The sequence below is a fragment of the Aquimarina sp. RZ0 genome (assembly GCF_008370685.1).
GTDB lineage: Bacteria > Bacteroidota > Bacteroidia > Flavobacteriales > Flavobacteriaceae > Aquimarina.
Map to the genome: position 1 here is coordinate 1 of NZ_VTZU01000022.1, position 57671 is coordinate 57671.

Consider the following 57671-nt stretch of genomic DNA (forward strand, 5'->3'; position numbering starts at 1 on the left):
GAGATATCTGGATGAATATTGTTATAAATTCAATAGAAGATACTTTGAATCCATATTCGACAGGGCTATCATAGCAGTGGTAGCTAGCAAAAAAATGGGAAATGTGTAAACTATCAGATAGTTATATTTATATATGTATAACACAGCATATCACTACTAAAATATACACATAGAGATTACTGATCTGGTATGAAAGACCAATTCCTCTGGAGTTACCCAAAGGAATTGATTAGCTATCCTCCTATCTTGTAGCTTCTACCGATTATTTTATATCTTCATCCTCTTCTTCGTTTGAAACAGAAGGCTCCCCATCTGGAGAGTACACCTCAAAATCTGTTACTAAGTCCTTTTCATAACTTGATAAAAATACTCCTGAGATAATCATCAGTAAGAGTCCAAATACATATTTCGTATACTGTTTATTTTTAAAATTTGTCTGCTCTGATACCTTTTCGACTTCAGGTTTGTTTTTTATTAATGTCATCAGACAGTATATTGTCACCATTATTTTTTTGATTTTTTTACTACTTTCTCCCCATTGCACTGATAAACTAAGCCTATTCTTTTCCTTTCTTTACTCAAAATCCACAAAACTGAGGATACGATACACCTACTTCTGATGATTGTATCACATCCTGATATCCCTGAGATTTGTATTAATCATAATTTAAAAATAACATACAATGAAAAACCAAAAAGAAAACACCGAGAAACAAGAGATTTTTAAGCCATTTATTGAGGACAACTCTTTTCACGATCCTAAAGACATAGACACTCCTAAACCTGATGGAGAGGCCTCTACCTCAAATGAAGAAGGGGAAGATAATGAAAAACCTGGGGAAAATATCTTTAAATAAAATTCAATACACAAAAAGCTTTCTATATCTTTAAAAGTGTATAGAAAGCTTTTTATCTTTTTTTTAGTAACTATTAATATAGTATGCTGTTATATGACAAAAACAATCAATTTTTTATGCTATCTTTTTATGCTATTTAGTTTTTTGGTGAGAAGTCAACCTGCTAAAACCATTGATAGCCTTACACAACTAGTATCGGCACAAGAAGGAATCGAACTTGCCAAAACCTTTAATGAATTATCCTGGGAGTATATGTATACTAATGATTCTTTGGCAATCGCATATGCAAAAAAAGCTGAGGAGCTAAGTAATGTATTAGATTATGCACCGGAACTGGCGACCAGTTATATTCGACAAGGAACTATTTACCTGATTAATAATCGTCTTGAAGTCGCAAAAGAGAATTTAAATAAAGCGCTAGCATTAGAAGAAAAAGAGCAAAATTTATCAGGGATTGGAAGAGCAAAAATACAATTAGCAATACTTTATAGAAAACAACAAGATTACAATAAAGCAATAGTATTGTATAACGAATGCTTGCTTATCCAAAAACGACTAAATAGTCAAAAGAAAATCGCTCGAATTTATAGAAATATTGCAGTTTTATATAAAACTAAAAATGAACCTATAAAAGCATTAGAATACTATCATAAAAGTATTGATCTTAGTGATTCCATACAGGATACAAAAGGATTGATCAAAGCTTATAAAAACCTGGGGGCATTTTATAATGATCAAAAGCAATATCAAAAAGCAATAATCATACTAGAAAAAGGTAGAAAACTCTGTATAGCACTACAAGATTCTATACAATTATCCAGTATACTTCTAAATTTAGGAGGATCATACAATGATATGAAAAAATTGGATACTGCATTCACTTATTTTAAGCAAAGTTTAGTGATAAAAGAAAAACTTGGTATCAAAAAACTGGCTCCCATTTATAATAATATTGGATCAGTTGAAGAAATGAGAGATCATTTTGACAAAGCCATAGCGTATTATCAAAAAAGTATTGCTATTGCACAACAGAATAAGAATGAACTACAATTAATAGACACCTATCATAATATAGGAAGGGCATACAAGAAAAAAAAGCAATACAGCGAAGCGCTAGACTACTATTTTAAAGCCTTAGCACTCGCCAAAAAACATAAAAGAGAGTATCGGGTACTGGATATTTTATCTGGAATTGGTAAAGTCTATGAACTATCAGAAGATTATCAAAATGCAAGCCGCTACAATGAAGAACATATTGTTATTAGGAATCAATTAGAAAAACAAGCCAGACAACATGAAGCCGCGATGCAGTTATTAAGTGAAGAACGAAATAAAAACAAAATTCTAAAGGCTGAAAAAGCAACCGCAACCGCAGAAATTAAAAGAAAAACAACCCAATTGATCGCTTTGATTACAGGATGTATCCTGCTTACCCTATTATTTTTTACATTATTTAGAAGCTATCGCCTCAAAAAACAAAATCAATTAGTCCTACAGAAAGAAAAAACAAAGCAAGCAGAAATAGAAGAATTATTAAAATCTCAGGAGCTCAAATCGATTCATGCCATGATTGATGGGCAGGAAAAAGAACGAAAACGCATCGCTCAGGATTTACACGATCGATTAGGGAGCATGCTATCTGTTGTCAAAATTCATTATAAATCTGTAGAGGAAAACCTCGAAAAAATGAAATCAGATGCCAAAGGTCAATATGATCAGGCAAATAAATTATTAGATGAAGCCTGCGTAGCAGTAAGAGAAATATCGCATAATATGGTATCGGGAGTATTGACTAAATTTGGCTTAATCCCTGCATTGCAAGAATTAAAAAACAATGTAGAAAATGCTGCTAAAATAGAGGTAGAACTCATAGATTATGGATTTGATGATCGAGTAGACAATGAATTAGAAATAAGCATCTATCGCATTGTACAAGAATTAATCGGCAATATCTTAAAACACGCCAATGCCACAGAAATCAGCATTCAATTATTAAAAAAAGAAGCCATCATCAATATTACAGTCATTGATAATGGTGATGGTTTTGATACCACGCATATCCATACCTTTTCTGGAATGGGAATTAAAGGGATACAATCCAGAGTAGAAAATCTGAACGGAGAAGTACTCTTTGATTCTGGTAGAGGAAACGGCACAACAGTAACAATCGATATACCCAAGAACCTATAAAAAAACAGATACTATGACACTCACAAAACCTATCCATGTTCTCATTGTAGATGATCACCAGATTGTCATCGATGGCATCCGTTCTTTACTAAAAAGCAGCGATGCTATTCATATTGCTGGTGAAGCACTCAACGGAAAAGAAGCCTTGACCTTATTAGCGCAAAAAACGATAGATATTATCATTCTGGACATAGAAATGCCCATTATGAACGGCATCGAACTCACTAAAATTATCAAGGAACAATACACAGATATAAAAGTACTAATTCTCACGATGTATGACACTCCAGAATTTGTACAACAAGCTATAGAAATAGAAGCAGATGGATATATTCTTAAAAACAGAGGTTCCGAAGAATTAGAATTAGCACTACAGACGCTGGCTGGCGGTGAAGAATATTATGGCAAAGAAGCTAATAAAACCTTACGATCCGGTGTGCGAAAAAAAAAGAACAGTACATCAACTGAAGTCCAACTGACCAAAAGAGAAATAGATGTACTACAATTAATTGCCGAAGGAAAAACAACGCCACAGATTGCAGATCAACTCTGCATAGCACATAGCACTGTAGAAACACATCGACGCAATCTAATAGAGAAAACACAGGTAGAAAATGCAACGAAAGGACTTATCAAATTTGCTATCAAGAATAAATATACGTTGTAGAGAATACACATCAAACCTGGTCAGTCAAGCGCAAAACACTCTTTTCGAATCGTATTAGAGTGTTTTTTGTGTCTAAAAAATCATGTCATTTTGATTCTCTTCGCGATAAAAAAATGACTCCTGCCAATTCTTAGATAAAATCACCGTAAACTACTTCAGGCTAGGCCCAGGAGGCATTTATTAGAAAAAAAAATCGATTTCGAGGCAAGACTCGGAGCATTTAGAGTATGTTTAAAAAGAATACAAGTTGAAAATCAATAGTTTGAGGTTCTGAGTACACTTCAAATTATGAGTATATCGAGATATTTACATTAATTTGAAGTAACCTCACGGTTCTTAAAATATTTGTTTTCAAGAAGTAAGGCTTTTAAACAAGCTCTTATACGATTTGTGATTAAAAAATTCGTATAAATTCATTGAATTATTTTTTCTTTATGCAAGGCAAAAAAATCAAGCATAGCTATAGCTACGGTTTATTTTTTAAACGAAGTAGAAAGGAAAAAGAAACGATGAATATGCGAAATTTTTAGTTATAAATCGTATTAAATCTCGATTATCGAGTAAACTGAATCAAATTGTTTTTTAGTACGACATGTGGAACAAAAAGAAATCATGTTAGTAGATAATTTCATTCGAGAATTGTATTACCTCTAATTAGAGTCCACAAGCTTATGATCAGTTACCAACAATAAAACACTAAAATATCCCCAATTCTGAGGATACAATTTCCATACTACTATGGTTTTACAGGAGTTTTTATAATCCCAATTTTGTAAGTATAAATAACCAATACACTTACAATGAAAAGTTTACAAATACAATATTCTAAGGAGGTTGCCAGAGAATTAGGAAAGATTGCCATCTATCTTCCCGGAGAAGAAGTCGAGGTAGGTGATATTCTCAGCTTTCCTTTCGGGAAAAGAGGACTGTTCCAAAAAGCAGCGCCGCTGGGAAGTTTTCAGAAAATTACCAGTCTTAAAAATTTAGGAATCTATTCGATGCCAATCCAAAAATCCAAAACTCCGGATTCCTATCGTTTTACCAGCAAGCAGGCAGTAAATTTCCAGTTGAATACTGGAGTCCAAGCAGATTTTGGCAATGAGGCTTTTCCTCAGGGGAAAGGAGAATTGCATATCAGCCTATCTGCAGAAGGTGCTATTTGTTTCTTTGCACTTCATTGCTATAAAACCTCATTAGAAGACATTACCGCTCTGGAAAATGAAATCAATACCAGAGGAAAAAAGATGGTATGGGAAGATACCTTTCTTGTTACTTCTGTTACGATTGCCAAAAAAGCATTAATCATACAATCCAATAGTGAACAATCAGAAATCACTCTTGGTGGTGATGTGCAAGGATTACAATCCGGCAGCTTAGGTACTTTAAAAGCAAGTGCCAAAATTCATATTAGTAAGCAAAAAGGTGATCTCTTAATCAAAGACTGGTCGGATGAGGTAACCGTTTTTATGGATCTCATGAAATTCGAAAAAGAAACTTTTGATGTCGCATATAAAAAAGAGGCTTTTATCCATGAGGATGTAAAAACCACCCCTCTAAAGTTAGTTCCTATCTCTGTTTCAGAAATATTAGAAGAACATACACATTAAAAACCAATCAAAAATAAGAAATATGAGAAGAGCACTGATCATAGGCATTAATCACTATAAAAATGCACCCCTAAAAGGATGTATCAAGGATGCCGAGAAAATAAATAGCGCATTGGCAACTCACGAAGATGGTTCTCCAAATTTTGATTGCAAACTACTCACTAGTTCAGAAGATGCCAAATACCCGATCACCGTTGCCAAACTAAAAAAAAATATTCATAACCTGTTTCATCAGGAAGCAGAGATTGCAGTACTTTATTTTTCTGGTCACGGAGCAACCAATGATATTGGCAGTTATATAGTAACGCAAGATGCCCATAAATATAATGAAGGCGTTTCATTACAGGAGATCATCACTATGGCAAATACTTCTAAGGTAAAAGAAGCCATTATTATACTGGATGCCTGTCATAGCGGACAGCTCGGGAATTCCTTAGAATTTGGTAATCGAAAAGCGGTGTTGAGAGAAGGGGTTTCTGTGCTTTCTTCCAGTAGAGACACACAGTATTCTGTAGAGCGAAATGGATCAGGGTTGTTTACCACTATTATTTATGAAGCGATGAATGGAGGTGCATCAGATATTCTGGGAAACATAACCGTAGCCGGTATTTATTACTTTGCTGATCAATTATTGAATTCCTGGGAGCAGCGCCCTGTGTTTAAATCCCATATCTCTAAAATGGCTTCGTTGCGATATTGCCCGCCAAAAATACCACTGGAAATTCTGAGAGAACTACCTGTTTATTTTGAAGAAAAAGAGCAAAAACTTCAACTCAATCCATTATACGAGGCTAGCATATCACCCAGAAACGAAGTATTTGAAGAAATTATGAAACACCTCAGAATGTTTCATACTAATGGACTTTTACTACCTGTAGACACCTTATTTATGTATGATGCAGCAAAAGATAGTAAAGCTTGTGAATTAACCTCTTTGGGAAAATTTTATTGGGACTTAGTCAGTAAAAAACAATTGTAATACCCTGTCTCAGGAGAATTCTGGTAATCCGATATCAACTAATCACGAATATATCAATGAAAAATACATTCTATACCCATAAATGGATCAGCTTTTTGATTGCGATAGGAATTCCACAGCTACTATTTTATATCCTTAAAGAGAATACAGACTATAAAGGAGCTTCTGCAATTACACATACACTTAAGGTATTAGGATTCAATAAGCATATGGAATTAGGTATAAAATCATTGTTATTCATCGGAGTACTTTCTTTTATACTGGCAGAATGGCTCTTTATACAATATTACAGATCCAAAATTGAAAAAGACATTACTACAAAAAAATTAAACACCGTATTAAAAGTATTCTGTTTAATAGAAAGCTATAGCATCCCAACACCCTTAAAAAGAAAACTAAAATCCTATTATTTATAGAAATTATGAACATCGTAGAAAAAAATGCTCTTGCACAGGAAATTTCCTTATATCTGTTTGCAAAATACACAACCAGCGAAATGGTAAAAAAAATGAACGATTATCAGGTAGATATATCCAAGAATACCATAGCAAAAAGATCGAGTCTAACAAGGATATTAAAAGAACAAGAAGAACAAGTATTACTTCGTATACAAAACAATGAACACATAAGAGGTATATTCGTAACACCTACAGGTACACCCAAAAAACCCAATGTCCCTCTGCCAACTAAACCAAAGAAAATATTCATTAGTCATTCTAAAAAAGATTTGATTTACGTTCAGGAAATCATCAACATTCTAGAAACGATTGGTATCTATAGTAACTTGATTTTTTGCAGTTCTTATGAAGGATATGGAAACCCTCTAGGTTCTAATTATCTAGAAGTGTTAAAAAACGAATTACAAGGCAATACCCTTGTACTATTTGTATTGTCTCAGAATTTCTTCAGCAGCAGAACTTGTCTTTGTGAAATGGGAGCTGCGTGGATATTAACTCAGCAGCATATCCCTATGTATATCCCTCCTTTTCAGGGAGAAGATGTACAAGGAGTTTTCCCGACAACCCAAGGAATGTCTATCAATAAAAAATCACAACTGATCTTATTAAAAGAACGCCTGGAAAAAGATTTCGATATCCAGAACAAAAGATCATATGTAAAATGGAATCAGCAAATAGATAGATCTCTTCATATCATTAATAGCAACATACAATGAAACAGGTTTCAAAAAAAATATCGTCTGTAACTACATATTCCTCAATGGCATGTGCTATAGTATTGGTTCTTGGTATTTTCTATTTCCCGATAGTCTATTATACATTTCTAAGAGCCTTTATTACGCTAGGTGCAATTCACGTAATCATCAGAAGTAGTATCGCAAAAGAATATCTATGGGCAGCAATTTTTCTGATCATTGCCATACTCTTCAATCCTTATGTTCCAATTTATCTCTATCAAAAATTCAAATGGATATGGATAGATCTATTGGTTGCGCTATTATTTCTAATGGATTTTTACCAACCTAAACCGAAAAAAGAAGAAAAAACTAAGCATAAACAGACGATCCGACGATATCATAGAGATAAAATCTATTAATCTAGATATACATTAAAAAATAATCATATAACAAAACAGGTACGACCCTATTAATCTTATAACGAATAACATATACAGCATCATAGCTATTAAATATCAATCTATTATAAAAAACAACGACCATGGAAATACTACAACAATTCACTAAAAAGAAAGAAGAAAAATCGGATTCAGCACCTAAAAACGGAATCTCTATAGAGACCAGAAACCAATCTGGTGTAGCCTATGAAGATGCCAAAGCTTGCGGCGGGAGAACACCGAATCTAAAAGCATCTCTGGAAACACTCTATGAGCAATTCTTTACAAAAACCAAAAAAGATACTTTTGAACAGGAAAAACTAAAGCAGCCTTATCTTATTGAGCAGGAAAGTCTGCGGATAAAAACATCCCATACAGAAGAAGAAATAAAAACAATAAAAAAAACGCAGGAAGAAGCTCAATCCGAAATCAATACACTTCATCAGGAAGGAGTGATGACGATCAACAATCAGGAAACGCTGGAAAAGATGAAACCGCAATCCAATATAAAATTATGGTTAGGTGTATTTCTCATAATCCCGTTGAGTTTATATATCGGTATCTTTTATATCTCTACGGCATATTCTGCTTTTTTTAAGGAATTCGACCCCAATGTCAGCCTTTTTCAAACCATTTTTGAAGCACAAGCATTAACAAGAGCCTATGAGGCAGGATGGATGGAAGCAGGATTTATATTGCTAATCCCTTTTGTATTCTTTTCACTTGGATACCTGATTCATATGCTCTGGAGTCAGAAAAAATGGAGTGGCTATATCAAAGTTGCACTCCTCTTTATCATTACCTTTTCTTTTGATGCGATTCTGGCATATCTCATTGATCAAAAAGAATACAACTTTAATAAAACACCTGATTCTCCAGAGTTCACCCTATCCGGAGCTTTTCTGGATCCTACCTTTTGGTTGATCATATTTGCCGGTTTTGTTTCTTATATCGTTTGGGGGCTTGTCTTTGATATGATTATGATAGAAAACAGCAAGAGAGATGCACTACTTTATTTTAGAAAAAACCATACAGAAAAACTACAACAAAAAAACAAACAACTTACCAAAATACAGGAAAAACTAGAGCAAGCTGAAGAAGAAAGCGACTCTAACAAAGTACGATTAAAAGAATTAGAATGTATCATTGACGGTTTTATCCTGCCTATCCAGAATTATAAAGTATTTGCTATAGAATATCTAAAAGGCTGGCAAAAATATATTGCCGCAGAACTTCCTATCGGGCAAGAACAAAAAACAAAACTGCTCAACGAATGCAGCATTACCTATCAATCACATATACAAGCATTGGATCTGGTTGCTGATGACTACCAAAACAAGGTATTTACCAAGGCATTATAATATATCACCTACCACCCAACAACGATTTTTATTAAAATAGAACTCATCCTGGCTTTTATTTTTTTAGGAAATAGTCAAGAAGAGCTAACACTAATACAACCAAAAAAATGAATTATTTCTCTAATATCCGTATCGCTTTTTTAAGTATTCTGCTAAGCTGCCATAACCAATATGGGCAGAGTGCAGCACCTTCTGGGCAACTACATAGGCAGATCACTACTGCTCAATTTCCCAAATATATCTGCGACAATACCATCAATAATCTAAATATAAGCGTCCTGTTAGATCTCTCTGACAGGATTGAGGCTCCTGATCAAAAAGAAAACGATATTCGGAACCTGATGAGTATTGCCCAAATATTCAAAGATCACATTATGAAGAAAAGGTTTAATCAATTAAAAGACCGTATCAACGTTTTTTTTGAACCTAATCCGTCACTGAATAAAACCCACGAGGTTATTGAAAAATTAAAATTCGATATCACTAAAAATTCTTCAAAAAAAGTGATGGAATCCATTGAGAAAAACTATGCAGAATATCCACCTCTCTTGTATGAATGGGCTCAGAAAAACCCAGAAACAAAAAAAGGTGCCGCTATCTGGAGGTTCTTTAAGAATAAAGCGGCTGATAATTGTATTAAAGAATGCCATAGAAATATCCTTATCATTTTTACAGATGGATATTTATATCACAAAGGCGATTTTCTAAAAGTTGAAAACAGAACCAGCTATATCAATCAAAAAATAATCAACACCTCAGCACTATATCAATACGATTGGAAAACCTATGCAAAAGAAAAAGATATGGGAATCCTATGGAAGCAAGAAGATACCTTAAAAAATCTGGAAGTTCTTGTATTGGGCATCCATAAAAATAATAATCAAAATCCAAACGCAGAAGAGATTATCACGCACTATTGGAGTCAATGGTTTCAGGAAATGGGGATTGATCATTATACTATTAAAAGTACAGATGCTACAGTATATCTAAAAGAGGCTATTAACGATTTTATACTGTATAGAAAATAGTAGCAAAACCATTTTTTCATATATCAAAACTACCTACTTATGAAAATATTTCTACACTATTGGTTAGAAAACAATGAAAACCCAAAAAAGTATTTGGTGGATCTTTTTCTTGTTGTTATTATTTTTATCTCTATTTCAGATTTTTGTTTTGAAAGCATACTTGGATCATTACCCTATAGCCTGTCACTAATAGATGAAGGCATCATTATTATTTTCATTTTAGAATATCTGGCACGTTTCTATATCTGTAGTAATTTTAGAAAAGACTACAAAGAAAAAGGATGGATATATGCCATAAAACAAAAAATAAAATGGATGCTCCAATGGTCTTCTATCATTGATTTTTTGGCCATCATACCTACAATCAACTATTTCAAAATGTTTAGGATGCTTCGCTATCTTAGATTAATAAGACTCATTCGGCTTCTTAAAGCGTTCAAAATTATTAGAGACATTCATAAACTCATCATTATCCTAAAAGGAATGCGAGAAGAGAATCGTGTCTTTTATCTGTTTTTTAGCGCTACCATTACACTAATCCTCATCACCTCATTAGGATTATACATTACAGAAAGTACAGCCAGTAAAGACTTTAATTCTTATACCGATAGTTTACTATATGCATTAAAAACAATAGAACTACTAGATGATACGCCAACTACCTTTATTGGCAAAATACTCTCTAGTTTCTTACTCATTTCTAACATAGCCATATTTGGCTTCTTTATTTCAATCATTAGCAATAAAATCAAAATACTTATGGATACGATCACCACCGGAAAAATACAAAAACTAAACCTAACCAACCATACAGTGATTTGCGGATATACCAAATCATCACAGAATGTAATCAAAGATCTGTTACGAGAAAGGAGAAATCATAATCAGGTAGTATTAATCACTACAAAAACTATCGAGGACATCTCTGGAGTAATCTATGTACATGCCGATTATACCGAATATAAAAGCCTGGAAAAAGTAAACATTACCAAAGCAAAGAATGCCATTGTATTTGGAGAATCCAAAGAATCAGATACGATCCGAGATATTGATTTAAGAACTGTAATGACGATCTTTCATATAGAAAAAATGGCACCTCATGTACATACCATTGCAGAAATCAATGATTCTCAAAATGCAGAAATCATACAAGATAAAATTAATGGAGATGAAATCATTTACAAAGAACTTATAGATGCCAAAATCATTAGTAATTGCATAAAAACACCTAACATATCAAATTTGTTTTATGATCTTTTTGACCTCAAAAAAGAATCGGGCATTCAGACAACAACACTAGCCGCTCTGGCATTTACCAAAGCTGTTGAGGTAAAAAAAGTGAAACAGCGGTTTATAGAATTGGATAAAACTTTTCTGGGCATCATTGATGCTCAAAACAAATCACATATATCACCTCGTAATGCCACTATGGTAACGGATCAATGTCAACTCATTTATATCTGACAAACACGCTAACATAGCCTGTAAAGCAACTCTAAAAAGAGTTGCTTTTTTTATAAAAAATCTCATCAAACCGCTACTGGATGCGTAGCACAACGCATCTTTTAAATTGTTAAAAGTAAACTTCGAGGCAAACCACAGAACATTTAAACGATGATCATCGAGTAAAAATCCCCAATTCTGAGGATATAATCTACTAAAATCTGACGATTGTTTCCCCTATAGTAATCTACGAAATTTGAACTATAAATTAATCAATAATCAAAATTATTAAAAAATGAGTAATCCAAAATTTCAAATCAAAGAAAGTAGTAATGATCAATTTTTCTTTAACCTTCATGCCTTAAATGGGCAGGTAATCTTAACCAGTGAACTATACACCACAAAGCAAGGATGTAAAGGAGGAATTACCTCGGTACAAAAAAATGCAATCATAGATGATCGATATGAGCGCAAAGAGGCTAAAAACGGACAATTCTTCTTTATACTAAAGGCTGCTAATGGAGAACCTATCGGAAAAAGCGAACTATATACCACCAAAGCTGCAAGAGAAAATGGTATCGCCTCTGTGAAAAAAAATGCTCCAATAGCGAGTATCGAAGATGCAACGGTAACGGTATAGGGACACTGCTGTAATTGTGAATACTAAAGGTTGCTCTCGAAGAAAAACAACTTTTTCCTGAGCAACCTAATCATCAATAGGCAAGATACACATGGCTTTTAAATATCATAAACGCATCAGGCTGGGTAAAGGAATAGGATTGAATATTAGTAAATCCGGAATTTCTACCAGTTTCCGATCCAAAATTGGTTCTATTAGCTCCAGAGGCTATAGCATCAGAACCGGAATTCCCGGACTATCTTATAGAAAATCTTTTAAGAAAGGAAAAGGATGTTTGCTTTTTTGTATGCTGCTTATCAGTATTCCTTTCACCACATTTTCTATACTCTTCTATCTTCTATAAACCTATCATCATACCTCTTGTATACCTATGAAAAATCAAACTCTTATAAAACCTTTACTAATACTATTAGTACTCTTATCTATTTCTAATGGATGCACACCGCCAGATAGCAGTATTCCTGTGAATAACAATACACCATCCGTACTATGTATAGATACCAATTGTTCGGATTACAGCTCTCAGCAAGCAGCACAGGCTGCCTATGATGCCGATCCTGAATGCAGAAATGATCTGGATCACGATAATGATGGTATTGCCTGCGAACATTTAGGCACCGCAACTACTGATTGTCTTACTACAGCAAACTGCGGATGTTCCGGAAAAAGAAAAGCAGCATGCATACAAGACCCCTGTTGCCAATGGAAAGTAGGCGAAGGATGTATGTGTAACTAATGATAAACAACAAGACCTATGATCAATACACTTATCTCCTCTTTATTTTTTGCAATAACCATAACAACAGCAGTTCCGATCAGATCATCAGATACAGATGTGTATATCTGTAAAGGACCGAGAAGTAAAAAATATCATCACCGTAAAAATTGTCGTGGACTCAAAAGATGTTCGACCCGAATCTACAAGGTATGCCTCAAAGAAGCTACAAACAAAGGCAGAACCCTATGCGGGTGGGAGGATTAGGTTCTTAATAATTATGAATCAATTAAATCTAAAGAAATGATAAAAAAAATAAACCTGAAACAGGTAGCTACTTATGATACGGATGGGGCTCAAATTGATAATTTAAAAAAAATAAACTTCATATATGGAGCCAATGGATGTGGGAAAACAACCATATCGAATTATTTACAGAATCCGAAAGATACAAAATATGAAGACTGCACATTAGAGACAGAAAATACTCAGGAAATAAAAACATTAGTCTACAATAAAGAATTTAGAAACCGAAACTTTGGTAAAGGAAAACTTGGAGGGATTTTTACACTTGGAGAAGCTACAAATGAAGAAATAAAAACTATTGAAGAGAAGATAGAAATTTCTAAAACCTTAAAAGCAGATGAAAGAAGAATGAGAGAAACTCTAGAATCTCAGATTCAGAAAAAGGAAACTCTGATGTTAGATTTTAAGGAATTTTCATGGAAAAAAATTTACAAAAAATATGAACCCATTTTTAAAGATGCCTTTGTAGGTTCAATTAGTAAAGAAAAATTTAAAGACAGGTTATTGCAGGAATCTACAAATAATATTTCTCCCATAAGTACATTTGATTCTCTTAAAGCAAAAGCTAAAACAATTTTTGGTGAAGTCCCACAAAGTATTTTTTCAATAAATGAAATTGAATTTAACAAAATACTCGAAATAGAGAATACTCCTATTTGGCAAAAAATAATTGTGGGTAAATCTGATGTAGATATAGCAAAACTTATCCAAAAGCTGAATATCAATGACTGGGTAAATGAAGGTCGCACTTATATTCAGGACGATAAAAACTGCCCATTTTGTCAACAGAAGACAATTACTAAAGATTTCAAGAACCAATTAGACAGTTTTTTTGATGACGTATTTGTAGAAGATATAAAACTGATTAAGGAATTGAAAGAAGGATACAATCTACTTACTTCTAACCTGATTCACGAATTAAATACTATAGAATCAAATCAACGTAGTTTAAGCGACACAAAACTTAATATCGAAAAATTTTCAGCCTGTCTTAAAACAGTAATCAGCCTGAGTACTACTAATAATCAACTGTTAAACAATAAAATTAAAGAACCCAGCAGAAGCATTGAATTAGTAAAATTAAAAGAGCAATTAGAACTGATTTCAGGCTTGATAACAGATGCAAATTTTGAGATAAAAAAACACAATGATATTGTTGTAAATTTTAAAGTTGAAAAAGAAAAACTCATCCAACTCATATGGAAATATATCGCAGATGAATTTAGTACCGAGCTAGGAAAATTTAATACCGAAAATAAAGGATTTCAAAAAGGTATAGATTCATTAAACGGTAAAATAGAAGCAAAATTAAAGGATTTTAATTTACTAAACTCTGAAATAAAAAATCTGAATAAAAATGTTACCAGTATTCAACCCACAATTGATGAAATAAATAGATTACTAAAAACTTATGGTTTTACTAATTTTAAAATCGTGCCCGCCGATGACGAAGGGTTTTATCAGATTAAACGAGAAGATGGTACCATTGCAGAAACAACATTGAGTGAAGGAGAAATTACATTTATTACTTTTTTATATTATCTTCAATTAGCAAAAGGAGGAGAGAGTGAAGATACTGTAACTGATGAAAGAATTCTCGTTATAGACGACCCTATTTGTAGCTTGGATAGTAACATCTTATTTGTTGTCAGTACTCTTATAAAAGAAATTATTAAAGGCATAAAATCAGGAAAAGGAAATATTAAACAAATCATTGTTTTAACGCATAACATTTATTTCCATAAAGAAGTATCTTATGAAGATAGAAAAGATAGAGGCGAAAAAGCTCTTTATTGGATTATCCGAAAAAATCAAAATCGATCTACAATACAAAGTTATGGAGAAAAAAATCCGATCAAATCATCCTATGAATTACTATGGAGAGAAATAAAAGAATGGCAAAAAAGCTCTGGAATAACAATTCAGAATACTATGAGAAGGATTTTGGAAAACTTCTTTAATATTTTAGGAAACAAAAGGAATGATTTTTTGGTTGATAAATTTTCTTCTGCTGAAGAAAAAAGCATTTGCAGATCTCTTTTAAGCTGGACAAATGAAGGATCACATACTTTCCCTGATGATTTGTTTGTTGAAACTCCAGAAGAAACTATTTCGAGATATTTGGTCGTCTTTAAGAACATATTTACTCATACAGAAAATAAAGGGCATTACAATATGATGATGGAAATAAAAAGTGAAGATGATTAAAATGCAATTTTAGAGATGCATTCTTAATTTTATTAAAATCTATCTATTAAAGTTAAGTAAGTAGTATCTAATCTTATTAGTATACATACTAGCATTTTTTTAGAATATATAAGGTATAACCAAGATCAATGGTTTCTACAGTTTCAAAACCAAAACGCTGATACCAAACTATATTTGATGCAACTGAAGTTTCGAGATATATTGGGGTAGTGCCACAAAATGTCACTACCTCCTCTAGTAATTTGCTTCCTTTTCTTTTTTTTTGATGATTAGGGTCAACACCTATAAACCATAAATGAACAAAACAATGATCGGGATGTTTACTTTTCAGCAATCGATCTCTTTTCAAAGCTTTAGGCACTTTTTTTAACCCTATTACTTCAAAAATCAGTTTCAAATCCCAAATAACAGTACTCCAACTGAATTTTTTAAGTTTTGGATATAAAATAATACACGCAGCGTTCTCATCTTCTGAAATAAATATTTTACCGAATTTTAACCCATATAAAAAACAGTATTCTATTAATTTTTTTAATCTTATTTCTCTGTTAGCATCTTGCTTTACTATATAATTAATAGATGTATTCTTATCAAAAGAGTGGCTAATAATATCAACAATTCTGGATTTATCTTCTAGAGTAGCTACCCGCATATGAAATTATAAGTTGTTGCACAGAATTCCGTATTTTTACCATATCATACAAAGATACAAATGCAACCAACATATACCTATCCCTTTACTGCGATAAAAGCTCAGGAAGATTTAAAATTATGCTTATTACTCAATCTGATTGACCCCAGTATTGGTGGGGTACTCGCCACAGGAGATAAGGGAACAGCTAAGACAACCATGGTTCGCGGATTAAGTCAGCTGATGGGAGGCGATTTTCCATTTGTTAATTTACCTATCGGAGCTACAGAAGATCGGGTACTAGGGAGTATTAATCTGGAAGCTTTAATAAATCAAAAAACAACTGTTGTCGATAAAGGATTATTGACGCAGGCGCATCAAGGATTTTTATATATTGATGAGATTAATTTACTTAATGACTACCTGATGGATGTATTGCTGGATGCTTCTGCTACCGGTGGATATCATCTCGAGCGAGAAGGTATTTCTCAATGGATGGACAGTCGCTTTTCTCTGGTAGGCACTATGAATCCAGAAGAAGGTGCCTTGAGACCACAATTACTGGATCGGTTTGGATTAAGTGTTACCATAGCCACTCCAACAGATAAAAAAGTACGTTCTCAGATTGCTATGCAGCGACTTCAGTTTGATAGTGATCCAACAGCATACTATCTGCAATTCGAAAAAGAAGAGCAGGCTATCAAGGAACATATTCTTTTTGCAAAACAACAAATACATACGATCAAAATTCCAGAAAAAGTACAGGAACAATGCGCCGCACTTACGATTACAAATCAAGTAGAAGGAATGCGGGCAGATATTCTGTTACTCAAAACTGCGAGAGCATACGCCGCTTATCATAATCAAACAGAAGTAAGCCCGGAAATGGTAGATACAATAGCCCCTTTTGTATTGCAGCATCGCGCTAAAGAGTATACACCACCATCTGATCAAGATCCTAACGATCAGAATGACCAAAGCAAAAATTCACAAGAACAGGAAGCAACTGAGGAGCAGTCTTCTAATACTACCGAATTTCAGTTACCCAAAGCAGTACAACAGGGATTGCAATTCTCTGCTCCCAAAAAAAGTAAACAGCAAGAAATAAAACTGGATGTTCTTAACAAAGTTTCACCAGTAGCTTATCCTTCTCAAAAACAGACTGATCTTGCTATTCTAAAATCCGTAAAAACATATCTAAAAACAGGTAGTTTTCGACCCATATATAAGCAATTTACTGAGAAATCGATGGTTCGCATCATCTTTTTGATAGATACCAGTGCTTCTATGGCGATGGGCCAACAAATGGGATATATCAAAGGAATTATCGAAAAAACGATTCACGCATATCCATCACAAAAAATACACTATGCTATGGTGGCACTACAAGATACAACCGCTAAAATATTACAAGAATTCACTACAAATACCAAACAGATTACTAATCTGAATTATGAGTTAAGAACTGGTGGAAAAACTAACTTAGGTGCTGCTTTTTTTAAAGTATATGAACTTTTAAGATCTCTAAACCCTCAACTCACCCAATTATTTGTTTTTACAGATGGAAAAGCAAACACAGGTTGTACAGAACCATTTCAATATGCGATCAATACCTATAAAAAACATCTGAGTAAAGTGCTAAAAACGACAATAATTGATACCGAGAGTAGTTTTGTGAAATTAGGTAAAGCAAAACAATTGGCACACCTATTACAACTGGAGTATGCAGCCGTTTCTGATTTTTAACTGATCATATGTCTAAAGCTTTTCTAATAGCAGCTCCCTGGAGTAATTCCGGAAAAACAACACTCACACTTGGGCTAGCTCGCTGGTTAACAAATCAGGGGTTTAAAGTACAAGCTTTTAAGTGTGGCCCTGATTATATTGATACGATCCATCATAGTAGAGCTGCAAAAAAAGCAGCCATCAATCTGGATACTGTGATGATGCCAGAGGAACATGTCATAACGCTTTTTAACACCTATCAACAAGAAGCAGATATTAGTATTATTGAAGGTGTTATGGGCTTATTTGATGGCGCCGTAAAAGATCAGGGGAGTTCTGCTGCATTGGCCAAATTATTAGATATTCCTGTGATTCTTGTTGTCAATGCCAGTAGTATGGCATACACCATGGCTCCTATTTTGCACGGATTAAAAACCTTTGATCCAAATGTAAAAATAGCAGGTGTACTATTTAATTTTATAAAAACAGAATCGCATTACAGCTTTCTCAAGGATGCTTGCGATGCCGTTGGAATACCTTCATTAGGATACATTCCTCCAAACAATGAAATTACTATTCCGTCTCGTCATTTAGGATTGCATATTGAAGATACTTTTGAAACGGTTGTTGAAAAAGCCGCTTCTCATATAGCAACTCATATTTCTATTCCCCAAATAATAGAAGTAGCTAAAGAAATAGAACGTTTTCAGAAAGAAATAGGAGAAAAAAAACTTAATTCTAACAAAATAATAGCAATAGCCAACGATGAAGCTTTCAGTTTTACGTATGTAGAAAACTTAAAATGGCTGGAAGATAAGGGTACTATCGTTTATTTTAGTCCGGTACATGATCATAAACTTCCTGATGCTGATTATATTTATTTGGCAGGAGGTTACCCAGAATTACATCTTAAAAAGCTATCCGAAAATAAAGCAATGTGTACTCAGATAAAAGCAGCGGCAGATCAAGGTGTGATTATCTATGCAGAATGTGGCGGGATGATGTATCTGGGAAAAAGTATTATTGATGAATCAGGAGTTGCCTATCCAATGGCACAGGTTTTTCCGTTTACGACTTCTATGGAAAACAAAAAATTGTCTTTAGGATATCGAAAAGTAGTATGGAATGATTTAGAAATTTGGGGACACGAATTTCATTATTCGAGCGTATCTAATGATGATAGCATTTCTAAAATAGGGCACGTTTTTTCTGCAAGAGAAAAGGAAGTAATCACAAAAATATATACGTATAAAAACGTGTACGCAAGCTATATTCATTTGTATTGGGCAGCGTTAAAACAAGAAAACATATGCATTTAGTAGCAACTATACCAGGTGGGTGGAATCCCAATGATGATGAAATTTTTTATATAGAGCAACAGCCTGGCGACATCGTGTTTTTAAGTGCCGGGGATACCGAGATTCATACGATGAATGAGGCATACAAACAATTGTATGAAACCGATGGTGATACCTTACCAAGTTTGCGTATGACCAATTTGGTATACCTAAAACAAGAATTAACCATTGACACCTATCTCGAAGAAGTGCTTGAAAAAGCAAAGGTAATTGTCTGTAGTATGCTGGGAGGTATCAGTTATTATAAATACCTCGTAGAATCCTTGGAAGCGTTACAAGAACGTATAGGAGTTACAGTATTGTTTCTACCCGCGCATGAACCCGATTATGAACTGATGAAATTATCAGGTGCAGACATACAGGTTGTGCACCAATGCAGGCAATATTTACAAGAAGGAGGAAAAGAAAATTCGGTAGCTTTATTAAATTATTTACGTTATATCTTTTTTGACACCAAAATTACGGTTGCTTCAGCGCAATCAATTGCTGATGTCTTCTTATATACTTCTGATGCTGGAATACTTTCTCAGGAAACCTTAGAAGCTTCCCTGGATATTTCAAGACCCAATGTAGTTTTATTAGCATATCGCACACATTATTTATCGGATAATGTAGCCCCAATAACAGCAATCAGTAAGGCTTTACAAACTCGCGGAATGAATGCTTTTGTTGTGTTTGCAAGCAACCTGAGAGATGCAACCTTATTAGAGCAAGTACAGCAATTAATGACGCACCATGGAAAGCGCGAGGTACATACGATCATCAATACAACAGGGTTTACCATAAAGCCTATGGATGGCTCCGAATTTATTTTTGAAAGCCTGAAAATACCAGTGTTACAGGCTATATTTTCTACCACCAATAAAGAAGTGTGGAAAAAAGGCCTTTTTGGATTACCACCTACAGATATTGCCATGAATGTGGCGTTACCAGAAATTGATGGGCGTATTATTGGTCGGGCAGTTTCTTTTAAAAAAGAAATAGAAAAAGATACACTTACAGATAGTGCTATCCTAAAATATGAAGCTTATATTCCTGCTTGCGAATTTATGGCGGAACTGGCACAACGATGGACAAGTTTACAAACCAAAAAGAATCGTGAAAAGAAAATTGCAGTCATTTTACCTAACTATCCCAATAAAGATAGTCGTTTAGCCAATGGAGTAGGACTTGATACTCCCGAAAGCTGTATCGTTTTATTAGATGCGCTTAAAGCTGAAGGATATCATGTGGGTGAGCAATTACCAAAAAGCGGAACAGAGATCATGCATTGGATTACACAAGTAACCACCAATGATGTTACCACAACGATGACCAGACCTCATGCATTGCTATTTAATTATAAAGAATTCCAGCAATGTTTTTCGACCTTATCAGATGAACTTAAAAATAAAGTAACCGAACAATGGGGCTCCCCAGAAGATGATCCCTATTTTACAGAAAAAGGATTCATAGTTTCAGGATTTTTATTGGGTAATATCTTTGTGAGTATACAACCTTCCAGAGGATATAATCAGGATCCGCAAGCCATTTATCATTCTCCTGACTTGCCTCCTACTTATCAATACTTAGCTTATTATTTTTGGTTACAGAATAACTATCAAGCTGATGCGGTGATCCATTTAGGAAAACATGGAAATCTGGAATGGTTACCAGGAAAAAGTGTATCTCTAGATCCTAAAACTTGTTTTCCTGCTGCAATATTCGGAGCGCTGCCTCACTTCTACCCTTTTATTATTAATGACCCCGGAGAAGGCACACAGGCAAAACGAAGAAATCAAGCTGTGATCATTGATCACCTTATTCCGCCTATGACGAGAGCAGAAAGCTATGGTAGCCTGATGAAATTAGAACATCTGGTAGATGAGTATTATGAAGCTGCTTCATTAGACCCTAAACGATCTCGCGCTTTAGAAAAAGAAATTGCACAACTGGTTAAAGACACCAAACTGAATGTGGATTTAGGGATCTCCTCTGATGATGTAAACGAATTACTGGTAAAACTGGATGGATATTTATGTGAGTTGAAAGAAGCACAAATCAGAGATGGATTACATATTTTTGGGAAAGCACCCGTTGATGAACAATTGATCGATCTATTAATTGCATTGCATCGTGTACCGGGATATGGACAAAAAGGAATTACACAGTTACTAGCCGAAGATCTGGGTATTAAAGAAAATATATTAGAGATTCCATATACGGAGGTTATGGAACTTACAATCGAAGAAGTGTTTTGCAAAACAGCAGGACAGGTAGTGGCTCAATTAGAAAGTATTGTGAAGCGTTTATTGGTTGCTTATATAAAGGAAAATCAACAATCAACAAGATATCCGTTAACACTGCAAATGATAGAACATATAACGTCTGAAACCTTATTAAAAGTAGAAAAAACTACCGATGAACTGGATCTACTACTTCATGGGCTGAATGGACATTACATCCCTTCAGGGCCTTCGGGAGCACCCACACGCGGACGCGTTGATTTATTACCAACAGGGAGAAATTTTTACTCTGTAGATGTACGTACCATTCCTACCGAAACTGCCTATCGACTAGGAGAAAAGAGTGCACAACTAATCATTGATCGGTACTTGCAGGAACATGGGGATTATCCGGAAACTATAGGGATTTCTGTCTGGGGAACATCTACCATGCGTACTGGAGGAGATGATATTGCTCAGGCATTTGCTTTAATGGGGGTACGCCCTATTTGGAAAAATGCCAATCGCAGGGTAACCGATTTTGAGATCATACCTTTGATCAAATTACAAAGACCACGAGTCGATGTCACGCTACGTATTTCTGGCTTTTTCAGGGATGCTTTTCCAGATGTGATCAACCTGTTTAATACTGTAGTTACACGATTGGCAAATCTGGAAGAACCGGCAGAAGAGAATCCAATCCGTAAACGCTTTTTATCAGAACAAAAACAATGGCAAGCACAAGGGTTACCGCAGAATGAAGCTTCACAGCGAGCCTTATACCGTGTTTTTGGATCCAAACCCGGTGCGTATGGAGCAGGTTTACAGGCAGTGATTGATGAGAAAAACTGGCAAACACAAGAAGATTTGGCCAACGTATATATCAATTGGAGTGGATATGCTTACGGAAATTCTAAAAAAGGCGTATCCGCCCACGAATCTTTTCAATATCGATTACAAGCGATGCAGATTGTACTACAAAATCAAGACAATAGAGAACACGACATTTTAGATAGCGATGATTATTATCAATTTCATGGTGGATTGGCAAATGCTGTAAAGACGATAAAAGGTGATGCTGCCGAAATTTACTTTGGTGATAACTCCAGACCAGAAACCCCAAAAGTAAAAACTCTAAAAGAAGAATTATTAAAAGTGTATCGATCGCGGGTGATTAACCCTAAATGGATTAAAGGCGTACAACGTCATGGCTATAAAGGTGCTTTTGAGATGGCAGCGACACTGGATTATCTCTTTGCCTATGATGCAACTACCAATCTTATCGATGATTTTATGTACGAAGGGATTACAGAAAGCTATCTACTCACTCCCGAGAATAAAGAATTTATTAAGCAAAACAATCCCTGGGCATTAAAAGATATGAGCGAACGTCTACTGGAAGCTATACAGCGTGGCATGTGGACAAATCCGTCTGATGAGATCAAACAACAATTAGAAAATCTATATCTGGAAGGTGAAGGGTTGATAGAGTAAACTACCTCGGGGCAAGCACACGAGGTAGTTTACTGCTAAGAGTAACCTGCTCCTACAGTACTATTAATACGATTTGTGATTGAAAAATTCGTATAAATTCATTGAAATGATTTTTTTATTTCAAAAATAATCAGGGAATATATAGCGCACAAACTTTAGCTTAATTCACTTTTAATCCCTTAAAATCAAATATTTACAAGCACACGAGTTACTTTGATTGTCGATGATACTGAATTTCGAGTTTTGGATTTCTTTTTCGGATTCTTTCAAAACTGCGATTATACAGGACGACCAGTAAGTGACAGCCTCCAGTGCTCAATATAGAACCAACAGAGGATAATGAACCCCGAATAATCAAACAATATATTACAGCTCGTGAAGGAAAAAACTTAAATATAAGGTTGTGATTATATTTATGCTGTTGCGATAACTAAAATATAATCGATAAAAAACCAACTATGAATCTTTAAAAAGAATCGACGAAAACTAAAAAACAACGACATAAAGCGTATTTTTTACAAATAAACTACACTTTACCTTCATAAAAAAGTTAATAAATGTAACAATTACACTAATTAAGCAATTTTCGATACAAACTTAAAATGCTAATAATCAGGTATTTAATTTATTTTGTAAAATAAAAATTAAATTGTTAATTATTTTGTTTATTATTATTCTTAAAAAAGTAAACAAAATATAAGTGATTGAAAATCAACAATTAATTTTAAAATTTTGTAAGAAATTTACGAATAAAGTTAAGTTAAAAACACAAAAATAACGATAAACGTACAAATTTTGCGGTAAACACGTAACCACCTTTTTAAAAAGTATAGTATTTTAGCATTGTTAAATCGGAAGAAAGAATTTTCCTCCAAGTTTGTAACCCCAAAATAATACTACATATGAGACTAAGATGCGTTTTATTAACTTCATTTTTATTATTTACTGTTTTATTCACCAATGGTCAAGATTTTGATAAAAATGACAACAAGTGGGTAAGGGGATGGACCAATTTTGAACCTAATGCCACAAACTACCCAGAAGCTGAAGAAACACTCCCTAATATGATAGCGGATGATACGTTTCTAAGAAACGATATTGTTTACCTATTATCAGGTGATGTATATGTTACCAATGGAGCAACACTAACAATCCAGCAAGGCACAACGATACGATGTGATCACGAAAATCCGGCAAACTTAATAATCGCCAAAGGCGCTAAGTTGATTGCAGCTGGATCAGAAGCATATCCAATTGTTTTTACATCCAACAAAGCTCCAAAGTCCAGAGCCAATGGGGATTGGGGAGGAATCATTATCGCTGGTTCCGGAAAAGTAAACTCTGTATCCGGTAATGGAATAATTAAAGGAAATTTTAATCCGCAATATGCTATATACGGTGGATCGGATCATCAAGAACAAACTACTATTCTTAAATATGTGAGAATTGAATTTCCAGGAAGCAAAACTAAAAGACAGGAAAACTCTAATGGGTTATCTCTATTCGGTATCGGAACGGCTTCTATTATAGATCATGTAATGGTTAGCTATTCTGGTCAGGACTCTTTTAACTGGAGTGGCGGAAATAATAATATAAGAAAAGTAGTTTCTTATATGGCTGAAGATGATGATTTTCAAATTTCTGAAGGTTTTAAAGGAGATCTGGACTACTTAATGGCAATACGTCATCCCTATATCACAAGTCCGCAAGGTTCTTATGCGATAGAAATTGATGGATATGACAAAGAATTAGGATATATAAAACCAAATGCTATTACAGATGTAACAATCACAAACTCTACGTTTGTAAATTTATCTGACAAAAGCAATTATATCCATACCACATCAGCGATTTCTGCATCCAATTCTGCTTTAATCTACCTTCATAATTCCAAAATATCAGGATTTTCTGATGTTGTAAAATTTGATCAATCTTACACTTCTCTTTCTGTGATAGAAAAGTCATTCAAAATGGATAACAGTTTTTTCAATATTCACGGAGAAGGTGTAAAAGCAAGCTACAAACCAAGTACAGGTGTTTTAGATATTTTGAAATATAATCGATTTACTCAAAGTTTTGTTGGAGTAGAAACACTATTTGCTGATCCAAAAAGCAAAACTATACCAAAATTTGAACTTAAAGAATCTTTAAACAATTATATGGTGATGCAATAAATCAGAGTATCCATCTATTTGTATTAGAACAATTAAGAATTCTGATACAATTTAAAAATACTATACCCACATACCTATGTTCATTTCTAAATCCAACATTTGTTTTTTCTTCTTTCTGACTATTCATATAACATATAGTCAGAAAAAAGATGATGCCATCTTTTTTATACAACAAGACCAAATAAGTAAATTTCATACTATAAGTGATCTCGAAGATTTAAAAAAAGGAGAACTCATTAAATTGTATCAGGACAGAGTACAGGAAATTATTACTGTGATTCCTTTTTTGTCACTAACAAATGAACCCGGTGTTCGTCTGGAAGATATTGGCATAAAAGAAGATGCCAATCACTTAAAGATGATGAAGAAAAATAATGAAACTACTCGGGAATCTCTACAAGTAACAAAACAATCCATTGAGGAACTAGTAGCCTATGCAGATACCGAAAAAATAATATGGACCATCCTTTACTTTGAAGAAGTCATTAAAAAAATGAGGATTGGTGTAAAAGGAAATTTTTAAACACTGAAGTGATTTAAAGATTTGAAAGAAAAAAGCGACAATTACATTGTTACTTTTAGTGTTTTTTATTAAATTAGATGTAAGCTTACTCACACTACTGCTACTAAATAGATATGATCACACTATATCTCATACTAGGCTTATTAACTGCAATAATTGGTGCTTTACCGCTTGGAGCTGTCAATATAGCGGTTATTAATACTACGATAAAAGAAGATACCAAAAAAGCTTTTAAAATTACAATTGCTGCCGGAGTCGGAGAAGTTTTTTTAGCTTTATTTGCTTTACACTGTAGCTTAGAGCTTTCTGCTTTTTTTGAAAATAATCAGTGGATACAAGCGATTATAATTCTTGTTTTTTTGAGTATTGGAGTCTATTTTCTAATTAAAAAAAACAATTCACAACCAAATAAAAAACAAGTAAAAACCAAAATTGGGAAATCTAAATTTTTGACTGGTTTTTCATTAGCTTTTCTGAATCCTCCAGTTATTATTTATTGGATTGTCGCTATTGCCTTAACAAATAAACACCTGTTTGAGCTTACTTTATCAACCCCTTTGACAGCATTATTTCTTTTCTTTTGTGGCGTTTATTTTGGAAAAATAATCACACTTTACCTATACAGTAAATGGGGAAATAGAATGAGTAAAAAGTCAGATCACTCTAAAGATAAGTTATTCAGAATTATTGGTATCGCATTGATTATAATTTCTTTTGCTCAGGGATTGAAATTATTCATAGCATAATGCGCTCCTATGACATAGCAAATGTCACTTTATATCCTTCATTATTACGAATATTAAACACTGTATCATCTTCAAAGATTAAATATTGACCTTTTATTCCTTTTAGAACTCCAGTGTATTCCGGTGTTTTTTCAAGATTTAAACTTTTTAATTTGCCTGGATATTGAAATACCGGAAAATCAAGTGTAGTTTCTTTATTACTACTGATATAATATTCTTTTACTTCATCCGGAATAAATTCTTGAAGCCTATCCCTATATGTTATTAAATCTGCATCTTCGATTTCATTTTTAAGCATTTTTCGCCAGTTCGTTTTGTCTGCAACATGAGCTTTTAATGCGACCTCTGTAATCCCTGCCAAATATCTATTTGGAGTCTCTACAATCTCTATAGCCTCATGCGCACCCTGATCAATCCAACGCGTAGGAACTTGAGACTTCCTGGTTACTCCCACCTTCACATTGCTAGAATTTGCTAAATATACTATATGCGGTTGTAACTGAGCCCTTTTCTCATAGTCCAGATCTCTGTCTTCAACCCCCAAATGAGCAGTACTCAATTCTGGTCGCATCACCCAATCCCCTACCTGAGGCTGGTTATAAAAGTCATCATAGCAATACCCCTGTCTATAAATTTTCTTATTCTTTCCACACGCCAAACATTGATATCCTATAAATTTAATATGAAGCGTTTTATTCAATAATTGGTTCATATGAATAAAATCAGATTCAAAAACCAAATAGTATTGAATTGGTGTTCCTATCTCTGTCTGCATCTTAGTTAGCACTCCCTGATATTGCATAAAAAATTTAGTTATAAGTTATAATCATAAAAAGAATGTAATTATTTTTACTATTTTAGTTTTTAATGAAAGTCAACCACACAGTCAAATTAATACTAATTACCGCCTAAAGATACATCAAAAAATGCCAATCCCTTTAGTAAATTCTATTGCCAGCTGGTTTTTAAAAAAACGTTTTCATCAGATAGAACTTTTTCTTCGATACCCCAATGAAGTACAACTGGAGTTATTACACACACTGCTGGAAACTGCTAAACATACAGAAATTGGCAAAACCTACGATTTTCTTTCCATACATAGTTATGAAACCTTCAAAGAGCGTGTTCCTATAAGATCTTATGAGGAATATGAACCTATGATCGAGAGAAGCCGTCTGGGAGAACAAAATATTTATTGGCCTACTTCCATTAAATGGTTTGCCAAATCCAGCGGAACTACAAATGCCAAAAGTAAATTTATTCCCGTAAGCCAGGAGTCACTGGAGGATTGCCATTATGCTGCAGGTAAAGATCTATTGTGCATGTATCTAAACAACAATGAAAATTCTAAACTTTTTACTGGAAAAAGCCTGCGTCTAGGAGGTAGCAAAGAATTATACGAAGAAAATGGGACTTCGTTTGGAGATTTATCAGCCATCATTATCGATAATATGCCTTTTTGGGCAGAATTTAGCTCTACTCCTAGTAATGAAATCTCTTTGATGAGTGATTGGGAAACAAAAATGACGGCAATTGTACATGAAACTATTCAGGAAAATGTGACAAGTCTTGCCGGAGTACCTTCATGGATGCTTGTTTTATTAAACCAGGTATTAGAAACCACAGGGCAAGAACATCTTTTTCAGATATGGAATAATCTAGAAGTCTATTTTCATGGAGGGGTAAGTTTTGAACCCTATATTGATCAATATAAAAAAATCCTTCCGGAAAACTCTTTTAAATATTATGAAATCTACAATGCATCTGAAGGTTTTTTTGCAATTCAGGATTATAATGATTCCTCTGAACTACTACTCATGCTGGATTATGGTATTTTTTATGAATTTATTCCCATGGAAACTTATGGAACCAATAAGCAACAGGTTATCCCACTCAGTGAAGTCGAAATCGGGAAAAATTATGCTGTTATCATCACAACAAATGCAGGATTATGGAGATATAAAATTGGTGATACCGTTCGTTTTACCTCTGTGTCTCCCTATAGAATAAAAGTATCTGGCAGAACCAAACACCATATAAATGCTTTTGGAGAAGAACTTATTATTGAAAATGCAGAAGAAGCACTCAGAAAAACAACAAAAGAAACCAATAGTGAAATAGTAGATTATACGGCTGCTCCTATTTTTATGGAAGGAAAAGAAAAAGGCGCACACGAGTGGATGATCGAATTCAAAAAACATCCCGAAAACCTAAAACAGTTTATCAAAATCCTTGATCAAAATCTACAAGAAATCAATAGTGATTATGAAGCCAAGAGGCATAATAACACGACACTAAATATACTACAGATTAATATCGCCAGGCAACATTTGTTTTATGATTGGTTAAAGAAAAACGACAAATTAGGTGGTCAACATAAAATTCCCAGACTATCGAATACTCGAAAATATCTAGAAGAATTACTAGAATTAAACAAAATAAATTCTTTTACCCCTTAAAAAAAACTATCTCAGGACAAGTCGAGGGCATTTATTGAAAAAAATATTTCAATTCTGAGACAAACCCCGGAACATTTAAATCTCGATTATTAAGTTAATAATTGACTTTTTTATGGACAAAACACACTATTTACATGTCAGAATATGTGGTTTTACCGTATAAATATAAGGTCAAAAACACTGTTTTTTTCAAAATTTTGAGTATTTCATCCTCTAAAAAAAACTCTTGATCTAAAAAATAAAAAATATCTTTTGGGTAGGTTATTTTCATATTAACTTTGTTTTCAGTTTGTTACAAACCACCTCAAGTTCCCAAAATATGAAAAAATTACTGTTAAATTGTATTTTCGTCTTATCGTCTGTAGTCATTGTTGCACAAGAAATTAGAAGCACTAGTACAGGAGACACTTTGGTTAATGAAAATGTATATCAACAAACAAAGTTTTCTAAAACACCAACATTAATCACAGAGGAAAATACATCTATTAAAGTTGATAAAATATGTTATGGAGAAATATCTAAGGTAACTTATTATGAAGCATTAATTTCTCAAAATGGTTTTGACATCAACCTAAAAAATAGTTCAGATCTTGTTATTAAAAATACAGAAGCAATACTATCGAATAAAAAAGACATGATCCGCTACTCAGTAAATGACCAATAAATTTAGACTCATAAAAACACTAACTTAATTTATTATTATAAATAATGTGTATAATTTATAAAAGAATATCTTGACTTTTTTTGTCCGTAAATATCATGTTCAACACAGTGGTTTATTATTTTTAAATCACTGTAACCTACCAAGGCAATGCTATGAAAAATCACTTCATTATTACAACAGAAGCCAAAATTTATGACTTGAAGCCAAAAGTCTAAGATGTGTTCAATTAAAAGCTCCGTTGATTCTTCAACGGAGCTTTTTTGTATCAATATAAAGGAGTAATACGATTTATAACTAAAAATTTCGCATATTCATCGTTTCTTTTTCCTTTCTACTTCGTTTAAAAAATAAACCGTAGCTATAGCTATGCTTGATTTTTTTGCCTTGCATAAAGAAAAAATAATTCAATGAATTTATACGAATTTTTTAATCACAAATCGTATTAAATTACTAAGAGACTGCTTTTAATTTATTAATTGTAGACCTATTCAATTTTTTTTCAGCATAGTCTTTAGAGACTCTAAATTCAGTTTCTTCACTTTCTGGAAGCTCATACATTGCATCTGTCAATATTGCTTCGCATAATGATCGCAATCCTCTTGCACCCAACTTATACTCTACTGCCTTTCCTACTATATATTCCAACGCTCCTTCTGTGATAGAAAAATTGATATTATCCATCTCAAAAAGCTTTTTGTACTGCTTAATAATAGCATTTTTTGGTTCTGTAAGAATCGCTCTTAAAGTACTGGTATCCAAAGGATCCATGTGAGACAATACAGGAAGCCTTCCTATAATCTCGGGGATAAGCCCAAAATCTTTTAAATCCTTAGGAATAATATATTGCAACAGGTTATCTTTCTCTATAGTATCTTCATTTTTTGAAGCACTAAAGCCCATAGCCTGCATATTTAAACGTTTCTGAATTGCATTTTCGATTCCATCAAAAGCTCCTCCTGCAATAAACAGAATGTTTTCTGTATTAACTTCTATAAATTTTTGATCAGGATGCTTACGACCTCCTTTTGGTGGAACATTTACCACAGTTCCTTCGAGAAGCTTCAGTAATGCTTGCTGCACTCCTTCTCCAGATACATCTCTTGTTATACTCGGGTTATCACTCTTTCTCGCTATTTTATCTATTTCATCAATAAATACAATACCTCTTTGAGCTTTTTCGAGATTATAATCTGCTGCCTGTAACAAACGAGTGAGAATACTTTCTACATCCTCTCCAACATATCCTGCTTCTGTAAGTACTGTAGCATCAACTATTGCCAAAGGCACATTCAGCATTTTAGCAATTGTTTTAGCAATCAAGGTCTTTCCGGTTCCTGTTTGCCCCACCATAATGATATTACTTTTCTGAATCTCAATATCATCATCTGTATGTGGCTGCAACAGACGTTTGTAGTGATTATAAACAGCTACAGACATTACTTTTTTGGTAAATTCCTGACCAATAACATATTCGTCAAGAAATTTCTTAATAGCCATTGGTTTACGAAGCATTAATTCATTACTAAGTTCACCTGTTTCTTCATCCTTGGCTTCTTCTACTACTATACCGTGTGCTTGTACAATACAACGGTCACAAATATGAGCATCCAAGCCTGCTATTAATAAATTAGTTTCAGGTTTTTTCCTTCCACAAAACGAGCATTCTAAGTCTTCTTTCGGCATAATTATCTAATTCAAATATACTATCTATCTAACTTCAATTAGAAAGACATATTTTATATCTCTTAATACTCTGAGATATAGTTATTCTCTTTTTAAAATTTCATCTATCATTCCATAATCAAGAGCTTTATCAGCTTTCATCCAATAATCTCTATCACTGTCTTCATAAACTTTGTCGTAAGACTGTCCGGAATGTTTCGATATGATTTGATATAATTCTTCTTTTAATATCAAAATCTCACGAGCAGTAATCTCTATATCACTTGCTTGTCCTTGCGCTCCACCAAGTGGTTGATGAATCATCACTCTACTATGTGGCAATCCAGAACGTTTTCCTTTTTCTCCTGCACACAACAATACAGCCCCCATAGATGCTGCCATCCCAGTACAAATAGTAGCTACATCCGGTTTTATGAATTGCATCGTATCATAGATCCCTAAACCGGCATAAACACTTCCTCCGGGTGAATTGATATAAATTTGTATATCCTTGGTAGAATCTACACTCTCCAAAAATAAAAGTTGAGCTTGTATAATATTAGCAACCTGATCATTAATCCCAGTACCTAAAAAAATGATCCGATCCATCATTAAGCGAGAGAACACATCAAAAATAGCAACATTCATTTGACGTTCTTCTATGATATTAGGAGTCATCCCCACAGGATACATACTACTAATGATATTATCATAATAATTACTACTGATTCCGTGATGCTTTGTAGCGTATTTTTCGAATTCTTTACCGTAGTCCATATTTTCTTTTTCTGAAATTTAATTTTTATAAAAAAAGCGTTAACCAAGTCATGGTTTAACGCCCTAAATATAAGTATAAAATCCTAGTAGCTAAAGCAGATTATTTGTAAACTTCTTTTACAAATTCATCAAAACTCAACTCCTTAGTTTCTAAGGTAACGTTATCTTTATAGTAAGCCAATAATTTCTGACTCATTAGCTGTTCAGAAATTCTTTTTACCTCATCCTGATTTGACAATATTCTAGCAGCGATTTCCTCTAGTTCTTTATCTTCTGGCGACATTTGACCATATTGAGCCATCTGTCCTTTAATCAAATCCTTAGCAAAATCTTTTAATTCTTCAAATGTAACCTGAAGGTTATTATCATTAATAATTTTTCCTTCTATTAATTGAAAACGTAATCCTTTTTCACTCTTTTCGTATTCATCCTTTGCTTCATCTTCTGTAAGAGGTTTTTCGCCTGTAGCTTGTATCCACTTCTTCAGAAACTCAGCTGGTAAATCAAATTTGGTGTTCTCTAAAATACTTTCTGTAACACTATTGAGCAACTGCTGATCTGATTGTTGCACGAATTGACTTTCTGCATCTTTTTTAATTCTTTCTTTCAATTCTGTTACACTTGTAATCGTATCTTTCCCGAATAACTTATCAAAAAGATCCTGATCCAAATCTGCTAACTCTTGCGTATTGATTTCTGAGATCGTAAATGCTACCTCAATATCCTCCAACTCTTGAATATCATCCTGACTAATTTTTAAGGCATTCATCAAGTCTTGATCATTTTCAAAAAGTTCTTTTGTCTGCAATGCAAGCACATCCCCTACGCTAGCTCCTATGAAAATCGATAGATTTCCTTTTCCTTTTATTTTTTCAAGTTCGATTGTTGCTTGATTATCAATTCCTTTTTCTTCATTTGCAAAAACACCATTTACAGTATCACCTTTCTCTACAGTATCTTTTGCTACCAGTTTCCCGTATTGCTTCTGCATAGTTTTGATCTGGTTATCAATCATTTCTTCTGTAGCAACGATCTTATAATGCGTAATAGCTTCAGCTCCATTAAGAACAACTTCAAATTTTGGAGCTAACCCTAACTCAAACTCAAAAGAATAATCCTCTGTATCCCAATCAAAACTTTCCTGTTCTTTGGGTAATGGATTTCCCAAGACGTCCAATTTTTCTTCTGTGAGATATTTATTTAAAGCATCTTGTAATAATTTATTTACCTCGTCAACCAATACTGCTTTTCCATATTGTTTTTTCACCAACCCCATAGGAACATGACCTTTTCTAAAACCGGGAATGTTAGCGTTTTTACGATAATCCTTAAGAATGTTTTCTACTTTATCACTATAATCTGCTTTTGTGATATCTACCGTTACCACAGCATTTAAATCGTCTACTTGCTCTTTTGAAATATTCATTATCTCTGCTTTTTTGTACTAAAAATCGGGTTGCAAAAGTAAGACTTTTTTATCTCTTGACAAAGTTTTAATTTACTGAAAAACAGTTAGTTTTTATCTTTCTTCAAAATAGAGTATAATATAGATTGAAACACAGATAATAACACACTAAATATCAACGCCCACAACCAACCACTAACACCAAAACCTGACACAAAATGATCTGCTATAAGTATAATCGCTGCATTAATTACTAATAAGAATAATCCCAACGTTATAATCGTCACAGGAAGCGTTAGTATAATTAATAAAGGTTTGACAATTGCATTGAGCACTGATAATACTACCGCTACTATGAGTGCACTAATATAACTATCAACTCCAACACCCGGAAGAATTTTAGCCAATACCACTACCGCAATAGCGCTCAAAATCATTTTTAATATAAACTGCATAATTCATTGGTTTAGATTAATGATTAAATTACTAAAAAAACAAAAACCCACTAAATAAAATTAGCAGGTTTCAATTATTTTAAAAAATATTTTTTTCTAATTCACTTCATTACTTACAGTAACAGTCCCAAAATCCCCGGGGTTCACTACTGGCAGCGTAGCTCCATATGTAGCTTCAATTGCTTCAATAACAAGATTTGTCACCAAGGCGTGTGCTCTAGGCGTAGGGTGCAAACCGTCTAAAGAAAACCCACCTCCAGACGCAAAAGTAGACGTAATTAAACCTCCATCAAAAGGAATACCTCCATCGGCTGCTTGTGCTAAAACTGATTTTACATCTACAAAAGCTAATCCAATAGCTTCTGCCACCTCGCGAATAGTCGTATTATATGCAGTTTGCGCATTAGAAATTGCTTCTTGCTCAGCAACAGTTAAAACATCTTTATCCCCAAGAGGAACCGACACTCCTGTAACTGCAGAACCATCACCAATAAGATCCACACCGATATTGCCTGATGAAGTCAACGGAATCAAATCTTGTGGGGTTGCCTGCCTTAACTGAGATAAAACACTTGCTGTCTGTGGGTCTAGATTAAAGGGAGGTCCTTGTATTGCCATAGAAATATCTGTTAATGCTTCATCAGTTATTGTTACAAAATTTTGTCCCGCAACAAAATTAATTTGTCTTTCTGTAACTTCTGTCATTGTAATCAAGCCAAATTGAGCTAAACCTGGAAGAATTTGAGTATTATATGCTTCAAATCTTGCATTTAAAAAAGCTGCAGTCGCAGCATCTAATGGTATCGCATTCGCAGGCACCGTAGTAAAAAATGGCAAAGAAGTAACATCTGGTAAATTTAATAATGCTCCTTTGGCCCCTCCTGATGTTAGTGCGCCAACCAATTGTCGGTATACCCCATCAAATGCTTCATTATTCGTAATATCATCAGCCCCGTAATTTGCAGGATTCATCTCCCCCGTTACGTTATGATCTACTCCAACACCGCCGGAAGTAGCATAACTAAGAATATCATTATTGCCAATCCATAATGTAAAAAATGTAGGACTCTGTCCTACTGCATCTCCTATAACGGTAGCATTTGCTCCACTGGCAAATCGTCCAAAATAAGGATTCAGTGCTGCATAGCCTTCAAATCCTAAGTGGTAACTTTTTGCTCCGGGAACTCCCAGATTACCAAAAGAGCTACCCGTATTAATATTATTTGCAGCACTCGTTGTAGGTGTTCCAGAAAGTCTTGCAGGGCCTACCGCAGCTCCATCAGCATCAAAAACTAACACAAACCTGTTAGGCAACGTATCTGCTCCAGGAATCAACATTCCTCCTGTATTATCCGCCATTAATGGTTGTGTAAATTCACCACCACCGACCAGCGCAAATTGCTGAGATAATATATTAGGAAATGAATTTTCTTGTCCCGTTATATATAATCCTCCATCAGCAAAACCTGCTGTAAGAGAATTTCCTACCGATACAAATTTTGAAAAATCGGCTTCTCCACTAGAATACACTCCTTCATCATCAATCGGCGTATCAAATTCCGGCTCACACGCTATTATACCTAATGCCAGAACTGCTAAATATTTTATAGTATTTCTCATCTTTGTATTATAATTTATAAGTTAAACCCAAACCTGGCGAAAAAGCACTTGATTTATATGTTCCTTCAAAAGGAATATTCTGCCCATCTTCCTGATAAAAATCATAAGATTCGTCTATTTCTTCGAATCTTAGATAAAAGAAAGAAGCATCAATCGCCAATCTGGGCGTGATAGCAACACTAAATCCTCCAGTAAATCCATCTGAATCGTTACGAGGGGTTTCTGGTGCAAAGAAACCTGACTGAACAGGAGACTCATCACGATAATATCCTGCACGTAGTGATATTTTGGAAGTAGCATCATATTGCAACCCAAATCGATACACAGAAGAGTCTTTATAATTACGTGGGTTTAAAGAAGAAGCTCCATTACCAAAGGTAATATCCAAAGATTCATAAACACTCCAATACTGCCTGTTATAATCAAAAGCAAATAACCATTTATCCAGGAACTCATATGACAATCCTATTGTTAACTCTGCCGGTAGTGGTAATTCTGCATTAAATGTAGTTGCTCCATTTGCAGGAATCCCAGGTCTTGTAGATATAGGAAAATTACTGAATGTAGCCTCCCCATCTTCTGCTTCTAAAATAATTTCGCTTCGATAACTAAATCCTAATCTAAATTTTTCTGTGGGTGAAAACATACCACCAATACTCCATCCCCAGTTTGTAACCCCAGAATCGTCAACCGCAATATTAGAACGATTACCATCAATATCTGTTGCAGTCCTACTCGCATTACGGTCAAATTTAACAGAGCCTGTAACAAAAATAGGTCCTCCACCAATACTAAAATATTCTGAAAGCTTAAAAGACACCACTGGCTGCACATAGATGGCTGCCAATTCTATGCTATTAACCAAATGAGAACCTGCCCAATCGGTAGGCCAGGTAACCTCGCTACCATAGGGAGTATAGATCCCTAAACCTAAAGACATCCAATCATTAACTTTATAAGATCCATACAGATTAAGCGGAGTACCTACTGAGCTATCCGTCTCTGCAGAAAGCCCAAATTCGCTATTTTGATAAATCACATCGGTAAAAATACCACTTGCTCCAACACTAACATTTAATTTATTTTCTAAGTATACAAGACCTGCAGGGTTAAAAAACACCAACTCAGCACTATTGACCACCGCGACACCTGTATGCCCCATTGCTATAGCTCTCTGCCCTTGCACACTCACTCTGTATCCACCGGCATAAGTGATCAATGTCACCAAGGCAAATAGAACCAATAATAATAGTTTTTTCATAATTAATTAGAATTGTTTTTTAGAATTTAATAAATAATGTTCCAAATTTAATAGAAAATAATAATTTTCCAAGAAATTCATCAAAATATTATGCGTACATAGTATTTTTATTTTACATTTTAACAAACGCTACTAATTCATTCAAAAATGCTGTTGGATTTTCTGCATGTAACCAGTGTCCAGCATCAGAAATTTCTTTTATGATCGAATTAGGAAATTGTTCTGTAATACGAAACACATCTTCTTCAAGTATATAATTTGATTTACTTCCTTTCAAAAAGAGAGTTTCTCCCTTAAATATAAGATTTTTGGCAAGCTCTGCACCTATTTCAGATGACTTTTTTATTAATGCGCTTAGATATATCCGTAATCCAAGTTCTCCTTTTTGTTTCCAGAATAGGTTCTTCATTAGAAATAAACGCACGCCAGCATCTCTCACATAAACGCTTAGCGCTTCATCTACATCTTTTCTTTCTTTAAGAACTTCGAAATCCAATGAAGCTAAACCATCTAATATATCCTGATGATGCAATGGGTAATATTTAGGACCAATATCAGCTATAATCATTTTTCTTAGCAATTCAGGATATTGAGATGCAAAAAACATGGCGGTTTTTCCACCCATAGAATGCCCGAGCAATATTATAGTATCCAGATCATTATCATTGCAATATTCTAATAAATCCTGCGCTAAAAGCGAATAATCAAATTCATCACTATGAGGACTACGCCCATGGTTTCGTTGATCTATCAGGTGTACCTGATACCCTTGTTCTGCTATTTTTTTACCAAGAGTTTTCCAATTATCCCCCATCCCCAAAAATCCATGTAAGATTACGAATGGATCTCCATCACCAATAACATTAGCATATAATTTCATCCCTAAACTGATTATTTTAATCTATGTAAATACATATTCACCACATTTTCCATCCCTAAATATAGTGCTTCGCTTATTAATGCGTGACCAATAGAAACCTCTAGCAATCCTGGTACATTTTCTTTAAAAAACTTAATATTATCAAGAGATAGATCGTGCCCCGCATTCACACCTAAACCTAAATCGTTAGCCAATTGTGCACAATCTGTATACGGTATAACTGAGTCCATATTCCCCATAGCATATGCTGAGGCAAAAGCTTCTGTATATAACTCTATCCTATCTGTTCCTGTATCTTTGGCTTCCTGAATCACTTCCTTCTTAGGGTCGACAAAAATTGAAGTTCTAATCCCGTTACGCTTAAACTCAGAAATCACCTCTTGCAGAAACGCCTTATGCTTTTTTGTATCCCATCCGGCATTACTGGTTATTGCATTTTCTGCATCAGGAACCAAGGTTACCTGAGTAGGTTTGATGGCTAGTACAAGATCAATAAATTTAGGTATTGGATTACCTTCTATATTATATTCTGTATGTACAACAGGTTTCAAATCAAAAGCATCCTGATATCTAATATGTCGTTCATCTGGCCTGGGATGGATTGTTACGCCTTCTCCTCCAAAACCCTGTATATCAACGGCTACTTTAAGTAAATTTGGAACATCTCCTCCTCTGGAATTTCGTAATGTTGCTATTTTATTAACATTAACACTTAACTTTGTCATAGTTTTTGATGTAACTTTAGTAAAAAACAAAAATACGAACTTGAGAATACCACAGTTGCATATTTTTGATTAATTTGCATAAAAAAGCCCCGGGAATTATGAAAACAAGTTTATACATTATAAATGAGATAGCACCGCTTTCTTCAAATTCAATAGTTGCAGACGCACAAGTATTGTTTAATGAGTTAACCTACACTCATTTTCCAGTTCTAAAAAACAATACTTATATGGGATGTATCTCTGAAGCTGATATACGATGTTTTGAAGCAGAAAAAACATTAGATTCGTATCAATATGCCTTAGAAGGTTTCTTTGTAAGGAGTGATGCTAATTGGTTAGATATTTTAGAATCTTTTGCCCAGAACCACTCCAATATAATACCAGTGCTTGATGATGCCAATAATTATCAAGGGTATTTCGAACTAAGAGATATTATGAACCTCTTTAATGAAACTCCTTTTCTCAGCGAGCCCGGTAATATTTTAATAGTAGAAAAAGGTATCTTAGACTATTCATTTAGTGAGGTTGCACAAATTATCGAGTCCAACAATGCTAAATTGTTAGGCTTATTTATTTCTAATATGGAAAATGATGTAGCGCAAATCACTGTGAAAATAAATGATAGCGACATTAATAATATTGTTCAGACTTTCAGACGATATAGCTATAATATAGTATCGAAGCATCATGAAGATTCATTCTTAAGCAATCTTAAAGAAAGATCTCAATATTTAGAGAAATATCTCAACATATAAAAACCGATTAATACAAATCAAACGATAATGAAGATAGGTATTTATGGCCAGTTTTATCACGAAAAATCCGGAGTATATATCCAGCAATTACTAGAAACACTCGACAAAAACAATATAGAGGTCGTTATTGAGAAAAATTTTCTGGAACTCATAAATCTCCACGATGACATTGATAAAAGCTATTCTCACTTCAGTACTTTTGAAGAATTAGATCATTCGTATGATCTTTTTTTTAGCATTGGTGGTGATGGTACAATTCTTAAAACGATAACTTATGTAAGAGATCTGGGAATCCCGATTGCAGGAATCAACACAGGGAGACTAGGCTTTTTGGCAACAATTCAAAAAGAAGAGATTCAGGATAGTATTGATCTTATACTAAATAAAGAATTTTATCTGTCTCCCCGAAGTATTGTTACCATAGAAACAGTACCACAAAGTAAAGAGTTTGGCGTTTTAAACTTTGCTATGAATGAGATTGCGGTTAGCCGAAGAAACACAACCTCTATGATTACAGTACATACAAGCTTAAATGACGAGTTTCTTACTTCTTATTGGGCTGACGGACTTATTGTATGTACTCCTACGGGATCCACAGGGTATTCATTAAGCTGTGGTGGCCCCGTTATGATGCCTGACGCTGAGAGCATGGTACTAACGCCCATTGCACCGCATAACCTTAATGCCCGACCATTAGTCATTCCTGATAATCAAGAAATAAAACTAAAAATTTCGAGTCGAGAAGATAATTATTTGGTATCTCTGGATTCAAGAGTTCATACATTACCTAATGAAACCACTATAATAATAAAGAAAGCTCCTTTTAAAATTAATATGGTCGTATTAGGCGGAGATAGTTTCTTAAAAACATTGAGAAAAAAGATGCTTTGGGGAGAAGATAAACGGAATTAAACAATAAATTCTTTTAAAAAGTGTTTTTTAATTCATACTCTTTTACTCAAATTCTTTTGAACTAAAGTTAATTGTTATATTTGCAAACTTTTGAAAATCTATGAGATACTTAGCATCCTTTGTATTTGTCTTGCTTTTTGCGCAATCTATTACCTCACAAACCTATGAAGTAGGCATAATGTTAGGAGGTTCTAATTATATTGGTGATGTAGGTTCCACCACATACATCGCTCCTAATGACCTTGCTGTGGGCGCAATTGCAAAATGGAACCGAAGTAAAAGACACGCGTTTAGAGCCTCGTTTCTGTATGCAGAGCTTAATGCAGATGACGCACAGGGCGATGCAAGAAGAGAAGCCAGAGGTTTAAGTTTTACTAATTCTGTAAAAGAGATATCTGTAGGATTAGAATTTAATTTCTGGGATTGGTATTTATATGAGTACGAATCTCAATTTACCCCTTATTTGTACACTGGTGTAACAGGTTTCAGCTATGGCGCCAAGGCAATAGATCCTACTGATAATAATCGAATTAACACGTATAGTAATCGATGGAATCTTGCAATTCCGATGGTAGTTGGTATTAAAAAAACCATTGGTCGTCATTGGATACTGGGGGCCGAGATCGGAGCAAGATATACATTCACTGACAATCTGGATGGTAGCAATCCTGATAGTGGGTTTGATGCAAATAAATTTGGTAATCTAGATAATAATGACTGGTATGTATTTACTGGCATCACATTATCGTTTACATGGGGTAGAATACCATGTTATTGTGCTTTTTAAAAAAAATGATCAATAAAGAACAATTAAACTCTAACATCCCAAAACATGTGGCTATCATTATGGATGGCAACGGTAGATGGGCAAAAAAGAAAGGTTTTTTCAGAGCAATAGGCCACGAAAATGGTACCAAAGCAGTTAGGGAAGCAGTAGAGGGAGCTGCACAAATCGGTGTAAAATATCTTACATTATATGCTTTTTCAACAGAAAACTGGAATAGACCTAAGCTAGAAGTAGATACTTTAATGAAACTTTTGGTTAGCTCTTTAAAGAAGGAAATAGAGACACTTCAAAAAAATAATATTCGATTAAATGCTATAGGAAATCTACAAGCACTGCCAGAAAAAGCAAGAAAAGAACTTACTGAAGTTATAGAAAAGACAAAGACTAACGAGCACATGACCCTTTCATTAGCTCTTAGTTATGGTAGTCGAGAGGAGCTGATAAAAACTATACAAGATATAAGTATTAAAGTTAAAAATAATGTACTTTCGCCACATCTTATAAATGAAACAGTCATTAATAAGCATTTGTATACCAAAAACCTTCCAGATGTAGACTTATTAATACGTACCAGTGGAGAACAACGTATTAGTAATTTCTTACTATGGCAAATTGCGTATGCAGAATTATATTTTACAGAGATACTATGGCCAGATTTTAAACAATCAGATTTATTTGAAGCCGTATTAAATTATCAACAAAGAGAGAGAAGATTTGGAAAAACTAGTGAGCAGCTTAGTTAAAAAGATGACAAAAAAATTACCTATCACGTATTTTGCATTCATTGCTTTTTTATTAAATACAATATTACTTTCAGCACAAAACATCCCCAGTACAAATGGCAAAGAATATGTCATTGGAGACATCAAGGTTACAGGATTAACTACCTACAACGAAAATACTGTTATTACCTATACAGGTCTTAAAAATGGGGAGCGAATTCTACTTCCCGGAGATCGTATAAGTCAAATTATTAAAAAACTTTGGGATCTTGAATTATTTAGTGACATTAATTTTTACATCACAAGAGTAGAGGGAGAAACCGCTTATTTAGAACTAAATATACAGGAAGTACCCGAATTAAAAGAAGCACGTATAGAAGGTGTCAAAAAACGTAAAGCTGAAGAATTAATTAAAGATAACGGTCTTAATCCTGGATCCAAAGTAACTGAAAATCTCATCACTACAACGCGTAATTTTATTACCAATAAGTATCGTAAAGATGGATATCTCAATACAAAAGTTCTTATCAATACCATTGCTATTGAGGATACTCTTCCTACAAACAAGGTAAATATGCTTGTAAAAATAGATAAAGGAGATCGGGTAAAAGTAGAAAACATTAGTATTAATGGAAATTCCCAGCTTACAGATAACAAAGTTAGAGCTTCCATGAAAAACACAAAACGCAAAAAACCCTGGAGGTTCTGGAAAAGATCTAAATATATCAAAGCAGACTATCAGGAAGACAAAGAAAATATCATAAGCAAGTATAAAGAAAAAGGATATAGAGACGCTCGTATTACCTCTGATTCTTTGATTGTAGAAAGTGACAATAGCGTGTCGCTAAACCTTACTATCGAAGAAGGTAATAAGCATTATTTTGGAAATATTAATTTCTTAGGAAATAGTGTTTACACAGACCGACAACTTGCCAGACAATTAGTCATTAAAAAGGGAGATGTATACAATGGCGTACTGCTAGAAAAACAAATTGCTGATAATACCAGGCCTGATGCTAATGATTTAACAAACTTATATCAGAACAACGGGTATTTGTTCTCCAGTATTGATGCCGTAGAAACCAATATTAAAAATGATACAATCGATTTTGAAATCAGGATTCGCGAAGGAAAACTAGTACATTTTGACCACATTACAGTAACGGGTAATGACAAAACGAATGACCACGTAGTTTACAGGATTCTAAGAACAAGACCAGGACAGGTTTACAGCAAAGACCTTGTAGTAAGAACTGTTAGAGAAATTGGACAGCTTGGATTCTTTGATCCTGAGCAATTAGAACCTCAGTTTAAAAATGCAGATCCGCAGGCAGGAACAATAGATATCAATTACCCTGTAGTAGAAAAAGGAGCTAGTCAAATCGAGCTCCAGGGAGGTTTTGGAGGTGGTGGTTTTGTAGGAACTCTAGGATTAGCATTTAGTAATTTTTCTATCAGAAATATTTTTAAGAAAGAAGCTTATACACCTCTTCCTATGGGAGATGGTCAAACACTTAGAATAAGAGCTCAGGCAAGTCAGTTTTTTCAAACATACAGCCTATCGTTTATAGAACCCTGGTTAGGAGGAAAAAAACCTTTCCAGTTATCCACATCACTATCGCACTCAACACAGTTTTCTGTTAGCAATAGCAGAGGCAGAAACAGAGAAATAAACAGAGATAGTAAATTTTTAATCACCGGAGCATCTGTTGGTATTGCAAAAAGATTAAATTGGCCGGATAATTACTTCACCCTATCCCAGGCAATAAGTTATCAGCATTATAACCTTAAAAACTTTAATAATGGACTATTTACCTTTGGTAATGGTTTTTCTAACAATCTATCTTATACAATAGGAATCAATAGAAATAATACTGCTGTTAACCCTATTTTCCCTACTTCCGGTTCTGATTTTAATTTAGTAGCCAAATTGTCATTACCATACTCTTTATGGGATGGGACTGATTATAGTGAACTTGCAAATAGAAGAAATGAAATAGGTATACAAGAAAACGAACTAATACTCGACAATCCTGGTTTAACCGATAATAGAGGGAACATCATAAATCCAGATGTAAATAACAGTGCTGCAGAACAGATCACTAATATCAGGCGAGAAACAGGAGAAATAGATCAGGAACGTTTTGACTGGTTAGAATATTACAAGATAAAATTTGATGCCACCTGGTACACAACCATAACTAAAATAGGAAAGAATCCATTAGTATTAAAAACATCTGGAGAATATGGTTTTCTGGGCGCCTATAATAATAATAGAGGAAATATCCCTTTTGAGAGATTCTTTGTGGGAGGTGATGGATTAGGAGCTACAGCACTTGATGGCAGAGAGGTTATCGCATTAAGAGGATATGAAAACAATTCGATAACACCGCTTAATAGCACTGATGGGACAATTTCTGATAATAACGGGGCAACAATATATAATAAATATTCGTTAGAACTTCGGTATCCGATAACTCTAAAGCCCTCAGCATCGATATATGCGTTGGCTTTTATAGAAGGAGGAGCTACTTATGATAGTTTTAAAAGGTTCAATCCGTTTCAATTAAATCGTTCTGCTGGAGTAGGTTTACGTATCTTTATGCCTGCATTTGGATTATTAGGTATTGATTTTGGATATGGTTTTGATCCTATTCCCGGGCTGGAAACAGAACCTCACGGTTGGGAACCTCATTTTATCATAGGACAACAATTTTAATTTTGGCACGATTATTTCTATAAACAAAACAGGATTATGAAAACAAGAGTTCTTTTAGTAATAACAACGATTCTTTGGTTAGCTGTTTCCAATTCCGCAGAGGCACAAAAAGGTATAAGAATTGGATATATAGATATGGAGTATATCTTAGAAAATGTTCCTGAGTACAATGAAGCCTCAGCAGATTTAGAAACGAAAGTACAAAAATGGAAAGTTGAAATAGAAGCTGAGTTAAAAGTAGTGGAACAAATGAGAAAAGATCTCAATAACGAACGTGTTTTACTGACTAAAGAGCTTATTGAAGAAAGAGAAGAAGATATTTTCTTTAAAGAAAAAGAAATTCTGGAATATCAGCAAAAAAGATTTGGTCCTAACGGAGATTTATTTATCCAGAAAAAAAGATTGGTTCAACCTGTACAGGATCAGGTTTTTATCATCGTACAAGAAGTTGCTAAAAGTGGGAAGTATGATTTTGTTTTTGATAAATCATCAGACATGGTTATGCTGTATTCTGCAGACAGATATGATATTAGCGATAAAGTATTACTAAGAATTAACAGAGCATCCAAAAGAAAGCAAGTAAATAGCAGAAAAGAGAAAAAAGCACTGGAAAGAGAAGAAAAAAGAAATTCTACTCAAGAAAAAGAAGTGACAGACAGAGAAAAGAATGTTTCAAAAAAACAAGCGGAGAGAGAACAACTGCTAGAAGAAAGAAAGGCTGCCAGAGATTCTATCAGGGCTGCGAAGAAGAAAGAATTTGAAGCAAGAAGAGCTAAACTTTTAGAAACTCAGAAAAGAAAAAAAGATTCTATAAAAGGGTTAAAAGAACAACTCGAAAAACAAAAAGAATCTCCCTCTAATGATGAAGGTGAAACAGAAGGAAATGAAGATAATTAGAAAGAATAATTTTTAAATCTATATAACACAATTAATATTACTTAAAATGAAAAAGTTTAGAACACTATTAGTCGCTTGCGCATTAATTTTAGGAGCATCAAGTTTCACAAATGCACAATCTAAAGTAGCACATATAGCATCTCAAGAACTTGTAGAATCCATGCCTGCTTTTAAAGCAGCAAAAAGTGAGATAGAAAAATTAAACAAAACATATGAAGCCGAAATTAGAAACATGGCTTTAGAATTACAGAATACAGTTAAAAAATATTCGCAAGAAGCTACAACTAAAACAGATGAAGAAAATCTAAAGAGACAGCAAGAGCTTCAGAATACAGAGAAAAGTATTGGAGACTACAGACAAAATGCATTAAAAGATCTTCAGAAAAAAGAAATTGAATTAATGAAACCTATTTATGAGAAAGCTCGTACTTCTATCCAGAAAGTTGCAAGAGCTCAAGGTTTTCAATATGTATTAGATTCTACTACAGGGACAGGAGTTATATTAGCTGATGGTAAAGATCTAATGGCAGATGTAAAAAAAGATCTGGGTATCTAAAAAATAACAGAACATTTTGATAATAAAAAAACAGTGAGAATATTTTTTCGCTGTTTTTTCTATTTTTGAAATATACTAAGCAGACACCATGAACAATCAGGCAATAGGTATTTTTGACTCCGGTGTAGGTGGGACCTCTATCTGGCAGGAAATTACAATTGCACTCCCCAATGAGAATACAATCTATCTGGCTGATAGTAAATATGCTCCTTATGGCAAAAGAACCAAAGAAGAAATCATAGCACTCAGTATCAAAAACACAGAAAAATTACTGGAACTCAATTGTAAAATCATTGTAGTAGCATGTAATACCGCTACTACTAATGCAATCAAAATACTCAGAGAACAATTTGACATTCCGTTTATAGGTATTGAACCAGCCATTAAACCAGCAGCCAAAAACACTGAAACTAAAAAAGTTGGTGTATTAGCAACACAAGGAACATTATCCAGTCAGCTTTTTGCCAAAACTTCGGATCTATATGCCAGCACTATTGATGTTATAGAAGTAGTTGGCACTGGCTTGGTAGAACTCATTGAACAAGGAAAAATCGAAACTCAAGAAATGTATTCTTTATTAGAGTCCTATATGAGACCGATGATCAAAAAGAATATAGACTACCTCGTTTTAGGGTGTAGCCACTATCCGTATTTAATGCCGATTTTAAAAAAAATACTTCCATCAAATATTATCATAATAGACTCTGGAGAAGCTGTTGCCAGACAAACTAAAGTAATCCTTTCTAAGAGAAACATCTTAAATAAAAACCTCATTCAAGGCTCCCATATTTTCCACACCAACGGAGACCTCCATGTGCTACAAAAAACTCTTAACACCAAGAATAAATCCATAGAAATTAAGCTACTTAATTTTTAATTGTTTTAGTTTTACTCAATATCACCAGTTATCATTTCAATTTTAAAACCAACTATTTAGAATTGTTATCTCCAAATTTTTCTCTAAAATTAACTGATTCGAGTTTTTCAGATTTTCATCAATCCACAAATTCCCTACTTTAATCCTCATTTTATTATCTAAAATCCTAAAATCAGAACGAACAGAATATATTTTTTTTAAATTTCTATTTAATTAACAATAACACTAAAATTAATTCATATGAAATCACTTATACGATTTGTGATTAAAAAATTCGTATAAATTCATTGAATTATTTTTTCTTTATGCAAGGCAAAAAAATCAAGCATAGCTATAGCTACGGTTTATTTTTTAAACGAAGTAGAAAGGAAAAAGAAACGATGAATATGCGAAATTTTTAGTTATAAATCGTATTAACACTGGGATATGCATAATATTATGCCTATCGTATTCTTTTGCACAGACAAATAATTCAATTATTATTGACCAGATAGGAGAAGGTAATGTAAACGATATCACTTAAACAGGAATAAATAATGAAATTATCATTTCCAAAACCGGGGATAACAATACGACTACAAACATACAAGGAACAGAAGACATTAGTCTTGGAGATAGAAATATTACACAAAATCAAAAGGGTCGTTTTAAGAGTCTAAAAACAGAACAACTAGGAAGTTTTAACAGTATTAATCAATTGCAGAAAGGGTATTACAATCAGGCAGAAGCGAATCAGCAAATTTCTTTTGCTACCATTATTGATCAGGAACAAATCGGAGATTTTAATAAAGCACTAGGAATTCATAACGGACGTCTGTTTGATGCTGATGACAATCCCGTTCCTGGAAATAAAATAGTGCAGTATCAAGAAGGTTTTGGAAATTCGGTAATTTCTAACATAAGTGAAGGTATTTCTTCTGAACAAAGCCAAATAGGTCTCGAAAATACATCTTCTGTTTTTTCATTTACTCTTACTGGTTCTATTATTAATCAGCAGCAAGAGGGCACCAGAAATACAGCAAATGCAAATTCATTTGTAAATTTTGGCGGGTCATTTATCAATCAATTACAAAAAGGTGTGGAAAAAAATAGTGCAAATATTAAAATATCCTCATTTGATTTTGGTAATGCTACTCAGGAACAAATTGGAGAAAATAATATAGCAGATGCTAATATTCTTGATAGTGGTCTAAAACAGTTTCAGGACAGAAGAAGTAATATCTTAACTTTTGACGGAGATGCTACCTTTGCTGAACAGATTCAAATGGGTGATAGAAATCAGGCATCTATTATAGCATTAGGGGTCATCGAGGTAAATGGTGAAATAGTTAGCGGAATTAATGTAGAGCAAATCCAAGAAGGTCAAGAAAATATAGCAATGGCGGATTTAAATAACAGTGTGACTTTTTCTCATATTAATGTTCAACAAACTCAAAATGGTCAGAAAAATATCGTAATTGCGGATATAAAACTGCCAAGGGGAGCTAATTTTATACAACATAATTTTAAGCAAAATCAGGAAGGGTTTAAAAACATGGCGGGAATGAACGCTAGTCCTGACCAAATAGAGAATGGTAAAATTGAAATTAAACAAATACAATCAGGAGATGAAAATACAATTACCACCACCATAACAGGAATTGGTGATGCTGAAGGAATACAACACGGTAATTTTAATCAAATAGAACAAACCCTTAATACAGGAGGACTTGTGATGGCCAATCAATATGGTTCTGAAAATACAGTTACGCAAGTTCAAAATGGTATTGGCAATGAGAGTATCGCCTCCCAAGGAACCACTATAGAGCTCGCAAGTCTAAATACAAATCTCATCAGAAAATAGTATTAATACCCTGCAAAATGGGATTAGAAATAACTCTGAAACCATTCAGTCAGGAACTAAAAATACTATTGTTAATACGCAGGTTGGTAATGAAAACCAACTATTAACACGCAGCAGGGTGATCAATTATCTATTAATATTATGCAATCTGGAAACGCTAACAACACAACGATCAGGCAATAGAAAATTAGGAAATTTGAACAAAAAAAATAATAAAGCTGCAATTTTTAATGAGTTTGCTGCTTTATTATTATTATTTTTTAATTTGAATTTCTTGCTTTTATCATTGAACTCTTCTTGAGTTCATTTAAAATAATCCAGCAGTACCTTTTTTTTTGAAGAAGACACCATAATTTCTTTTCCAGATGATAACACAACACTCCCTCCTTTTCCTTTTTTATATCTGATCACTCTATCCACATTTACTAAATAACTTTTATGAATTCTAACAAAACCATAATCAGATAGAGAATCTTCAAAATACTTCAAAGTTTTACTTACTAATTTCTGCCCTTGTTCTAGATATATATGTGTATAATTATCATCTGCCTGACAATACAAAATCTTAGGTATCTCCAACACTTCGAAACCATCTTGTTTTGGTATTGTAATTTTTCCCTTAGCCGTATTCACTTTTGGGGTTAATACCTGATCCTGAAGCTCTGTCTCTCTTTCCTTTATATAACTTACATGATTTACAGCTTTGATGAGATCATCAATCGCAATTGGTTTTAACAAATAATACGTCGCCTGAGCATTTAATGCATCCACAGCATAATGATTATAAGCAGTTACAAATACGGTCTCAAAAGTTCTATCTGGCACCTGTTCTAATAAATCAAAAGCGTTACCATAGGGCATTTCTACATCAAGAAATAACAAATCAGGTTCATTGGATTCAAGAAGTATCAGCGTATCCTGAACGCTTGCGGCTTCACCCAATATCTCTACTGACGGACAATATTTGGTCACATAATTTCTAAGGATGGCTCTACTATTAGCTTCATCATCCACAATAATTGCAGTTAAATTCACAATGATTCTTTTTTTATACGCTATTATTTTCTTTTTTAAGTATCAATTTCACCTGAGTTCCTTGAGAATTATCAAGATCTGTGATAAAAACATCAACCTTATCTTTGTACATAGTATTCAGGATATGTATTCTTTTTTTGATATTGCTCATCCCTTTAGAATTCTGCTTCTTTTGGTTTTGCGTTTTTAATGCTTTGGATCTTTCTCTTCCAATACCATTATCTTCAATTATTATTTCAATACTATTAGGTGTCGTCTTTGTAAAATTTATTGAGAGTAAACCTTTTTCAGTTTTGTATCGCAATCCATGCCAAACGGCATTTTCTATATACGGCTGTAATAGCATTGGAGGTATCATAAAAGAGGCAATATCAATCTCTGGATCTACTTTTATATGATATTCAAACTTATCCTGAAACCTAAAATGTTCTAATTTTACATATAACTCTAACAATTCAATTTCCTTTTTTAGCGGAATAAAATCTTCTTCACTATTTTCGAGAACGGTTCTCATAAGCAAAGAAAAATCTGTAAGATATCTATTCGCGGCTCTCTCATCACTGGTAGCAATAAATGTGTTTACAGAATTTAATGCATTAAAGATAAAATGTGGATTCATTTGCGACCGCAATGATTTTAGTGCTAGTAGATTATTAGCATACCGTTGCTGTCTCATATTACGAAACATTAGATAGCCAGCAAATAACAATAATAGCGTCAATCCTAATAATGAATAGATAACTATTTGCTGGCGTATGCTTTGTTGGTCTGCTAATTCTCTGGATGCAATTGCTAATTTATACTTACTCTCATTTAATTCTCTATCCTTTTCTAATGTAGTAATCCGGTTTGCCTTTTGTGCCAATTCTCTACTAAAACGGGTTGCCTGCGATATTTCCTGTTCTTTTTGGATATAAAGTTTATCAATAATAACCTCATATTCTTTAAATGCTTCAGAAGCTTTTTTTAACTCTCCTTTTGCACGATATACTCCTCCCAGCTTACGGGTAGCATCTTTTTGAACTACCAAATCATTTTCTGATTCAGCTTTTTTAATGCTTTCTTCATAATAGGTAATGGCTTCATCATACTCCTTTTGTGCAGCAAAAGCATTGGCTATCTTATAATTTTGCACTTGCGAGGTGATGGCTCGATCATCAGTTGATTCTGGTATGATCGAATCTGTAAACTCACCTCCCTCATTAGTATCTTTGATTTCTGCAATATCTTCTAATGCTTCTTTTCGCAATTGTATTTCTTTGTCAAAACTATTATTCTTACTATAAAAATCGGCTGCTTTAGCTCTTTGCCTCGCAGCAGTTTTTTTACTTCTTCGGCTTGCCAGTGCTACAGAATTATCCAGATACCTTCTGGCACCGCCAATATTACCTTGAGTCTGTAAGACATCTGCTAATTTAGAATTTAATGCAATCACAACATCTTCTATTTTATTTTTCTTTGCCAGTGATAATGCATCTCTATAATTCTGTACCGCACTAATTTCATTTTTCAACCCTCTATAACTATCACCCAATCCTTCGTAAACCTTTATTTTTTGTAAATAACTCAGTTTAGATTTCTGTAATTCAGTAAATGTTTTTAAAGCATTCTTATAATTTTCACTCTGCAATTGGACCTCCCCCAATTTTATTTTCACATCTTTACTGTACTTATTACTAAGGCTTGTGATATAATTACTTTCGGCAATGTCAGGTTGTTTCCAATATCGATACACATCTGCTAGTGTCTCAAACAATTCAGCTTTTTTCTCATCTGCAAAAGGATCATCTTTTTCTATGGTTTCTAAAGCTTTGGTGATATAATCGATACTTATAGAAGCTTCTTTTTTTAATGCTTTTCTTGCTGCTGCCAGATTTGCACCATAGGCGGCAGCAGCTTTTTTTTGTTTTTTGAGACTTCCTTTATTCCTGGCAGGGTTTTCTTTTACCATAATATCAATACGATCATTCCCTTTGATGGTATAGAAGATCGTCTGGAAACTATCATGTCTAATCATAATTTCATCTCCTACCCTAGCCTCTATCCTAAAATCACCAAAGCTATTGGTTTTATAATTCCCTCTTCCCGGCACTTGTATTTCTACATTTTCTATCGGCTTAAAAGTACTTTCTTCTTTTACTGTGCCCCTTATCATCATCATAGAAGAATCTGGAGCAGTATTCAGCTTTTCATTTTGTTGACTATAAACGAGAGTAGACAACATACAAACAAACCAAAACACGAAGGTTACTTTTTTTGTATAATCATAGATAAACATAGGTAAACTTACTCTATTTCTTTTGGATAAGAAAACGGGGGATTAGCAACTTCTTCGTTTTTTTAATAATTAATCAGGTCGAATTCCCTTTTTCCTATATCCAAATAAGGCATTTACTCATCCATACTTATCTTTTACTCATTCTCATTTTTTATCTAAAAAAGTTCATTCTAGTTTTATCTAAAATTTAAAAAAAGCAACATTATGAAGTCAATATGTTTATGGAGTATGGTAAGCTTATTATTTATTTCTATTTCGTGTAATGCCAAAAATGAGAAAAAATTTGAACCAGGTATCAGAACAGAAGGAGTACATCGGATTTACACAACCAAAACTGACCCAAATACAAAAAACATTCAGGTTGCATTATTATTAGACACTAGCAATAGTATGGATGGACTTATCAACCAAGCCAAATCCCAGTTATGGGAGATTGTGAATGAATTGTCATATGCCAAATGTAAACACTATCAAATAAAACTACAAATTGCTTTGTATGAGTATGGAAATGATCGCTTACCATCAAAAGAAGGTTATATCAGACAGGTGCTTCCTTTTTCTGATGATTTAGACGAGATATCAAAAGAGCTATTCGCACTCACTACTAATGGAGGAAATGAATATTGCGGCAAAGTAATCAACACCTCTATTCAACAATTGGATTGGAAAAAAAATAATGATCATTTAAAACTCATTTTTATTGCAGGAAATGAGCCTTTCACTCAGGGACCTGTACATTATAATGATGCTGCTACAGATGCCAAAGAAAAAGATATTACCATCAACACAATATTCTGTGGTAACTATAGACAAGGAATAGAAACAATGTGGAAAGATGCAGCAAATATTACTAATGGAGAATATAGTGCAATAGATCATAATCGTAAAACTATACACATAGTTACACCTTATGATGATATTATTCTTCAATTAAACAGAAGGTTAAACAACACATATATTTATTATGGACAAGAAGGTTCTAAAAAAATGAGCCTGCAATCGGAGCAAGATACAAACGCTCAATCTTATGGTGCTGCCAATGCTGTAAGTAGAACGATTAGTAAAAGTTCTGCCTTTTATAAAAACAAAAGCTGGGATCTTGTAGATGCTATAGAAGATAAAAATTTTAATTTAGAAGAGATTTCTAAAGAACAATTACCCTCAGAGCTCAAGAATAAATCTAAAGGTGAGATAAAGCAATATATCTCAACTAAAAGCAATGAACGCAAAGAGATACAGAAAAAAATACAGGAGCTCAATAAAAAGCGTATCAACTATATCAAAAACAATGGTAATAAAGATGAATCTAATCTGGAAGCTGCATTAATAAACGCCATAAAAACTCAGGGAAAAAGAAAGTCTTTTAGTTGGGAATAAATATCAAAATCCAGCTTCTAAGAAAGTAATATATCGTAAAACCACTACAGAAAGACTAACAAAAGGTTAGTCTTTCTATTATAAAAGTCATTTTTAATCTATTGATCATTTACAGCAGGGCAATGACAATTCCAACGTTCTTTACGTCTCGCAAAATCATATCCTAAAGTCAGCTGATGAAATCCTCCATTAGTCAATACTACAGAATTAGATTGATAGCTATATGTATATCCTACCATCCATTTTTTATAATTGATTCCTAAAAATGGTGTGATATATTGTAGCTTTTGACTTTCTATAGCTACTCCAGTTTGAGAAAACTCTGCTCCATCAAAATTACGTCTATAAGATAATCCTCCCCATAAGGTAGCTAACCCGCCAAAGCTTCTATAGACCTTTAGATTAGCATCTATTGCACTCTCCTGTGTTTGATCAGTGGCTTGATACAAAAGAGAAGGCTCCAAACTCCAGGGACTAGTCCCCAAACCAAAAACGCGTCCCAAAGAGAAGATATACCTGCGTTGATTATTAGAATCCCGTATAGATGCACCACTATCTGTATTATCAAATATTTCTCTTGCAGTCGGCAGAAGGTTTTTTACAGTAAAATGAGCAAACCAATCCAAATAATTATAAGACATCCCTACATCTACATTAAAATATCCTTGTCTCTGTATCTGATTGGGAGCCACTACAGGATCAGGATCCGTAGGATCAAAAAGATCTCTAACATCAACACTTGATTGAATAAAAGCTCCACTCATCCCAAAAGATAACATATTGAGATCTGTACGATCTCTCGAAAACAGTAAATGATATGCAAAAGTCGCATATACACCTGTCTGTGAAAAACGTCCATTTTCATCTGTATAAATAATTCCACCCAACCCTATCTTATCGCCAGTTCTAAAATTAAAATTAGCAGATTGAGTATTGGGAGCATCATCTATGGCAAACCATTGTTTTCTTGCAGTAAGCCTTATTTTATTAGAATTAGCAGCACCCGCCATAGAAGGATGAACCAGGTATAAGTTATCAGAAAGGTAGTCTGCATAGACTGGAATCCCTTCTTGGGAAAAAGTGAATTGTGACACCAGCATAGCAAACAACAAATAATATTTCTTCAAATTCATTATAGGTGTTATGTTTAAAAAAAGGGGAAAATAGGTTAATTATGCCAATATAAACTTTTTAATAAAGCTTATATTGTAGGGCTTTAATATTTCTTTTTTAATTTAAAATATTAATTAATATAAGTTCCAAATATATAAATTTTTGTAACAACATCTATTCTTGCCCAATTATTATAACGTTCTTACTGTGTTAATCCTTAAAAATATCACTTGACTTTTGGTAAATTTGTCAAAAATAAGAATATGGAAAAGAATTTTGAGATAAAAATAGAACCTACCTCCAATGCAAGTATTATAAAATTTGAGGCAAACTACTTCTTAACAGAACATACAAGCTATGAGTTTGAGAATATAGATCAAGCAAAAAATTCGCCATTAGCGCAACAATTATTTTATCTCCCTTTTGTAAAAAGAGTATTCATTGCGCAAAATTTTATTGCTATAGATAAATTCGACATTGTAGAATGGGCAGATGTACAGGAGGAAGTAGCACAACAAATCAAAGAATACTTAAATAGTGGACAAACAGTTATCAATACATCTGAAACTTCTAAAAAAGTTCCGATAACTATTTATGCAGAAAGCACACCTAATCCAGCCGTATTAAAATTTGTTGCTAATAAAAAACTGGTAATAACCGGGCACGAATTTAAAAACATCGATGATACTAAGGAGGCTCCACTGGCAGAGAAATTGTTTCATTTCCCTTTTGTAAAAGAAGTATATATTGACGAAAATTATATTTCGATTAATAAATATGACATGGCCGACTGGAATGATGTCACACTGGAAATCAGAGAATTTCTGAGAGAATATCTGGAACAAGGAAAAGAAGTATTATCGGCCAATGCTACTTCTACCAAAGGTGAAGCAGGAAAACAAGCCGATGTTGACTTCGAAAAATTGGACGAAGTGTCAAAAGATATTGTAAATATTATAGACGAATATATTAAGCCAGCTGTTGCTAGTGACGGAGGTAATATTATGTTTGACTCTTATGACCCAGAAAGCAAAGTAGTAAAAGTAATTTTACAAGGTGCCTGTAGCGGATGTCCTTCTTCTACTTTTACTTTAAAAAATGGTATAGAAAACATGCTTAAAGAAATGCTTAAAGATAAAGTAGCTTCTGTTGAAGCTGTCAATGGGTAGTTTGTCGAACAAATTACAGGTATATCGAAAAAACCATTAAAATAACTGGAGTTAATATTTCAAAAAGACTAAAGTATCTTGTATATTAGAGACTCTTTATTCAAATTATTAACTAAAAAATTATTAAAATGGCAATTGTTAAAGTAATAGAGGTAATCGCAAGTTCTGAAAAAGGCTGGGAAGATGCTACCAAAAATGGCATAAAACAAGCTGGAAAAACAGTAAAAAATATTCTATCCGCCTGGGTTTCTGATCAAAAAGTCATTGTAAAAGATAATGAGGTAACAGAATTTCGAGTAAATCTTAAAATATCTTTTGAGATAAAATAAAGATTTATTTTTTAAAATATAAAAAGCATCCTACTTTTTTAGGATGCTTTTTATATTTTTAGAGATTACTTAAAAATTATTCCAGTGAAATATTTATTATTAATCATATTAGCATTATTATTTACGACCTGCACAAGTCAAAATAAAACACCTATGGAACAACACCCATACACAAATGACCTTATTCAAGAAACAAGCCCTTATTTATTACAACACGCACACAATCCGGTGAATTGGAAACCCTGGGGAGAAGATGCGCTAGAAAAGGCTAAAGAAGAGAATAAATTGATTATTGTAAGTATTGGCTATGCCGCGTGCCACTGGTGTCATGTCATGGAACATGAAAGTTTTGAAGATCCCAAAGTCGCAGAACTCATGAATGCAAACTATGTGAATATAAAAGTTGACAGAGAAGAACGACCAGATGTTGATCAGGTATATATGAGTGCTGTACAACTGATGACAGGAAGTGGTGGCTGGCCCTTAAATATGATTACATTACCTGATGGAAGACCTGTCTGGGGAGGTACCTATTTCCCTAAAGGAAAATGGGTCGAGGCATTAAAACAAATTTCTGATCTGTACACTACCCAACCAGAAAAGCTTATAGAATATGCAGACAAACTGGAAGAAGGGATCAAATCTGTTGATATCATCGAAGTTAATGAAGATGAGATCAGTTTTGACACTCAATTTATTGAAGCGTCAGTAACAGAATGGAGTTCTGTATTTGACCATCAAAAAGGAGGTACAAAACGAGTGCCTAAATTTATGATGCCCAATAATTATCATTTTCTGCTAAGATATGCGCATCAGACAAAAAATACTGAACTCAAGGATTTTGTAAACAATACGCTTACCAAGATATCATATGGTGGCGTTTATGATCATGTAGGAGGAGGATTTTCCAGATATTCTACAGATGATAAATGGCATGTGCCACATTTTGAAAAAATGCTTTATGATAATGCTCAGTTGGTAAGTTTATATTCTGATGCGTATCTGGCTAGTAAGAATTCATGGTACAAAGATGTCGTATATGAAACATTAGAATTTGTTTCTAGAGAGCTTACTACTAGCGAAGGAGCTTTTTACTCTTCACTCGATGCCGATAGTAACACCCCAGAGGGAGAATTAGAAGAAGGCGCATTTTATGTTTGGACAAAAGAAGAACTCACCTTACTATTAGGTGATGATTATACGCTCTTTTCTAACTATTACAATATCAATTCTTATGGATTATGGGAAAAAGGCAACTATGTTTTAATACGAAAAGATAGTAATGATGAATTTTCAAAAGAGAACAATATTGACCAAGAGCAGTTACACAATAAACTAATAACCTGGAAAAATATTTTGTTAACTGAGCGCGAAAAACGTTCCAGACCAAGATTGGATGACAAAACACTTACTTCATGGAATGCCCTAATGCTCAAAGGGTATCTGGATGCGTATAGGGTTTTTGGAGAACAGCGTTTTCTGGATGCAGCTTTACACAATGCTAATTTTATAAAAGACAAACAATTACAAGCTGACAATTCATTATTACATAGCTACAAAAAAGGAAAAAGTACAATTAATGGATACTTGGAAGATTATTCATCTGTAATTGACGCATTTATTACCTTATACCAAAACACTTTTGATCAGCAATGGCTGGAGATCTCAGAAAGACTTGCCGCCTATACGTATACTCATTTTTATGATCCAAAAAAGTCTTTATTTTACTTTACTTCTGATCTAGATCCTAAACTGATTACCCGTACCACAGAATTCACAGACAATGTTATACCAGCCTCTAATTCTATTATGGCAAAAAATTTATTCTTATTATACCATTATACTGATAACAGGAAATACCTAGAGACCAGTAAACAAATGCTTCATAGTGTCAAACCACAAATACAAAGTTATGCTTCAGGATATTCTAATTGGCTAGATCTTATGCTAAATTATGCCGCAGAAT

At 33.8% G+C, this 57671-nt stretch carries 51 protein-coding genes and 1 pseudogene (1 of these 52 running past the window's edge); 38 read left to right on the forward strand and 14 right to left on the reverse strand.

The window, feature by feature from the left end; translation table 11 throughout:
- Nucleotides 1–109, forward strand: a pseudogene (locus tag F0000_RS28260) (IS1595 family transposase); the annotation flags it as partial.
- Between the two features lie 153 nt (nt 110–262).
- On the opposite strand, the gene F0000_RS09900 reads toward F0000_RS28260, so the two are convergent.
- Nucleotides 263–484: a hypothetical protein gene (locus F0000_RS09900; RefSeq protein ID WP_149624564.1), complete on the reverse strand. Its 222-nt coding sequence runs from the start codon at nt 482–484 to the stop codon at nt 263–265.
- A gap of 199 nt (nt 485–683) precedes the next feature.
- Between F0000_RS09900 and F0000_RS27710 the strand changes: the two genes are divergently transcribed.
- From F0000_RS27710 to F0000_RS09975, 16 genes are all read left to right on the forward strand, one after another.
- Complete coding sequence (locus F0000_RS27710) at nt 684–857, forward strand: hypothetical protein (protein WP_188112081.1); 174 nt, start codon at nt 684–686, stop codon at nt 855–857.
- A gap of 93 nt (nt 858–950) precedes the next feature.
- On the forward strand, nt 951–3047 hold the full coding sequence (locus F0000_RS09905; protein ID WP_149624565.1) for a tetratricopeptide repeat protein: 2097 nt from the start codon (nt 951–953) through the stop codon (nt 3045–3047).
- Nucleotides 3048–3060: 13 nt separating this feature from the next.
- A complete protein-coding gene (locus F0000_RS09910) occupies nt 3061–3714 on the forward strand; it encodes a response regulator transcription factor (protein WP_149624566.1) in 654 nt (217 codons plus the stop codon).
- An 800-nt stretch (nt 3715–4514) separates the two neighbouring features.
- Complete coding sequence (locus F0000_RS09915) at nt 4515–5321, forward strand: hypothetical protein (protein WP_149624567.1); 807 nt, start codon at nt 4515–4517, stop codon at nt 5319–5321.
- A 22-nt stretch (nt 5322–5343) separates the two neighbouring features.
- Nucleotides 5344–6300: a caspase family protein gene (locus tag F0000_RS09920; RefSeq protein ID WP_149624568.1), complete on the forward strand. Its 957-nt coding sequence runs from the start codon at nt 5344–5346 to the stop codon at nt 6298–6300.
- A gap of 56 nt (nt 6301–6356) precedes the next feature.
- Nucleotides 6357–6716 carry a hypothetical protein gene (locus F0000_RS09925; protein WP_149624569.1) on the forward strand — a complete coding sequence of 120 codons (360 nt, stop codon included), beginning with the start codon at nt 6357–6359 and terminating at the stop codon, nt 6714–6716.
- 5 nt (nt 6717–6721) lie between these two features.
- A complete protein-coding gene (locus F0000_RS09930; RefSeq protein WP_149624570.1) occupies nt 6722–7474 on the forward strand; it encodes a toll/interleukin-1 receptor domain-containing protein in 753 nt (250 codons plus the stop codon).
- A complete protein-coding gene (locus tag F0000_RS09935; protein WP_149624571.1) occupies nt 7471–7854 on the forward strand; it encodes a DUF6804 family protein in 384 nt (127 codons plus the stop codon). Before F0000_RS09930 ends, F0000_RS09935 begins: the two co-directional genes overlap by 4 nt.
- 122 nt (nt 7855–7976) lie before the next feature.
- Nucleotides 7977–9233 (forward strand): hypothetical protein, encoded by a 1257-nt coding sequence (locus F0000_RS09940; RefSeq protein ID WP_149624572.1) that lies wholly within the window; start codon nt 7977–7979, stop codon nt 9231–9233.
- Nucleotides 9234–9340: 107 nt separating this feature from the next.
- The gene (locus F0000_RS09945; protein ID WP_149624573.1) at nt 9341–10261 is read left to right on the forward strand and encodes a hypothetical protein; all 921 of its coding nucleotides are present in this window, start codon (nt 9341–9343) and stop codon (nt 10259–10261) included.
- A 39-nt stretch (nt 10262–10300) separates the two neighbouring features.
- Nucleotides 10301–11725 (forward strand): NAD-binding protein, encoded by a 1425-nt coding sequence (locus tag F0000_RS09950; RefSeq protein ID WP_149624574.1) that lies wholly within the window; start codon nt 10301–10303, stop codon nt 11723–11725.
- Nucleotides 11726–11999: 274 nt separating this feature from the next.
- Entirely contained in the window at nt 12000–12344 is a 345-nt protein-coding gene (locus F0000_RS09955) for a YegP family protein (protein WP_149624575.1), read from the forward strand.
- Between the two features lie 91 nt (nt 12345–12435).
- Complete coding sequence (locus F0000_RS09960; RefSeq protein WP_149624576.1) at nt 12436–12687, forward strand: DUF4236 domain-containing protein; 252 nt, start codon at nt 12436–12438, stop codon at nt 12685–12687.
- Nucleotides 12688–12714: 27 nt separating this feature from the next.
- Nucleotides 12715–13080, forward strand: a complete 366-nt coding sequence (locus tag F0000_RS09965) for an excalibur calcium-binding domain-containing protein (protein ID WP_149624577.1) — start codon at nt 12715–12717, stop codon at nt 13078–13080.
- Between the two features lie 18 nt (nt 13081–13098).
- Nucleotides 13099–13326, forward strand: a complete 228-nt coding sequence (locus tag F0000_RS09970; protein ID WP_149624578.1) for a hypothetical protein — start codon at nt 13099–13101, stop codon at nt 13324–13326.
- Nucleotides 13327–13362: 36 nt separating this feature from the next.
- Complete coding sequence (locus tag F0000_RS09975; protein ID WP_149624579.1) at nt 13363–15573, forward strand: AAA family ATPase; 2211 nt, start codon at nt 13363–13365, stop codon at nt 15571–15573.
- A gap of 88 nt (nt 15574–15661) precedes the next feature.
- Here F0000_RS09975 and F0000_RS09980 read toward each other — a convergent pair whose 3' ends face one another.
- Entirely contained in the window at nt 15662–16225 is a 564-nt protein-coding gene (locus F0000_RS09980; RefSeq protein WP_149624580.1) for an N-acetyltransferase, read from the reverse strand.
- A gap of 60 nt (nt 16226–16285) precedes the next feature.
- Here F0000_RS09980 and F0000_RS09985 point away from each other — a divergent pair, with 60 nt between their 5' ends.
- From F0000_RS09985 to F0000_RS10010, 6 genes are all read left to right on the forward strand, one after another.
- The gene (locus F0000_RS09985) at nt 16286–17950 is read left to right on the forward strand and encodes an AAA family ATPase (RefSeq protein WP_149624581.1); all 1665 of its coding nucleotides are present in this window, start codon (nt 16286–16288) and stop codon (nt 17948–17950) included.
- 8 nt (nt 17951–17958) lie between these two features.
- A complete protein-coding gene (locus F0000_RS09990; RefSeq protein ID WP_149624582.1) occupies nt 17959–19248 on the forward strand; it encodes a cobyrinate a,c-diamide synthase in 1290 nt (429 codons plus the stop codon).
- The gene (gene cobN / locus F0000_RS09995) at nt 19239–22985 is read left to right on the forward strand and encodes a cobaltochelatase subunit CobN (RefSeq protein WP_149624583.1); all 3747 of its coding nucleotides are present in this window, start codon (nt 19239–19241) and stop codon (nt 22983–22985) included. The genes F0000_RS09990 and cobN overlap by 10 nt, the downstream gene beginning before the upstream one ends.
- A gap of 902 nt (nt 22986–23887) precedes the next feature.
- Entirely contained in the window at nt 23888–25159 is a 1272-nt protein-coding gene (locus F0000_RS10000) for a hypothetical protein (protein ID WP_149624584.1), read from the forward strand.
- A gap of 76 nt (nt 25160–25235) precedes the next feature.
- Nucleotides 25236–25682 carry a hypothetical protein gene (locus F0000_RS10005; RefSeq protein WP_149624585.1) on the forward strand — a complete coding sequence of 149 codons (447 nt, stop codon included), beginning with the start codon at nt 25236–25238 and terminating at the stop codon, nt 25680–25682.
- 113 nt (nt 25683–25795) lie between these two features.
- On the forward strand, nt 25796–26428 hold the full coding sequence (locus F0000_RS10010; protein WP_149624586.1) for a LysE family transporter: 633 nt from the start codon (nt 25796–25798) through the stop codon (nt 26426–26428).
- 7 nt (nt 26429–26435) lie between these two features.
- On the opposite strand, the gene F0000_RS10015 is transcribed toward F0000_RS10010, so the two are convergent.
- Nucleotides 26436–27230, reverse strand: coding sequence for a DUF2797 domain-containing protein (locus tag F0000_RS10015; RefSeq protein WP_149624587.1), 795 nt, complete (start codon nt 27228–27230; stop codon nt 26436–26438).
- Between the two features lie 124 nt (nt 27231–27354).
- Between F0000_RS10015 and F0000_RS10020 the strand changes: the two genes are divergently transcribed.
- Nucleotides 27355–28887 carry a GH3 auxin-responsive promoter family protein gene (locus tag F0000_RS10020; RefSeq protein WP_149624588.1) on the forward strand — a complete coding sequence of 511 codons (1533 nt, stop codon included), beginning with the start codon at nt 27355–27357 and terminating at the stop codon, nt 28885–28887.
- A 319-nt stretch (nt 28888–29206) separates the two neighbouring features.
- Nucleotides 29207–29551, forward strand: a complete 345-nt coding sequence (locus tag F0000_RS10025; RefSeq protein WP_149624589.1) for a hypothetical protein — start codon at nt 29207–29209, stop codon at nt 29549–29551.
- 450 nt (nt 29552–30001) lie between these two features.
- Here F0000_RS10025 and clpX read toward each other — a convergent pair whose 3' ends face one another.
- The 8 genes from clpX to F0000_RS10065 form a co-directional block, all read right to left on the reverse strand.
- Entirely contained in the window at nt 30002–31234 is a 1233-nt protein-coding gene (clpX, locus tag F0000_RS10030) for an ATP-dependent Clp protease ATP-binding subunit ClpX (RefSeq protein WP_149624590.1), read from the reverse strand.
- A gap of 81 nt (nt 31235–31315) precedes the next feature.
- Complete coding sequence (gene clpP / locus F0000_RS10035; protein WP_149624591.1) at nt 31316–31990, reverse strand: ATP-dependent Clp endopeptidase proteolytic subunit ClpP; 675 nt, start codon at nt 31988–31990, stop codon at nt 31316–31318.
- Between the two features lie 100 nt (nt 31991–32090).
- On the reverse strand, nt 32091–33416 hold the full coding sequence (gene tig / locus F0000_RS10040) for a trigger factor (protein ID WP_149624592.1): 1326 nt from the start codon (nt 33414–33416) through the stop codon (nt 32091–32093).
- 86 nt (nt 33417–33502) lie between these two features.
- A complete protein-coding gene (locus F0000_RS10045; protein ID WP_149624593.1) occupies nt 33503–33850 on the reverse strand; it encodes a phage holin family protein in 348 nt (115 codons plus the stop codon).
- A 96-nt stretch (nt 33851–33946) separates the two neighbouring features.
- Complete coding sequence (locus F0000_RS10050) at nt 33947–35470, reverse strand: G-D-S-L family lipolytic protein (RefSeq protein ID WP_149624594.1); 1524 nt, start codon at nt 35468–35470, stop codon at nt 33947–33949.
- Between the two features lie 7 nt (nt 35471–35477).
- Nucleotides 35478–36731 carry an OmpP1/FadL family transporter gene (locus F0000_RS10055; protein ID WP_149624595.1) on the reverse strand — a complete coding sequence of 418 codons (1254 nt, stop codon included), beginning with the start codon at nt 36729–36731 and terminating at the stop codon, nt 35478–35480.
- A 112-nt stretch (nt 36732–36843) separates the two neighbouring features.
- On the reverse strand, nt 36844–37611 hold the full coding sequence (locus F0000_RS10060; RefSeq protein WP_149624596.1) for an alpha/beta fold hydrolase: 768 nt from the start codon (nt 37609–37611) through the stop codon (nt 36844–36846).
- Nucleotides 37612–37622: 11 nt separating this feature from the next.
- The gene (locus F0000_RS10065; protein ID WP_149624597.1) at nt 37623–38336 is read right to left on the reverse strand and encodes a pyridoxine 5'-phosphate synthase; all 714 of its coding nucleotides are present in this window, start codon (nt 38334–38336) and stop codon (nt 37623–37625) included.
- A 98-nt stretch (nt 38337–38434) separates the two neighbouring features.
- Between F0000_RS10065 and F0000_RS10070 the strand changes: the two genes are divergently transcribed.
- From F0000_RS10070 to F0000_RS10110, 9 genes are all read left to right on the forward strand, one after another.
- Nucleotides 38435–39091 (forward strand): CBS domain-containing protein, encoded by a 657-nt coding sequence (locus tag F0000_RS10070; RefSeq protein ID WP_149624598.1) that lies wholly within the window; start codon nt 38435–38437, stop codon nt 39089–39091.
- A gap of 27 nt (nt 39092–39118) precedes the next feature.
- Nucleotides 39119–40003, forward strand: a complete 885-nt coding sequence (locus F0000_RS10075; protein ID WP_149624599.1) for an NAD kinase — start codon at nt 39119–39121, stop codon at nt 40001–40003.
- A 100-nt stretch (nt 40004–40103) separates the two neighbouring features.
- Nucleotides 40104–40790: a DUF6089 family protein gene (locus F0000_RS10080; RefSeq protein ID WP_149624600.1), complete on the forward strand. Its 687-nt coding sequence runs from the start codon at nt 40104–40106 to the stop codon at nt 40788–40790.
- 5 nt (nt 40791–40795) lie between these two features.
- Nucleotides 40796–41533 carry an isoprenyl transferase gene (locus F0000_RS10085; RefSeq protein ID WP_149624601.1) on the forward strand — a complete coding sequence of 246 codons (738 nt, stop codon included), beginning with the start codon at nt 40796–40798 and terminating at the stop codon, nt 41531–41533.
- Between the two features lie 4 nt (nt 41534–41537).
- On the forward strand, nt 41538–44231 hold the full coding sequence (locus F0000_RS10090) for an outer membrane protein assembly factor (RefSeq protein WP_149624602.1): 2694 nt from the start codon (nt 41538–41540) through the stop codon (nt 44229–44231).
- 36 nt (nt 44232–44267) lie between these two features.
- On the forward strand, nt 44268–45128 hold the full coding sequence (locus tag F0000_RS10095) for an OmpH family outer membrane protein (protein WP_149624603.1): 861 nt from the start codon (nt 44268–44270) through the stop codon (nt 45126–45128).
- Nucleotides 45129–45174: 46 nt separating this feature from the next.
- The gene (locus F0000_RS10100) at nt 45175–45684 is read left to right on the forward strand and encodes an OmpH family outer membrane protein (protein WP_149624604.1); all 510 of its coding nucleotides are present in this window, start codon (nt 45175–45177) and stop codon (nt 45682–45684) included.
- An 88-nt stretch (nt 45685–45772) separates the two neighbouring features.
- Nucleotides 45773–46561: a glutamate racemase gene (murI, locus tag F0000_RS10105; RefSeq protein WP_149624605.1), complete on the forward strand. Its 789-nt coding sequence runs from the start codon at nt 45773–45775 to the stop codon at nt 46559–46561.
- 697 nt (nt 46562–47258) lie between these two features.
- A complete protein-coding gene (locus F0000_RS10110) occupies nt 47259–48404 on the forward strand; it encodes a hypothetical protein (protein ID WP_149624606.1) in 1146 nt (381 codons plus the stop codon).
- A 303-nt stretch (nt 48405–48707) separates the two neighbouring features.
- Here the strand turns inward: F0000_RS10110 and F0000_RS10115 are convergent, their stop codons facing one another.
- Both F0000_RS10115 and F0000_RS10120 read right to left on the reverse strand, forming a co-directional pair.
- Nucleotides 48708–49439 carry a LytTR family DNA-binding domain-containing protein gene (locus F0000_RS10115; RefSeq protein WP_149624607.1) on the reverse strand — a complete coding sequence of 244 codons (732 nt, stop codon included), beginning with the start codon at nt 49437–49439 and terminating at the stop codon, nt 48708–48710.
- 13 nt (nt 49440–49452) lie between these two features.
- Nucleotides 49453–51681 (reverse strand): histidine kinase, encoded by a 2229-nt coding sequence (locus F0000_RS10120; protein WP_255452690.1) that lies wholly within the window; start codon nt 51679–51681, stop codon nt 49453–49455.
- A gap of 240 nt (nt 51682–51921) precedes the next feature.
- On the opposite strand from F0000_RS10120, the gene F0000_RS10125 reads away from it, so the two are divergent.
- Nucleotides 51922–53094 (forward strand): VWA domain-containing protein, encoded by a 1173-nt coding sequence (locus F0000_RS10125; RefSeq protein ID WP_149624609.1) that lies wholly within the window; start codon nt 51922–51924, stop codon nt 53092–53094.
- Nucleotides 53095–53192: 98 nt separating this feature from the next.
- Here the strand turns inward: F0000_RS10125 and F0000_RS10130 are convergent, their stop codons facing one another.
- Nucleotides 53193–54227 (reverse strand): type IX secretion system membrane protein PorP/SprF, encoded by a 1035-nt coding sequence (locus tag F0000_RS10130; protein WP_149624610.1) that lies wholly within the window; start codon nt 54225–54227, stop codon nt 53193–53195.
- Between the two features lie 243 nt (nt 54228–54470).
- On the opposite strand from F0000_RS10130, the gene F0000_RS10135 reads away from it, so the two are divergent.
- The 3 genes from F0000_RS10135 to F0000_RS10145 all read left to right on the forward strand — a co-directional run.
- Complete coding sequence (locus F0000_RS10135; RefSeq protein WP_149624611.1) at nt 54471–55376, forward strand: NifU family protein; 906 nt, start codon at nt 54471–54473, stop codon at nt 55374–55376.
- Nucleotides 55377–55504: 128 nt separating this feature from the next.
- Nucleotides 55505–55705, forward strand: a complete 201-nt coding sequence (locus F0000_RS10140; protein ID WP_149624612.1) for a dodecin family protein — start codon at nt 55505–55507, stop codon at nt 55703–55705.
- 153 nt (nt 55706–55858) lie between these two features.
- Nucleotides 55859–57671: the 5' portion of a thioredoxin domain-containing protein gene (locus F0000_RS10145; RefSeq protein ID WP_149624638.1), read on the forward strand. Its footprint extends 224 nt past the window's final position; only the first 1813 of its 2037 coding nucleotides appear in the window; the start codon lies at nt 55859–55861; the stop codon falls past the right edge of the window.

Excerpts from the sequence above, each read along its gene's own strand:
- F0000_RS09900 (WP_149624564.1), bottom strand. The coding sequence starts at position 484 with ATGACATTAATAAAAAACAAACCTGAAGTCGAAAAGGTATCAGAGCAG.
- F0000_RS27710 (WP_188112081.1), top strand. The coding sequence starts at position 684 with ATGAAAAACCAAAAAGAAAACACCGAGAAACAAGAGATTTTTAAGCCA.
- F0000_RS09905 (WP_149624565.1), top strand. The coding sequence starts at position 951 with ATGACAAAAACAATCAATTTTTTATGCTATCTTTTTATGCTATTTAGT.
- F0000_RS09910 (WP_149624566.1), top strand. The coding sequence starts at position 3,061 with ATGACACTCACAAAACCTATCCATGTTCTCATTGTAGATGATCACCAG.
- F0000_RS09915 (WP_149624567.1), top strand. The coding sequence starts at position 4,515 with ATGAAAAGTTTACAAATACAATATTCTAAGGAGGTTGCCAGAGAATTA.
- F0000_RS09920 (WP_149624568.1), top strand. The coding sequence starts at position 5,344 with ATGAGAAGAGCACTGATCATAGGCATTAATCACTATAAAAATGCACCC.
- F0000_RS09925 (WP_149624569.1), top strand. The coding sequence starts at position 6,357 with ATGAAAAATACATTCTATACCCATAAATGGATCAGCTTTTTGATTGCG.
- F0000_RS09930 (WP_149624570.1), top strand. The coding sequence starts at position 6,722 with ATGAACATCGTAGAAAAAAATGCTCTTGCACAGGAAATTTCCTTATAT.
- F0000_RS09935 (WP_149624571.1), top strand. The coding sequence starts at position 7,471 with ATGAAACAGGTTTCAAAAAAAATATCGTCTGTAACTACATATTCCTCA.
- F0000_RS09940 (WP_149624572.1), top strand. The coding sequence starts at position 7,977 with ATGGAAATACTACAACAATTCACTAAAAAGAAAGAAGAAAAATCGGAT.
- F0000_RS09945 (WP_149624573.1), top strand. The coding sequence starts at position 9,341 with ATGAATTATTTCTCTAATATCCGTATCGCTTTTTTAAGTATTCTGCTA.
- F0000_RS09950 (WP_149624574.1), top strand. The coding sequence starts at position 10,301 with ATGAAAATATTTCTACACTATTGGTTAGAAAACAATGAAAACCCAAAA.
- F0000_RS09955 (WP_149624575.1), top strand. The coding sequence starts at position 12,000 with ATGAGTAATCCAAAATTTCAAATCAAAGAAAGTAGTAATGATCAATTT.
- F0000_RS09960 (WP_149624576.1), top strand. The coding sequence starts at position 12,436 with ATGGCTTTTAAATATCATAAACGCATCAGGCTGGGTAAAGGAATAGGA.
- F0000_RS09965 (WP_149624577.1), top strand. The coding sequence starts at position 12,715 with ATGAAAAATCAAACTCTTATAAAACCTTTACTAATACTATTAGTACTC.
- F0000_RS09970 (WP_149624578.1), top strand. The coding sequence starts at position 13,099 with ATGATCAATACACTTATCTCCTCTTTATTTTTTGCAATAACCATAACA.
- F0000_RS09975 (WP_149624579.1), top strand. The coding sequence starts at position 13,363 with ATGATAAAAAAAATAAACCTGAAACAGGTAGCTACTTATGATACGGAT.
- F0000_RS09980 (WP_149624580.1), bottom strand. The coding sequence starts at position 16,225 with ATGCGGGTAGCTACTCTAGAAGATAAATCCAGAATTGTTGATATTATT.
- F0000_RS09985 (WP_149624581.1), top strand. The coding sequence starts at position 16,286 with ATGCAACCAACATATACCTATCCCTTTACTGCGATAAAAGCTCAGGAA.
- F0000_RS09990 (WP_149624582.1), top strand. The coding sequence starts at position 17,959 with ATGTCTAAAGCTTTTCTAATAGCAGCTCCCTGGAGTAATTCCGGAAAA.
- cobN (WP_149624583.1), top strand. The coding sequence starts at position 19,239 with ATGCATTTAGTAGCAACTATACCAGGTGGGTGGAATCCCAATGATGAT.
- F0000_RS10000 (WP_149624584.1), top strand. The coding sequence starts at position 23,888 with ATGAGACTAAGATGCGTTTTATTAACTTCATTTTTATTATTTACTGTT.
- F0000_RS10005 (WP_149624585.1), top strand. The coding sequence starts at position 25,236 with ATGTTCATTTCTAAATCCAACATTTGTTTTTTCTTCTTTCTGACTATT.
- F0000_RS10010 (WP_149624586.1), top strand. The coding sequence starts at position 25,796 with ATGATCACACTATATCTCATACTAGGCTTATTAACTGCAATAATTGGT.
- F0000_RS10015 (WP_149624587.1), bottom strand. The coding sequence starts at position 27,230 with ATGCAATATCAGGGAGTGCTAACTAAGATGCAGACAGAGATAGGAACA.
- F0000_RS10020 (WP_149624588.1), top strand. The coding sequence starts at position 27,355 with ATGCCAATCCCTTTAGTAAATTCTATTGCCAGCTGGTTTTTAAAAAAA.
- F0000_RS10025 (WP_149624589.1), top strand. The coding sequence starts at position 29,207 with ATGAAAAAATTACTGTTAAATTGTATTTTCGTCTTATCGTCTGTAGTC.
- clpX (WP_149624590.1), bottom strand. The coding sequence starts at position 31,234 with ATGCCGAAAGAAGACTTAGAATGCTCGTTTTGTGGAAGGAAAAAACCT.
- clpP (WP_149624591.1), bottom strand. The coding sequence starts at position 31,990 with ATGGACTACGGTAAAGAATTCGAAAAATACGCTACAAAGCATCACGGA.
- tig (WP_149624592.1), bottom strand. The coding sequence starts at position 33,416 with ATGAATATTTCAAAAGAGCAAGTAGACGATTTAAATGCTGTGGTAACG.
- F0000_RS10045 (WP_149624593.1), bottom strand. The coding sequence starts at position 33,850 with ATGCAGTTTATATTAAAAATGATTTTGAGCGCTATTGCGGTAGTGGTA.
- F0000_RS10050 (WP_149624594.1), bottom strand. The coding sequence starts at position 35,470 with ATGAGAAATACTATAAAATATTTAGCAGTTCTGGCATTAGGTATAATA.
- F0000_RS10055 (WP_149624595.1), bottom strand. The coding sequence starts at position 36,731 with ATGAAAAAACTATTATTATTGGTTCTATTTGCCTTGGTGACATTGATC.
- F0000_RS10060 (WP_149624596.1), bottom strand. The coding sequence starts at position 37,611 with ATGAAATTATATGCTAATGTTATTGGTGATGGAGATCCATTCGTAATC.
- F0000_RS10065 (WP_149624597.1), bottom strand. The coding sequence starts at position 38,336 with ATGACAAAGTTAAGTGTTAATGTTAATAAAATAGCAACATTACGAAAT.
- F0000_RS10070 (WP_149624598.1), top strand. The coding sequence starts at position 38,435 with ATGAAAACAAGTTTATACATTATAAATGAGATAGCACCGCTTTCTTCA.
- F0000_RS10075 (WP_149624599.1), top strand. The coding sequence starts at position 39,119 with ATGAAGATAGGTATTTATGGCCAGTTTTATCACGAAAAATCCGGAGTA.
- F0000_RS10080 (WP_149624600.1), top strand. The coding sequence starts at position 40,104 with ATGAGATACTTAGCATCCTTTGTATTTGTCTTGCTTTTTGCGCAATCT.
- F0000_RS10085 (WP_149624601.1), top strand. The coding sequence starts at position 40,796 with ATGATCAATAAAGAACAATTAAACTCTAACATCCCAAAACATGTGGCT.
- F0000_RS10090 (WP_149624602.1), top strand. The coding sequence starts at position 41,538 with ATGACAAAAAAATTACCTATCACGTATTTTGCATTCATTGCTTTTTTA.
- F0000_RS10095 (WP_149624603.1), top strand. The coding sequence starts at position 44,268 with ATGAAAACAAGAGTTCTTTTAGTAATAACAACGATTCTTTGGTTAGCT.
- F0000_RS10100 (WP_149624604.1), top strand. The coding sequence starts at position 45,175 with ATGAAAAAGTTTAGAACACTATTAGTCGCTTGCGCATTAATTTTAGGA.
- murI (WP_149624605.1), top strand. The coding sequence starts at position 45,773 with ATGAACAATCAGGCAATAGGTATTTTTGACTCCGGTGTAGGTGGGACC.
- F0000_RS10125 (WP_149624609.1), top strand. The coding sequence starts at position 51,922 with ATGAAGTCAATATGTTTATGGAGTATGGTAAGCTTATTATTTATTTCT.
- F0000_RS10130 (WP_149624610.1), bottom strand. The coding sequence starts at position 54,227 with ATGAATTTGAAGAAATATTATTTGTTGTTTGCTATGCTGGTGTCACAA.
- F0000_RS10135 (WP_149624611.1), top strand. The coding sequence starts at position 54,471 with ATGGAAAAGAATTTTGAGATAAAAATAGAACCTACCTCCAATGCAAGT.
- F0000_RS10140 (WP_149624612.1), top strand. The coding sequence starts at position 55,505 with ATGGCAATTGTTAAAGTAATAGAGGTAATCGCAAGTTCTGAAAAAGGC.